Origin of the sequence: Streptomyces sp. NPDC088197 (genome assembly GCF_044741185.1) — a bacterium.
Lineage (GTDB): Bacteria > Actinomycetota > Actinomycetes > Streptomycetales > Streptomycetaceae > Actinacidiphila.
On sequence record NZ_JBIUSD010000002.1, the window covers coordinates 57,672 to 114,104 of the forward strand.

51 protein-coding genes, 1 pseudogene and 1 riboswitch (2 of these 53 running past the window's edge) are annotated in these 56,433 nt (G+C 71.9%); of the genes and pseudogenes, 13 read left to right on the forward strand and 39 right to left on the reverse strand.

Features of this window, described 5'->3' with window-relative positions:
• Positions 1-2,550: the final stretch of an SAV_2336 N-terminal domain-related protein gene (locus tag ACIOC1_RS05075; RefSeq protein ID WP_401852080.1), read on the forward strand. It extends 2,601 nt beyond the left edge of the window; only the last 2,550 of its 5,151 coding nucleotides appear in the window; its start codon lies beyond the left edge, outside the window; the stop codon is at positions 2,548-2,550.
• Positions 2,551-2,565: 15 nt separating this feature from the next.
• Here the strand turns inward: ACIOC1_RS05075 and ACIOC1_RS05080 are convergent, their stop codons facing one another.
• The gene (locus tag ACIOC1_RS05080) at positions 2,566-4,113 is read right to left on the reverse strand and encodes a PucR family transcriptional regulator ligand-binding domain-containing protein (RefSeq protein WP_355346565.1); all 1,548 of its coding nucleotides are present in this window, start codon (positions 4,111-4,113) and stop codon (positions 2,566-2,568) included.
• Positions 4,114-4,305: 192 nt separating this feature from the next.
• Entirely contained in the window at positions 4,306-6,648 is a 2,343-nt protein-coding gene (locus ACIOC1_RS05085) for an ATP/GTP-binding protein (protein ID WP_401852083.1), read from the reverse strand.
• A 278-nt stretch (positions 6,649-6,926) separates the two neighbouring features.
• Between ACIOC1_RS05085 and gabT the strand changes: the two genes are divergently transcribed.
• Together gabT and ACIOC1_RS05095 are read left to right on the forward strand one after the other, a co-directional pair.
• Entirely contained in the window at positions 6,927-8,258 is a 1,332-nt protein-coding gene (gene gabT / locus ACIOC1_RS05090; RefSeq protein ID WP_355346559.1) for a 4-aminobutyrate--2-oxoglutarate transaminase, read from the forward strand.
• 158 nt (positions 8,259-8,416) lie between these two features.
• Complete coding sequence (locus ACIOC1_RS05095; RefSeq protein WP_401852086.1) at positions 8,417-9,346, forward strand: phosphatase PAP2 family protein; 930 nt, start codon at positions 8,417-8,419, stop codon at positions 9,344-9,346.
• Here ACIOC1_RS05095 and ACIOC1_RS05100 read toward each other — a convergent pair.
• From ACIOC1_RS05100 to ACIOC1_RS05135, 8 genes are all read right to left on the reverse strand, one after another.
• Positions 9,318-10,850 carry a CoA-acylating methylmalonate-semialdehyde dehydrogenase gene (locus tag ACIOC1_RS05100; protein ID WP_391050328.1) on the reverse strand — a complete coding sequence of 511 codons (1,533 nt, stop codon included), beginning with the start codon at positions 10,848-10,850 and terminating at the stop codon, positions 9,318-9,320. The genes ACIOC1_RS05095 and ACIOC1_RS05100 overlap by 29 nt on opposite strands.
• Positions 10,851-10,918: 68 nt before the next feature.
• Positions 10,919-11,371: a hypothetical protein gene (locus ACIOC1_RS05105; RefSeq protein ID WP_401852089.1), complete on the reverse strand. Its 453-nt coding sequence runs from the start codon at positions 11,369-11,371 to the stop codon at positions 10,919-10,921.
• A gap of 202 nt (positions 11,372-11,573) precedes the next feature.
• Complete coding sequence (locus ACIOC1_RS05110; protein WP_401852091.1) at positions 11,574-12,968, reverse strand: NAD(P)/FAD-dependent oxidoreductase; 1,395 nt, start codon at positions 12,966-12,968, stop codon at positions 11,574-11,576.
• Between the two features lie 57 nt (positions 12,969-13,025).
• Entirely contained in the window at positions 13,026-13,826 is an 801-nt protein-coding gene (locus tag ACIOC1_RS05115; protein WP_355346544.1) for an ABC transporter permease, read from the reverse strand.
• Positions 13,826-14,773: an ABC transporter permease gene (locus ACIOC1_RS05120; protein ID WP_401852093.1), complete on the reverse strand. Its 948-nt coding sequence runs from the start codon at positions 14,771-14,773 to the stop codon at positions 13,826-13,828. Before ACIOC1_RS05120 ends, ACIOC1_RS05115 begins: the two co-directional genes overlap by 1 nt.
• Complete coding sequence (locus tag ACIOC1_RS05125) at positions 14,770-15,933, reverse strand: ABC transporter ATP-binding protein (protein WP_188280859.1); 1,164 nt, start codon at positions 15,931-15,933, stop codon at positions 14,770-14,772. The genes ACIOC1_RS05120 and ACIOC1_RS05125 overlap by 4 nt, the downstream gene beginning before the upstream one ends.
• 47 nt (positions 15,934-15,980) lie before the next feature.
• On the reverse strand, positions 15,981-17,213 hold the full coding sequence (locus ACIOC1_RS05130; protein WP_355346537.1) for a spermidine/putrescine ABC transporter substrate-binding protein: 1,233 nt from the start codon (positions 17,211-17,213) through the stop codon (positions 15,981-15,983).
• A 16-nt stretch (positions 17,214-17,229) separates the two neighbouring features.
• Complete coding sequence (locus ACIOC1_RS05135; protein ID WP_391050331.1) at positions 17,230-18,744, reverse strand: aminobutyraldehyde dehydrogenase; 1,515 nt, start codon at positions 18,742-18,744, stop codon at positions 17,230-17,232.
• A gap of 330 nt (positions 18,745-19,074) precedes the next feature.
• Here ACIOC1_RS05135 and ACIOC1_RS05140 point away from each other — a divergent pair, with 330 nt between their 5' ends.
• Both ACIOC1_RS05140 and ACIOC1_RS05145 read left to right on the forward strand, forming a co-directional pair.
• Positions 19,075-20,118 carry an adenosine deaminase gene (locus tag ACIOC1_RS05140; protein ID WP_355346531.1) on the forward strand — a complete coding sequence of 348 codons (1,044 nt, stop codon included), beginning with the start codon at positions 19,075-19,077 and terminating at the stop codon, positions 20,116-20,118.
• Complete coding sequence (locus tag ACIOC1_RS05145) at positions 20,109-20,801, forward strand: glycerophosphodiester phosphodiesterase (protein ID WP_355346528.1); 693 nt, start codon at positions 20,109-20,111, stop codon at positions 20,799-20,801. The genes ACIOC1_RS05140 and ACIOC1_RS05145 overlap by 10 nt, the downstream gene beginning before the upstream one ends.
• Positions 20,802-20,849: 48 nt before the next feature.
• Here the strand turns inward: ACIOC1_RS05145 and ACIOC1_RS05150 are convergent, their stop codons facing one another.
• Positions 20,850-22,286, reverse strand: a complete 1,437-nt coding sequence (locus ACIOC1_RS05150) for a gamma-aminobutyraldehyde dehydrogenase (protein WP_401306106.1) — start codon at positions 22,284-22,286, stop codon at positions 20,850-20,852.
• 192 nt (positions 22,287-22,478) lie between these two features.
• On the opposite strand from ACIOC1_RS05150, the gene ACIOC1_RS05155 reads away from it, so the two are divergent.
• From ACIOC1_RS05155 to ACIOC1_RS05175, 5 genes are all read left to right on the forward strand, one after another.
• Positions 22,479-22,955, forward strand: a complete 477-nt coding sequence (locus ACIOC1_RS05155; RefSeq protein WP_355346522.1) for an Lrp/AsnC family transcriptional regulator — start codon at positions 22,479-22,481, stop codon at positions 22,953-22,955.
• A 2-nt stretch (positions 22,956-22,957) separates the two neighbouring features.
• Positions 22,958-24,349 (forward strand): aspartate aminotransferase family protein, encoded by a 1,392-nt coding sequence (locus ACIOC1_RS05160; RefSeq protein ID WP_355346519.1) that lies wholly within the window; start codon positions 22,958-22,960, stop codon positions 24,347-24,349.
• Positions 24,350-24,565: 216 nt separating this feature from the next.
• Positions 24,566-25,309 carry an ATP-binding cassette domain-containing protein gene (locus tag ACIOC1_RS05165; RefSeq protein ID WP_391161438.1) on the forward strand — a complete coding sequence of 248 codons (744 nt, stop codon included), beginning with the start codon at positions 24,566-24,568 and terminating at the stop codon, positions 25,307-25,309.
• A 109-nt stretch (positions 25,310-25,418) separates the two neighbouring features.
• Complete coding sequence (locus tag ACIOC1_RS05170; protein ID WP_401852099.1) at positions 25,419-26,576, forward strand: hypothetical protein; 1,158 nt, start codon at positions 25,419-25,421, stop codon at positions 26,574-26,576.
• A gap of 26 nt (positions 26,577-26,602) precedes the next feature.
• Complete coding sequence (locus tag ACIOC1_RS05175; protein WP_401852102.1) at positions 26,603-27,745, forward strand: LOG family protein; 1,143 nt, start codon at positions 26,603-26,605, stop codon at positions 27,743-27,745.
• Between the two features lie 123 nt (positions 27,746-27,868).
• Here ACIOC1_RS05175 and ACIOC1_RS05180 read toward each other — a convergent pair whose 3' ends face one another.
• From ACIOC1_RS05180 to rpsB, 9 genes are all read right to left on the reverse strand, one after another.
• The gene (locus ACIOC1_RS05180) at positions 27,869-28,909 is read right to left on the reverse strand and encodes an ABC transporter ATP-binding protein (RefSeq protein WP_401852105.1); all 1,041 of its coding nucleotides are present in this window, start codon (positions 28,907-28,909) and stop codon (positions 27,869-27,871) included.
• Positions 28,909-30,546: an ABC transporter permease gene (locus ACIOC1_RS05185; protein ID WP_401852748.1), complete on the reverse strand. Its 1,638-nt coding sequence runs from the start codon at positions 30,544-30,546 to the stop codon at positions 28,909-28,911. The genes ACIOC1_RS05180 and ACIOC1_RS05185 overlap by 1 nt, the downstream gene beginning before the upstream one ends.
• A gap of 194 nt (positions 30,547-30,740) precedes the next feature.
• Positions 30,741-31,838, reverse strand: coding sequence for a thiamine ABC transporter substrate binding subunit (locus ACIOC1_RS05190; protein ID WP_401852107.1), 1,098 nt, complete (start codon positions 31,836-31,838; stop codon positions 30,741-30,743).
• Positions 31,832-31,943, reverse strand: a riboswitch (TPP riboswitch). (Overlaps the previous gene by 7 nt.)
• Before the next feature lie 154 nt (positions 31,944-32,097).
• Positions 32,098-33,204: a 23S rRNA (adenine(2503)-C(2))-methyltransferase RlmN gene (rlmN, locus tag ACIOC1_RS05195; RefSeq protein ID WP_355346501.1), complete on the reverse strand. Its 1,107-nt coding sequence runs from the start codon at positions 33,202-33,204 to the stop codon at positions 32,098-32,100.
• A gap of 87 nt (positions 33,205-33,291) precedes the next feature.
• Entirely contained in the window at positions 33,292-34,317 is a 1,026-nt protein-coding gene (locus ACIOC1_RS05200) for a phosphatidate cytidylyltransferase (RefSeq protein WP_401852110.1), read from the reverse strand.
• A gap of 219 nt (positions 34,318-34,536) precedes the next feature.
• Positions 34,537-35,094 (reverse strand): ribosome recycling factor, encoded by a 558-nt coding sequence (frr, locus tag ACIOC1_RS05205; RefSeq protein ID WP_188281238.1) that lies wholly within the window; start codon positions 35,092-35,094, stop codon positions 34,537-34,539.
• Positions 35,095-35,240: 146 nt separating this feature from the next.
• The gene (gene pyrH / locus ACIOC1_RS05210; RefSeq protein ID WP_355346495.1) at positions 35,241-35,999 is read right to left on the reverse strand and encodes a UMP kinase; all 759 of its coding nucleotides are present in this window, start codon (positions 35,997-35,999) and stop codon (positions 35,241-35,243) included.
• Between the two features lie 166 nt (positions 36,000-36,165).
• Positions 36,166-37,002, reverse strand: a complete 837-nt coding sequence (tsf, locus tag ACIOC1_RS05215; RefSeq protein ID WP_391050340.1) for a translation elongation factor Ts — start codon at positions 37,000-37,002, stop codon at positions 36,166-36,168.
• 173 nt (positions 37,003-37,175) lie between these two features.
• The gene (gene rpsB, locus ACIOC1_RS05220; protein WP_355346489.1) at positions 37,176-38,114 is read right to left on the reverse strand and encodes a 30S ribosomal protein S2; all 939 of its coding nucleotides are present in this window, start codon (positions 38,112-38,114) and stop codon (positions 37,176-37,178) included.
• 265 nt (positions 38,115-38,379) lie between these two features.
• Here rpsB and ACIOC1_RS05225 point away from each other — a divergent pair, with 265 nt between their 5' ends.
• Positions 38,380-39,051, forward strand: a complete 672-nt coding sequence (locus ACIOC1_RS05225) for a peptidoglycan DD-metalloendopeptidase family protein (protein WP_401852112.1) — start codon at positions 38,380-38,382, stop codon at positions 39,049-39,051.
• Here the strand turns inward: ACIOC1_RS05225 and ACIOC1_RS05230 are convergent.
• The 18 genes and pseudogenes from ACIOC1_RS05230 to proS all read right to left on the reverse strand — a co-directional run bounded on the left by ACIOC1_RS05230 (position 39,014) and on the right by proS (position 54,086).
• Positions 39,014-39,601 carry a helix-turn-helix domain-containing protein gene (locus ACIOC1_RS05230; protein WP_355346483.1) on the reverse strand — a complete coding sequence of 196 codons (588 nt, stop codon included), beginning with the start codon at positions 39,599-39,601 and terminating at the stop codon, positions 39,014-39,016. The genes ACIOC1_RS05225 and ACIOC1_RS05230 overlap by 38 nt on opposite strands.
• Positions 39,602-39,631: 30 nt before the next feature.
• On the reverse strand, positions 39,632-40,468 hold the full coding sequence (whiG, locus tag ACIOC1_RS05235; RefSeq protein WP_355346480.1) for an RNA polymerase sigma factor WhiG: 837 nt from the start codon (positions 40,466-40,468) through the stop codon (positions 39,632-39,634).
• A 281-nt stretch (positions 40,469-40,749) separates the two neighbouring features.
• Complete coding sequence (gene dprA, locus ACIOC1_RS05240; protein WP_355346477.1) at positions 40,750-41,916, reverse strand: DNA-processing protein DprA; 1,167 nt, start codon at positions 41,914-41,916, stop codon at positions 40,750-40,752.
• A 194-nt stretch (positions 41,917-42,110) separates the two neighbouring features.
• On the reverse strand, positions 42,111-43,742 hold the full coding sequence (locus ACIOC1_RS05245) for a YifB family Mg chelatase-like AAA ATPase (protein WP_401852116.1): 1,632 nt from the start codon (positions 43,740-43,742) through the stop codon (positions 42,111-42,113).
• Positions 43,742-44,216 (reverse strand): annotated as a pseudogene (locus tag ACIOC1_RS05250) (YraN family protein). Before ACIOC1_RS05250 ends, ACIOC1_RS05245 begins: the two are co-directional and overlap by 1 nt.
• A gap of 123 nt (positions 44,217-44,339) precedes the next feature.
• Positions 44,340-44,666 (reverse strand): DUF2469 domain-containing protein, encoded by a 327-nt coding sequence (locus tag ACIOC1_RS05255; RefSeq protein WP_188281213.1) that lies wholly within the window; start codon positions 44,664-44,666, stop codon positions 44,340-44,342.
• Between the two features lie 40 nt (positions 44,667-44,706).
• Entirely contained in the window at positions 44,707-45,186 is a 480-nt protein-coding gene (locus tag ACIOC1_RS05260) for an NUDIX hydrolase (RefSeq protein ID WP_355346595.1), read from the reverse strand.
• 5 nt (positions 45,187-45,191) lie between these two features.
• Positions 45,192-45,956, reverse strand: coding sequence for a signal peptidase I (gene lepB / locus ACIOC1_RS05265; RefSeq protein WP_355346404.1), 765 nt, complete (start codon positions 45,954-45,956; stop codon positions 45,192-45,194).
• A gap of 97 nt (positions 45,957-46,053) precedes the next feature.
• Positions 46,054-46,818: a signal peptidase I gene (gene lepB / locus ACIOC1_RS05270; RefSeq protein WP_401852752.1), complete on the reverse strand. Its 765-nt coding sequence runs from the start codon at positions 46,816-46,818 to the stop codon at positions 46,054-46,056.
• A gap of 106 nt (positions 46,819-46,924) precedes the next feature.
• Positions 46,925-48,211: a signal peptidase I gene (lepB, locus tag ACIOC1_RS05275; protein WP_401852118.1), complete on the reverse strand. Its 1,287-nt coding sequence runs from the start codon at positions 48,209-48,211 to the stop codon at positions 46,925-46,927.
• A complete protein-coding gene (gene lepB / locus ACIOC1_RS05280; protein ID WP_355346395.1) occupies positions 48,204-48,965 on the reverse strand; it encodes a signal peptidase I in 762 nt (253 codons plus the stop codon). The genes lepB (ACIOC1_RS05275) and lepB (ACIOC1_RS05280) overlap by 8 nt, the downstream gene beginning before the upstream one ends.
• Positions 48,966-48,997: 32 nt before the next feature.
• Positions 48,998-49,348 (reverse strand): 50S ribosomal protein L19, encoded by a 351-nt coding sequence (rplS, locus tag ACIOC1_RS05285; protein ID WP_093716565.1) that lies wholly within the window; start codon positions 49,346-49,348, stop codon positions 48,998-49,000.
• Between the two features lie 140 nt (positions 49,349-49,488).
• The gene (trmD, locus tag ACIOC1_RS05290; RefSeq protein ID WP_355346392.1) at positions 49,489-50,310 is read right to left on the reverse strand and encodes a tRNA (guanosine(37)-N1)-methyltransferase TrmD; all 822 of its coding nucleotides are present in this window, start codon (positions 50,308-50,310) and stop codon (positions 49,489-49,491) included.
• A gap of 1 nt (position 50,311) precedes the next feature.
• Complete coding sequence (rimM, locus tag ACIOC1_RS05295) at positions 50,312-50,926, reverse strand: ribosome maturation factor RimM (protein WP_401852122.1); 615 nt, start codon at positions 50,924-50,926, stop codon at positions 50,312-50,314.
• A 114-nt stretch (positions 50,927-51,040) separates the two neighbouring features.
• A complete protein-coding gene (locus tag ACIOC1_RS05300) occupies positions 51,041-51,280 on the reverse strand; it encodes an RNA-binding protein (RefSeq protein WP_355346386.1) in 240 nt (79 codons plus the stop codon).
• A 2-nt stretch (positions 51,281-51,282) separates the two neighbouring features.
• Positions 51,283-51,735 (reverse strand): 30S ribosomal protein S16, encoded by a 453-nt coding sequence (gene rpsP, locus ACIOC1_RS05305; RefSeq protein ID WP_401852125.1) that lies wholly within the window; start codon positions 51,733-51,735, stop codon positions 51,283-51,285.
• A gap of 149 nt (positions 51,736-51,884) precedes the next feature.
• Positions 51,885-52,475: a hypothetical protein gene (locus tag ACIOC1_RS05310; RefSeq protein ID WP_188281222.1), complete on the reverse strand. Its 591-nt coding sequence runs from the start codon at positions 52,473-52,475 to the stop codon at positions 51,885-51,887.
• A 198-nt stretch (positions 52,476-52,673) separates the two neighbouring features.
• Positions 52,674-54,086, reverse strand: coding sequence for a proline--tRNA ligase (proS, locus tag ACIOC1_RS05315; protein WP_355346380.1), 1,413 nt, complete (start codon positions 54,084-54,086; stop codon positions 52,674-52,676).
• A gap of 212 nt (positions 54,087-54,298) precedes the next feature.
• Here proS and ACIOC1_RS05320 point away from each other — a divergent pair, with 212 nt between their 5' ends.
• Together ACIOC1_RS05320 and ACIOC1_RS05325 are read left to right on the forward strand one after the other, a co-directional pair.
• A complete protein-coding gene (locus ACIOC1_RS05320) occupies positions 54,299-55,174 on the forward strand; it encodes an SAM-dependent methyltransferase (RefSeq protein WP_355346377.1) in 876 nt (291 codons plus the stop codon).
• A gap of 226 nt (positions 55,175-55,400) precedes the next feature.
• Positions 55,401-55,907, forward strand: coding sequence for a DUF402 domain-containing protein (locus ACIOC1_RS05325; RefSeq protein ID WP_391050349.1), 507 nt, complete (start codon positions 55,401-55,403; stop codon positions 55,905-55,907).
• A gap of 64 nt (positions 55,908-55,971) precedes the next feature.
• Here the strand turns inward: ACIOC1_RS05325 and ACIOC1_RS05330 are convergent, their stop codons facing one another.
• A protein-coding gene (locus ACIOC1_RS05330; protein ID WP_355346371.1) for a GNAT family protein crosses the window boundary here: on the reverse strand, positions 55,972-56,433 show its 3' portion. It continues 63 nt past the right edge of the window; only the last 462 of its 525 coding nucleotides appear in the window; its start codon lies off the right edge, out of view — the gene reads right to left on this strand; its stop codon occupies positions 55,972-55,974.

The following is a 56,433-nucleotide window of genomic DNA, read 5'->3' on the forward strand; positions in this document are numbered from 1 at the left end:
CTCTACGAGTGGGCCACCGCCAAGGGCGACCGGGGCCTTGCCGGATACGTCTGGGGCGGCAGCGTGTGGCTGGTGGCGGCCGGTTACGGCCAGGGCGCGCACCTGTGGGACGCGGCCGGGAGCGCGGGCCCGGGCGTACCGCTGGAGGGCGGCCCCGACGCCGTGCAGACGCTCACCGTCTTCCCCGACGCCAACGGCCGTCCGCAGGCCGCCGTCGCGGGGATCGGCGGCGCCGTCTCCCTCTGGGACCTCCTTGCGGGCACACGGACGCGCACGCTCGTCGCCGGCCCGTCGTTCGGGGCGCACCTCCTGACGAGCTTCACCGACGCGGACGGACGGCTCGTCCTGGTCACGGCGGGCCCTGACGTCGCCCTGCGCTGCTGGGACCCCGGGACCGGCACCGAATTCGGCTCGGCCCTCACCCCCCTGGTGGGCCGCGTCCGCGCCCTCACCTTCTTCACCGGCCCCGGCGCACGGCCGCTCTGTCTCCATGTGACCGGGGACCACCCGCCGGAGAACCGCACCGTCCACGTCAGGGACGCCGCCAGCGGCGAGGAGGTCGACAGCGACCTGCCCGCACGGCTCGGACAGGTGGAGGCGCTCACCACCGTCCACGTCCACGGCCGGCCCGACCTGGTCGCGGCGATCGACGCCGAGGGCACGGTCACGCTCTGGGACACCGCGTCCGCTCAGCCGGTCGGCACCGTCGCCACCGGGGACACCAGCCGTGTGGTGGCCGTCGCCGCCTTCAACGGCACTTACGGCAGGCCCCTGTTGGCCACGGCCTCGTCCTTCGGCCGCGCGCGGATCTGGGACGTGGCGTCGGTGACGGCGGGTTTCACGGCGCGGGAGGCGGCCGACGCCGGTCCGTTCTCCCCGGTGCTTCCCCTCAGCCCCGACCTGCTGCTCACTCTGTGGCTGCTGGACTTCCTCGACACCGGCGACGGCGTCACAGGAGCCACGGTGTCCGCGCTGTGGGCGTCGTGGCCGGAGGGACGCGGTCCGTCCTCCGAACTCCCCGTCGACACCGCACGGTTGGTGGAAGGCAATCTGGCCGAGGTCGACGGGACGGCGCTGCGGCTGACCGAGTCGGCCCGTACCGCCGTGCGGGCCCGGGTGACCCGCCAGGACGCCGCGCGCTTCCGGCGCGCGCTGGTCGGGACCCTGTCCCGCTTCTACCCGGAGCCGACCCCCGATCCCGCGACCTGGGCCGCGTACGAAAGTGGGCCGCCGTTCGGCGAGTTGGTCGGGCGGGTCATGGATACCCGCGAGGACCAGGTGCTCCCCACCACCGACCCCATCCTCACGCTGCTGGTGAACTGGAGCCGGTATCAGCTGCTGCACGGCTCCGCGGCGGAGGCCGAACGGCTGGCCCTGATCGCGCTGGGCGACGACAGGCCCCTGTCGAGGTCGCTGTTCATCCCCAACGAGCGCCAGAGTTGGCGGATCATCTCCCTGCGGGCACGGCTGGCGCGCGGCCTGGTGCGGCAGGCGCTGGAGCGCTGCACCGAGATCGAGGCGGCTCCCGGCGCCGGGCGCGGTTCGCCTTCCGCGAAGGAGGAGGCCGCGCTGGCCAGAGCCGAACTCGCGCTGTGGTGTGGCTCGTTGGATTCGGCGAAGGAGGAATACCTGAGGCTGGAGCCGACGGTGTCTCAGCGTGGTCGGCGCCTTGTCGGCCAGGGTCTCCTGAGGCACGGGTTCGTGACCGGCGACCTCAGCCGGGCGTCCCGGTCGTACGGCCGGTCGCCGGAGCCGTCGTCCTGGGGAGGTCGCAGGGACGACATGACGGCGGAACTCCTCGACAGCTGCCGGGACTCGTTCCTCGACGCCTCGATCGCGGCCGCCAGGGACGAAGTGTCATCGTCCGCCATCGGTGCCGCTGTGCCGCTGGCCGAGGAGGCACTCCTGCGGTTGCGCCTCGGCGCCGCCGACAGCGGCACCGAGGCCGACCTCGCGTCTCTGGCCACGGCCGCGACACGCGAGCACTTCGATCTGTACCTGGCCCTCACCGAATTGCTCGCGACAAGCCTCGCGCAGTACGCGTCCGGCTCGCAGTGGGCCGAACGGGAACCGTACAGCGACGACCGGTGGTATCGGGCCATCACCCGGGCCCAACGGCACATCGATGCGATGCGGCCCTTCGTGGAGCGCGCGAACGTCGAACGGCCGCATCTCTACGCGCGGTTCAGGACGGCGGAGGGCCATGTGCTGCTGGCGGCCGGGGACGTCCAGGCGGCGGCGGTCCAACTGCTGCGCGCGCGCGACGCCACCGTGGACGTCTACGGCTCCCGGTGCCCGCTGCTGCCGCGCCTGGAACTGCTGCTGGCCCGCGCCCGTGAACTGGCGGGTGACCGGTCGCGGGCCGAGGGGCACCTGTCCGCCGCCGAGTCGCTGCTGGACAGCCTCTTCGCCGACCGCCCGCACCAGGACCGGGTGACCGCGCTGCGGGCCAAGTCCCTGCTGGCGAGGCGGCGTTCGGACGCGCGGGACGCCGAGCGGCAGGCGCAGAGCATGGCCGCGCGGCTGCTGGCCGACAACCGGCAGGGCTGACCGCGGGCCAGCGCCTCACGGCCCGGTCTTCAGCGCCAGCCACAGCTCCATCCGCACGTCCGGGTCGTCCAGCGAGCGGCCCAGGATTTCCTCGACGCGCCGCATGCGGTAGCGGAGCGTGTGGCGGTGGACGCCCAGGTCGGCGGCGGCGGCGTCCCATTGGCCGTGGTGGGAGAGCCAGGCGTGCAGGGAGGCGACGAGGTCGCCGCGGGAGGTGGCGTCGTGGTCGCGCAGCGGCCGCAGCAGACCTTCGGAGAAGGCGCGGACGGCGTCGTCGGCGAGGAGGGGCAGGACGGAGCCCGCGCCGACCTCGCCGTGCTCGACGAGGTTGCGGCCGCGGCGCAGGGCGACGGCGAGGGCGCGTTCGGCCTGGCGGTGGGCCTCGGGGACCTCGGCGGGGAGTACGGGCGCGGACAGTCCGGCGGCCAGCGCGTCCTCGGCCTCGGCGAGGTCGGCGGCGGTGGACAGGGCCATGGACTCCTCGGCGGCCAGCACGATCAGCCGGGGGCCCTCGCGGACCGCGAGGAGTGCGTCGCCGGAGCGGGAGGCGACGGCCTCGGCGCGTTCGCCGAGGAGGGTGACGGCGTCGGCGCCCGCGGTGGCGTGGGCCTCGGCCGGTTCGGCGATGAGCACGCGGACCGGGTGGTCGAGGAGGGTGCCGTAGAGCTTGCCCGCGACGCTGCGGGCGTGGCCGGGCTCCCCGGCGAGCAGCATCCGCAACAGGGCCGCGGCCAGGCGCTGTTCGGCGTCCTGGAGGGTGCGGGACTGTTCGAGGGAGAGGGTGAGCAGGGCGACGGCGGCGTGGACGACGTAGCGCGCGGCGGTGTCGAGGCGTTCCTCGGTGCCGACGGCGAGGAAGCCGCGGGGGCGGCGGCCGGTGCCCAGCGACTGGAGTTCGACGCGGTCCTCGCTGCCCGCGGGTCCCGCGACGGCGGCGCTGGCCGGGGCGGGGGTGTCGCGCAGCCGGTCGATCTCGCCCGCGAGCCGGGCGGCCCTGCGGCCCGCCCAGTCGGGGGCCGCGGCCAGGACGGCTCCTGAAGCGTCGTAGAGCGCGGCCCAGCCGTCGAGGTGCTGGGCGAGGCGGCTGAGGAGCGCGGCGGTGCCGTCGGGGGCGAGGGCGGCGCGGGTCAGTTCGCGCTGGGCCTCGAAGCCCGCCGTGACGGCCTTGTACTGGTCGGCGGCGACGGCCGCGGAGACCGCTTTGCTGATGGCGATGAACGGGGTCTTGCGCGGCACCTCGAACAGCGGCAGCCGGGCGGTCTCCGCCGCGGCCACCAGGGCGGGGGGCACGGCGTCGTGGCCGACCCCGACGCCGAAGCCGAGGCCGACGACTCCGGCCGCCGCCAGCCGCGTCACGTACGCGCGTATGTGCTCCGCGTCGTCCACGGGCAGTTTCAGGCCGGTGGTGAGCAGCAGTTCGCCGCCCTCCAGGTACGGTCCCGGGTCGTCCAGCTCGCTGGTGTGGACCCAGCGCACTTCGGTGTCCCCCAGCCGGTCGCCTCCGGCGAGGACGGTGAGCTTGAGGACCGAGTGGTGGGCGAGGGACGCGAGCGTGAGGGGCATAGGTGCCTGGTACGGGAGAAGGCCGATTTTTGGCCGACCGGGAGCGGTCGCCACCCCCAATTGTGCCGCACCGTCCAGCGCTGCCCTGACGCCAGCCGCCAATACCGGACACGCACGCCCCGCCGCCGCCCGACCCGACCGGGCCCGCACGCCATCAGCCGCCCCCGGTGCCGGGCCCGCACGCCCTCGGCGCTACCCCCGCAGGTCCACCAGGACCGGCGGGGCGCTCTCCCCCGCGGTGGTCGTGAGCGAGACGACGGCCTGCCCGGCGGGCACGGTGTGGGCGAGGTCGGAGGCCGACCAGCGTTCGCGCTCGACCTCGCGGACGGTGACGGCGTCGGCGGTGACGACCCGGCCGGTGATCATCCGGCGTGCCACGCGGTTGACGCGCTGCGCCATGCCGCCCGACTGGTCGGCGCGGGTGACCTCGCGGGTCTCCACCCGCGTGGTGCCCCAGGACTCGGCGAAGAACTTGCCGTCCCACGGCGTGACCCCGGCCAGGGACATCCGGCAGCCCGCGGCGGCGACGAGCGGGCCGCGCAGGTGCTCGGGCACGTCGGCCAGAGTGCGCAGGCCGAGGACCATGCCCGCCGTGGTGGACGGCAGGGCCGCCAGCGCGCGGACGGTCTCCGCGGTGACGGCCTGGCCGATGTCGTCGACGATCAGGCAGACGAAGCGGGTCCAGGTGCGCTGGGCGCGGACGGCGGCGGTGAACTGGGCGAGCAGCAGCCGGACGAGGATCCGGGAGGCTTCGGCGTGGCCGCGTTCGGGCAGTTCGATCCGCACCCGGATGGGGTGGACGAGCGCTTCCATCGAGAACGGCCGGGCCCGGTCGGGGGCGCCGAAGGAGCCGGCGAAGGCGGGCCGGTCAAGCAGCGCGATCCGGTTGGCGAGGTCGCCGCCGATGTCCCCGGTGCGGGCGGACTGCCGCTGCCTGGCGTCGAGTTCGCGCAGCAGCGTGGGCGCGCCCGCCGCGTCCACGGCGCGGCGCAGGTCCTCGTACGCCTCGGGGGCGCCGTCCAGCAGTTCGCGGAGCACCGGCACCGGGGGGAAACGGCCGTGGGCGGCGGCGTAGGGGCCGAGGAGCTGGCCGAGGGCGGCGACGGCGCGGCGCTGTTCGGCCTCGGGGCCGTCGACGAGGGCTTCGGCGAGCAGCCAGGCGGCCATGTCGGGGTCGGTGGTGCCGCCGTACAGGTCGAGGCTGTAGCGGGAGGCCGGGTCGCCGGGCGCGATGACGACGTCGTACGCCTCGTGCGGTCCGAGGTCGGTGTCCGCGCCGGCCACGACGACGACGGCGGCGGTGCCGGTGAGCGCCTGGAGGCAGAGCGACTCGGCCGCCGGGCGCATGACGCGGCGGGTCCTGTCGGCGCCGGGCGGGCCGACGACGAGCAGTCCCGTACCGAGCAGTGCGGGGTCGAGGGCCATGCCGGAGCCGCGGTACTGGAAGCCGTTGCGGTCGTCCTCGACGCCGCGGCCGATCCTGACCTGGCCGCCGAGCAGGTCGTGCGGGGCGGTGCGGGCGGGCAGGTCGCGCTCGCCCGACGGGTGGAGGCAGGCGCCGCCGCCGAGGCGCCGGACCTCGTCGGTGAACGCCAGGACCTCGCGGGGGCGCTGCCGGGTCTCGTCCCACGCGTGCCGGACGCGGACGCAGTCCACGTCGTTCATCCGGCCCAGGCCCACGTCCCGCGCCAGCCGGTCGGCCGCGTCGGAGCGCCCGGCCGCGCGCAGTTCCGGCCAGTCCGCGGGGGTCTCCCCGAAGGGGTCGGCGCCGGTGCGGGTGTACGAGGGGGCGGCGGGGCGCGTTCCCGCGGTGTCGTCGGGCTGCCAGCCGGGGATGCCGAACCAGCCGCCGAATGTGGCGCAGGGCCAGGCGATCAGCGCGGCGACGAGGGCGTAGATGGCGTAGGTGACCGCGGCGGCCCGGTTGGGGTTGCCGCCACCGCTTATCCACGAGTACGGGAAGAGGTCGAGCACCGTGTCGAGGAGGGGCACGTAGCCCGTCCAGCTCAGTTGCCACACCAGGGCGCCCGCGGCGAGCGCGAACCAGCCGCGGCGCGCGGGGGTGTTCAGGAAGCGGCGGGCCGCCTCGCCCCAGTTGCCGAGCCTGCCGGTGATCCAGACGATCACGGCGGCCGACAGCACGCTGTAGAGGTTCTGGGTGAAGACCTCGGGGCGGGACTGGTGGCCGCTGAAGGACCAGCTGTGCGGGGTCAGGATCTTGAGCGGGAACTGCCACCAGGGCAGGAAGCCGTTGTTGCGCAGGGACCAGATGAGGATTCCGGCGAGGAGGGCGAGTGCGGCGCGGCCGAGGACGCGGCCGTCGGGGACCCGGTCGGCTTCGTTGGGCACGTGTCCGTAGGCGTACACGCCGGGCGCGTCGGAGATCCGCGGGGTGCGCAGCCAGCGCTCGGTCTCGGACATCGGCGGTGCCTGTTTGGGCACGGGGGGCGCGGCGGCCGGGCGCGCCGGTGTCCCGGCGGGCCGGGGCGGCACCTCGGGCCGGTGGCCGTACCCGTGCGCGCCCTCGTGATCCATGGCATCCATGGTGCGTGCCCCTCGCCCCTCGTCGCCGACGATGCGCTCAATGTAGTCGAGCGGCTACCGCCGTAAAAGGATCTTGCCGGTGGCGGGCGGTGGCACGCCGCGGCGCGCGCACTGGCCGTTACGGCGAATCGTCGGTGGGCAGTGTTACCTATCGGCGTATGCGGGCGGGCCGGGACGCGGCCTAGCCTGCGGGAAGAGCTGAAAAGTCCGAAGAGATCCGAAGAGACACCGCACAGACACCGCCGCCCGGCTTGAGGAGAGCACCCGCCATGACCGCACTTCCGCAGGAACGCAAGCTGGTCACCAGCATTCCCGGCCCGAAGTCGCAGGAGCTGTCGGCGCGCAAGAGCGCCGCGGTCGCGAACGGGGTGGGGGTGACGCTGCCGGTGTACGTGACGCGCGCCGGGGGCGGCGTGGTGGAGGACGTGGACGGGAACCGGCTGATCGACTTCGGCTCCGGGATCGCGGTCACGTCGGTGGGCAACAGCGCGGAGGCCGTGGTGCGCCGGGCCACGGCGCAGCTCGCCGACTTCACGCACACCTGCTTCATGGTGACGCCGTACGAGGGGTACGTGGAGGTCGCCGAGGCGCTGAACGAGCTGACGCCCGGCAGCCACGCGAAGAAGACGGCGCTGTTCAACTCGGGCGCGGAGGCGGTGGAGAACGCGGTGAAGATCGCGCGTTCGTACACCAAGCGCCCGGCGGTCGTGGTGTTCGACCACGGCTATCACGGCCGGACGAATCTGACGATGGCGCTGACCGCGAAGAACATGCCGTACAAGGAGGGCTTCGGGCCGTTCGCGCCCGAGGTGTACCGGGTGCCGCTGGCGTACGGCTTCCGGTGGCTGACCGGGCCGGAGCACGCGGCGGAGGAGGCGGCGGCGCAGGCGATCGACATGATCACCAAGCAGATCGGCGCGGAGCACGTGGCGGCGATCGTGATCGAGCCGATCGCGGGCGAGGGCGGCTTCATCGAGCCCGCCAAGGGCTTCCTGCCGCGGATCGCGCAGTTCGCGAAGGACAACGGGATCGTGTTCGTCGCGGACGAGATCCAGACCGGCTTCTGCCGTACCGGTCAGTGGTTCGCGTGCGAGGACGAGGGCGTGGTGCCGGATCTGATCACGACGGCGAAGGGCATCGCGGGCGGTCTGCCGCTGGCGGCGGTGACCGGGCGCGCGGAGATCATGGACGCGGCGCACGCGGGCGGCCTCGGCGGCACCTACGGCGGCAACCCGGTGGCGTGCGCGGCGGCCCTGGGCGCGATCGAGACGATGAAGGAACTGGACCTCGCGGCGAAGGCGCGGCGGATCGGCGAGGTGATGAAGGCGCGGCTGACCGCGCTCCAGGAGAAGTTCCCGGCGATCGGCGAGGTCCGCGGGCGCGGCGCGATGATCGCGGTGGAACTGGTCGAGCCGGGCACCACGACCCCGGACGCGGCGCTGACCGGCGCGATCGCCCGCGCGTGTCACAGTGCGGGCCTGGTTGTCCTCACTTGTGGCACCTACGGCAACGTGTTGCGTTTCCTCCCGCCGCTGGTTATCGGGGAGGATCTGCTCAACGAGGGCCTCGACATCATCGAGGGGGCCTTCGCCGGGGTGTGACCGGCGGTAAGGAATGGGGGGACGTGAAGAACGTGTGCGGGCCTGATGGCGGAGGGGTGATCCCTGGCCTTGTGGCCCTCCCGGTGACGTACGGTCTGAGCAGAACACCCCGCTCGGGGCGGTCTCCGAAGGAGATCATCACGGGCGACACCGCGCCGGTGTATCCCCAACACCGGCTCAGCAGTGCCCTCGCGCACGACACCGCCGGGACCGTAGGCCCCGGCACTCCTCGCCGATCGGTCGGCCGTTCGTCCCACACCCCCCGGGACGAGCGGCACGGCGGTCGCCCTGGCCGCCCCGGAACTCTCCCCCCTGTTCCGGGGCGGCTGACTTTTCTCCTGCTGCTGAGCGCCGTCGGCGCCGCCCTGTTCTCCCTGCTCACCTGGCAGGTCGAGACCGGCGGGCGGCTGGTCGGCCGCGACTGGACCGTACTCGGCTGGTTCCGGCGGGCGTCCGCCGCGCATCCGGGCGTGCACGGCACCGCGCAGGTCGTGAGCGACTTCGGCAACATCGAGGTGGCCGTGCCGGTCCTGCTCGTCGCGGTCGTGGCCGCCGCGGTGCTCGGGCGGCGGGCGGCCGTCGTCCGCTGGTGGCTGCCGCCGCTGGCCGCCTGCGTGGCCATGGCGTTGCTGCCGGTCGTGGTCGACACGGTCAAGTCCGCGGTGCACCGGCCCGCGCCCGGCCGCCTCCTGCCCCGGCTCGACGGCTACGGCTACTTCCCCTCCGGTCACGCCGCGACCTCCGCCGTCGCGTACGGCCTGGCCCTGCTGCTCCTGCTGCCGTACGTGCGCCGCCCCGCGGCAAGGACCGCGCTGACCGTTTTCACCCTCGCCCTCCAGGCGGCCGTGGGCGTCGCCCTGGTGTGGTGCGACTACCACTGGCCGCTGGACGTGCTGGCGAGCTGGTTCCTGACGGTCACGCTGGTGGCGTGGGTGGCGGCGGCCGGGCTGTTCAGCCACGCGCCGGAAACCGGCGAACCGGACGCCGACGGTCCGAGCGCCGACCGTCCGGGCGTCGGCGGACCGGACGCCGACGGTCCGGACGCCGACGGACCGACGGTCAGCTATTCGTCGGGAAGCCCAGATTGATGCCCCCGTGCGAAGGGTCGAGCCAGCGCTGCGTGACGGCCTTGCCGCGGGTGAAGAAGCGGACCCCGTCCTCGCCGTAGGCGTGGGTGTCGCCGAAGAGCGAGGACTTCCAGCCGCCGAAGGAGTAGTACGCGACCGGCACCGGGATCGGCACGTTGATGCCGACCATGCCGACCTCGACCTCGTGCTGGAAGCGCCGCGCGGCGCCGCCGTCGTTGGTGAACAGCGCGGTCCCGTTGCCGTACGGGTTGGCGTTGATCAGCGCCAGGCCCTCCTCGTACGAGGAGACGCGGACGACGGAGAGCACCGGGCCGAAGATCTCGTCGTCGTAGACGGACATGCCGGGCGTGACGCGGTCGAAGAGGGTGGGGCCGAGCCAGAAGCCGTCGGCGGTCTCCGCGCCCGAGATCGGGTGCTTGCGGCCGTCGACGGCCAGTTCCGCGCCGTCCGCGACGCCGGAGTCCAGATACGCGGTCACCTTGTCGCGGTGCACGCCGGTGACCAGCGGGCCCATCTCGGAACTGGCGGCGCAGCCGGGTCCTACGGTCAGACCCGCGACGCGCTGCTTGATCCGCTCGACCAGGCCGTCGCCGACCGGGTCGACGGCGACCAGCACGGAGACCGCCATGCAGCGTTCGCCCGCGGCGCCGAAGCCCGCGTTGACGGCGGCGTCGGCGGCCAGGTCCAGGTCCGCGTCGGGCAGCACCAGCATGTGGTTCTTGGCGCCGCCGAGGGCCTGGACGCGCTTGCCGTGCCGGGTGCCGGTCTCGTACACGTAGCGGGCGATGGGGGTGGAGCCGACGAAGGAGACGGCCTTGATGTCGGGGTGTTCCAGCAGGCGGTCGACGGCGGGCTTGTCGCCGTGCACGACGTTGAAGACGCCGTCGGGCAGGCCCGCCTCCTGCCAGAGCCCGGCCATGAAGTTGGCGGCGGAGGGGTCCTTCTCCGACGGCTTGACGACGACGGTGTTGCCCGCGGCGATGGCCAGCGGGAAGAACCACATCGGCACCATGGCGGGGAAGTTGAACGGCGAGATGATCGCGACCGGGCCGAGCGGCTGGCGGATCGAATAGACGTCGATGCCGGTGGACGCCTGCTCGGTGAAGCCGCCCTTGATCAGTTGCGGGATGCCGCACGCGTACTCCACGACCTCGATGCCGCGGGCGACTTCGCCGAGGGCGTCGGAGTGCACCTTGCCGTGCTCGGCGACGATGATCGAGGCCAGTTCGTCGCGGCGGGCGTTGAGCAGTTCGCGGAAGGCGAAGAGGACGCCGGTGCGCTTGGCGATCGAGGTGTGCCGCCACTGCTGGAACGCGTCGAGGGCGGCGTCGACCGCCGCGTCCACGACGTCGGCGGACGCGAGGTCCACCTGCCCGGTGATCGCGCCGGTCGCCGGGTCGTACACGTCTGCGTGCCGTTCCGCGCCGCCGGTCCAGCCCTTGCCTGCGATCCAGTGGGTGATGTGCTTGGTCGTCACGGGCTGACCCTTCCGTCGTTGTCTCATGTCAGTCTCCCCAGGCCGGGGAGGTGGTCACAAGCACCGCGCGGTGGGCTCGCTCCGCGGTGCGTCCTTCAGCCGCCGCCCGCGATCTGGGCGGCGGCCTCGTGCATGGCCAGTTCGAGCAGCACCGGGTCGGTGAGGTGTCCGCTGCCGTCCGGCGGCACCAGCCACCGCACCCCGCCGGTCGCCCGGCCCGGATACGGCACGACGATCCAGGTGCCGCGGCCCGCCGTCCGTACGCCGGTGGCCAGCCAGCGCGCCGCCGTGCCCGGCGGTACGAAGAACCCCATCCGGGAGTCGCCGAAGTCGGCGAGCACCGGGCCCGGCCGCTCCACGAGCCGGGTCAGGATGTCCAGGGTGGGGTAGCCGAGATCCCCGGTGAGGATCAGGACGTCCCACAGTTTCCCGGCGGGCAGCAGCGTGACCCCGAGGGGGTTGCGCTCCCACTCCCACCGGCAGCTCACCGGATCCACCGCCACCGACACCAGCCACTCGACCGCGCTTTTCGCACCGGTGCTGACCATGACCGGCTCCTCCGTCTCTTCCGCCCGACGACCGCTGTGGACGGTCGCTGTCATGGAAGAGAGCGGGTTGGGGGCCGATCATTACGCGGGTTTCGCTACTCATTGGTAGTGAAGTGGCTCACGCCGTATGCCGGTTGTGCGCCGGGGGGATCATCGCGGGTCCGCGCCGGGCGGCCCCAGGGCCTGTCCGGCGGATCAGGCCCTAGCTGTCGAAGCCGAGCCCGGCGCGGTCCATCGCCTTCAGCCACAGATTGCGCCGCCCTCCCGACCGGTCGGCGCGGGCCAGCGACCACTGGGTGATGCCGATCCCGACGGTGGCCAGCGGCTCCGGCGGGAACGGCAGCGGCTTTTTGCGGACCATCTCCAGGCGGGTCCGCTCGGTCTCCTCCCCCGCCAGCAGGTCCAGCATCACGTCGGCGCCGAAGCGGGTGGCGCCCACGCCCAGCCCGGTGTACCCGGCCGCGTAGGCGACCCGGCCGCCGTACGCGGTGCCGAAGAAGGCGGAGAAGCGCGAGCAGGTGTCGATCGCGCCGCCCCAGGCGTGGGTGAAGCGGACGTCCTCCAACTGCGGGAAGCAGGTGCGGAAGTGCTCCGCCAGCTTCAGGAAGGTCTCGGGCCGCTGGTCGTACTCCGCGCGCATCCGGCCGCCGCGCGGATAGACCGCGTCGTAGCCGCCCCACAGGATGCGGTTGTCCGCGCTGAGCCGGAAGTAGTGGAAGTGGTTGGCGCTGTCGCTCAGTCCCTGGCGGCCCTGCCAGCCGATCGCCGCGAGCCGCTGTTCGGTCAGCGGCTCCGTCATCAGCGCGTAGTCGTAGACCGGCACGGTGTACGGGCGGGCCCGGCGGACCAGTGACGGGAAGACGTTGGTGCCGAGCGCCACCTGGCGGGCGGTCACCCTGCCGTACGGGGTGCGCACCCCCAGCGCCGTGCCGTAGCCGGCCAGGTCGCGGGCCGGGGTGCGCTCGTAGATCCGTACGCCCGCGTCGGCGGCGGCGCGGGCCAGGCCCCAGGCGAGCTTGGCGGGGTGCAGCATGGCGACGCCGCGCCGGTTGTACAGGCCGCCGAGGAAGGTGGGCGAGTCGACTTCGGCGCGGACCTGGTCGCGGTCCAGCAGTTCCGCGTCCAGGCCGTGCTCGGCGCCTTCCTGGGCGGCCTCGCGCAGTTCGTCGTACTGGTGCGGCTCGGTGGCCACGTCGATCTCGCCGGTCCGCTCGAAGTCGCAGTCCAGGCCGTAGTGGGCGACGGCCTCCTCGATGGCGTCGAGATTGCGGTCGCCCAGCCGCTGGAGCGCGTCGAATTCGTCGGGCCAGCGGGCGAGTCCGTTGGCGGCGCCGTGGGTGAGGCTCGCGGCGCAGAAGCCGCCGTTGCGCCCGGAGGCGGCCCACCCGATCCTGTCCCCCTCGACCAGCACCACGTCCCGCTGCGGATCGCGCTCCTTGGCCAGCAGCGCGGTCCACAGCCCGCTGTAGCCGCCCCCGACCACCAGCAGGTCGCAGCTGTCGTGGCCGGTGAGCGCGGGGTGCGCCTGCGGCCTGCCGGGGTCGTCCAGCCAGTACGGTCGGGGCTCGGCCTCGGCGAGCGAGCGGGCTGCGTCCATGGTTCTCACACCTTCGTGCTGCGCGGGTCTGCGTCCGGAATACGGGGGCGGTACGGGTCAGGTGCGCGCCCTCCTGCGGCTGCTGCCGAGAAGCTGCCCGGCCAGTACGAGCAGCACCGCGATGACGAACATCGCCGTACCGATCACATTGACCTGGACGGGTGTGCCGCGCTGCGCGGAGCCCCAGACGAACATCGGGAAGGTGACGGTGTTGCCCGCGTTGAAGCTGGTGATGATGTAGTCGTCGAAGGAGAGCGCGAAGGACAGCAGGGCGCCCGCTGCGATACCGGGCGCGGCCAGCGGCAGCGTGATCCGCAGGAACGTCTGGGTCGGGGTGGCGTAGAGATCCTGCGCGGCCTGCTCCAGACGGGGGTCCATGCTCATCACGCGGGCCTTGACGGCGACGACGACGAAGCTCAGGCAGAACATGATGTGCGCGATGAGGATGGTCCAGAAGCCGAACTGGATGCGCATGTTGAGGAAGAGGGTGCCCAGCGAGGCGCCCATCACGACCTCGGGCATCGCCATCGGCAGGAAGATCAGCATGTTGGTGGTGGCGCGGCCCCTGAAGCGGTAGCGGGCCAGCGCGAAGGCGGTCATCGTGCCGAGCACGGTGGCGCCGATGGTCGAGTAGACGGCCAGCTTCAGGCTGAGCGTGAGGGATTCGCACATGCCCGCGACGTCGCAGGGGTGCTGCCAGGCGTCGGTGGAGAACCGCGTCCAGGTGTAGTTGTAGCGGCCGTTGGGCTTGTTGAAGGAGAAGAGCAGCACCACGAGGTTGGGCACGATCAGGTACGTCAGGGTGAGCACCCCGGCGATCACCACGAGGTTCTTGCGCAGCCAGCGGATCGGACGCATCAGACCAGTTCCTCCGTTCCCGCGCGGCGGACGTAGACCATGACGATCGCCAGGATGACCGCCATGAGGATGAACGACAGGGCGGCGGCCGTCGGGTAGTCCAGCACCCGCAGGAACTGCGACTGGATGACGCTGCCGATCATCTTCTGGTTGGTGGAGCCCAGCAACTCGGCGTTGATGTAGTCGCCGGAGGCCGGGATGAAGGTGAGCAGGGTGCCGGCCACCACGCCCGGCATGGACAGCGGGAAGGTCACCTTGCGGAAGGTGGTGAACGGGGTCGCGTACAGGTCGCCCGCCGCCTCGTGCAGCTTGCCGTCGACCCGCTCCAGGGACGTGTAGAGCGGCAGGATCATGAACGGCAGGAAGTTGTACGTGAGGCCGCAGACCACCGCCAGCGGGGTGGCCATCACCCGGTTGCCCTCGGTGATGCCGAGCGCGGACGTGACGTCCAGCAGGTGGATGTGGTTCAGGAACGACACCAGCGGGCTCTGGTCGGCGAGGATCGTCTCCCACGCCAGGGTGCGGATCAGGAAGCTGGTGAAGAAGGGCGCGATCACCAGGATCAGCACCAGATTGCGCCAGCGTCCGGCCCGGAAGGCGATGGTGTACGCCAGCGGGTAGCCGATGCCCAGGCACAGCACGGTGGCGATGCCGGAGTAGACCAGCGACTTCACGAACTGCGGCCAGTACTCGTGGAAGGCGTCCCAGTACGTGGCGAAGTGCCAGGTCACCTTGAAGCCGTCGTCGAGCGAGCCGGTCTGCACCGAGGTCGACGCCTGGTAGACCATCGGGGCCACGAAGAAGACCAGCAGCCAGGCGACGCCCGCGAGCAGCAGCAGGTACGGGATGCGCCGCCGTCTGCGGGCGGCCTTCTTCAGGGCGGCGGGCAGCGGGGCCGCCTCGGCCGGGGCCGGCGGCCCGGTGACGGGCGCGGTCGCTGCGCTCATGCGGCGGCCTCCCCCTCGTCGGTGTCGGTACCGGCGTCGATGTCCTGGTCGGCGTCGAGGCCGAAGGTGTGCTCGGGGTTCCAGTGCAGGACGACGGGCGCGCCGGGCACCAGGCGGCCGTCGCGTTCCACGTTGGGCACGAAGACCTCCAGCTCCGGGCAGACCGGGCTGTCGATGACGTACTGCGTGGAGACGCCGATGAAGCTGGAGTCGACGATCCGGCCGCGCACCCGGTTGCGGCTCTCGGCTATCTCGTGCTCGTCGTCGCTGTGCGCCAGGGTGATCTTCTCGGGGCGGACCCCGGCCAGCACCCGGCCGCCGGTCGTCACGTCGACGCGACATCGGGCGGCGGGCAGGGTCAGCTTCTGTCCGGCGGCGGTGAGCTGGAGTTCGCCGCCGCTGACGCCGGTCACCTCGGTCTCGATGAGGTTGGAGGTGCCGAGGAAGTTGGCGACGAAGGTGGAGGCGGGGTTCTCGTAGAGGTCGGCGGGCGCGCCCATCTGCTCGACGCGTCCGGCGTTCATCACCGCGACGGTGTCGGCCATCGTCATGGCCTCCTCCTGGTCGTGGGTGACGTGGATGAAGGTGATGCCCACCTCGGTCTGGATGCGCTTGAGTTCGAGCTGCATCTGGCGGCGCAGCTTGAGGTCGAGCGCGCCGAGCGGTTCGTCGAGCAGCAGCACCTGCGGCTGGTTGATCAGCGCGCGGGCCACGGCGACGCGCTGCTGCTGGCCGCCGGAGAGCTGGTGCGGCTTGCGGCGGGCGAGCGCGCCGAGCTGGACGAGGTCCAGCATGTCGCCGACCTGCTTCTTGACGGATTTGATGCCGCGGCGGCGCAGTCCGAAGGCGACGTTCTCGTAGACGTCGAGGTGCGGGAAGAGCGCGTAGTTCTGGAAGACGGTGTTGACCGGGCGCTTGTACGGCGGCAGGGCGGTGACGTCCTGGCCGCCGAGGCGTACGGAGCCGGAGGAGGGGTCCTCCAGGCCCGCGATCATGCGCAAGGTGGTGGTCTTGCCGCATCCGGAGGCGCCGAGCAGAGCGAAGAAGGAACCGGCGGGCACGGCGAGGTCCAGCGGGTGGACGGCGGTGAAGGAGCCGTAGGTCTTGCTGATCCCGGTGAGGCTGACGGCGTCGTCGGCCGGGGTCTTGGGGGTCGTCATGAGGTGTCCCGGAAGTCGTCGGGGAGTGCGGGCTGCTGGAGCGCCGGTCAGGCGCCGGTGAGCTTGGAGAACTTCGCCTCGTACCGGGTGTCCTCGTCCTCGCTGAGCGAGCGGAAGGCGTGCGACGTGGCGTTCATCTGGGCGTTCGGGATGATCAGCGGGTTGGTGGCGAGCGACGGGTCGATCTTGGCCAGTTCCTCGCGGACGCCCATCACCGGGGACACATAGGTGGTGTAGGCGGCCAGTTCGGCCGCGATCCGCGGCTGGTAGTACCAGTCGATCAGCCGCTCGGCGTTGGTCTTGTGCCGCGCCTTGGCGGGGATCAGCAGATTGTCCGTGGAGGTCATGTAACCGGCGGCCGGGAAGGCGTACTCGATGTTCGGGTCGTCGAGCCTGAGCTGCACCAGGTCACCGGCCCAGGCGATACAGGCGGCGATGTCGCCCTTGCTGAGGCCGTCGGTGTACTCGCCGCCGGTGAACTTGCGGATCTGCCCCTTGTCCACCGCGCCCTGGATGCGGTTGAGCGCGGCGTCGTACTCGTCGTCGGTGACGGTCTCCGGCTTCTTGCCCATGTCGAGCAGCGTCATCCCGACGGTGTCGCGCATCTCGGAGAGCATGGCGGCCTTGCCCTTGAGCGCGGGGTCGTCCAGCAGTTGCGACACCGAGGTGACTTTGCGGCCCTTGGTGACCTTCTTGTTGTAGGCGATGCAGGTGGGGATGCCGGCCCAGGGGTAGGAGTAGGCGCGGCCGGGGTCCCAGTCGGGGCTGCGGAAGCGCTGTTCCAGGTTGGCGAAGGCGTGCGGCAGGTTCGAGGGGTCGAGCTTCTGGACCCAGCCGAGCCGGATCATCCGGCCCGCGAGCCAGTCGGTGAGCACCATCAGGTCGCGGCCGGTGTCCTGGCCGGCGGACAGTTGCGGCTTGATCTTGCCGAAGAACTCGACGTTGTCGTTGATGTCCTCGGTGTAGTCGACCTTGATGCCGGTGGCCTTGGTGAACTGGTCGAGGCTCGGGCGGTGCTTGCCGTCGTCGGTGACGTCGATGTACTGGTCCCAGTTGGAGAAGTTCACGACCTTCTCCTGCGCCGAGTGGTCGGTCGACGCCGTGGTGTCGCCCTTGCGGCCCGCGGCCGGGATGCCGCACGCCGTCAGTCCCGCCGTGGCGACGGTGCCCAGCCCCGCGGCGCGCAGCAGCGTCCGGCGGCCGAGGGCGCCGCGCCCGCCGGTCATGCTGCGGAGTATCGCCGCGCGCACCGGCGGGGACAGGGTCTCGTACTGCTCCATGGGTGGTGCCCTTCCGCTATCGGTCTCCGAAGACGGTGCGGTGCCAGTCCTTGCGCGCCACCGCGGTGTTGTCGAACATCACGTGCTTGACCTGCGTGTACTCCTCGAAGGAGTACGTGGACATGTCCTTGCCGAAGCCCGAGGACTTCGCTCCGCCGTGCGGCATCTCGCTGACGATCGGGATGTGGTCGTTGATCCAGACGCAGCCCGCGGTGATCTCCCGCGCGGCCCGCCCGGCCCGGTAGACATCGCGGGTCCAGGCGGAGGCGGCCAGGCCGTACGGGGTGTCGTTGGCGTACGCCAGGCCCTGATCGTCGCTGTCGAACGGCAGCACCGCCAGTACCGGGCCGAAGATCTCCTGCTGGACGGCCTCGCTGTGCTGCGGCGCGCCGGTGAGCAGCGTGGGCCGGTAGTACGCGCCCGCCGCGAGCCCGCCGCCGGGCGCCGCGCCGCCGGTGACGACGGTGGCGTACGTACGGGCCCGCTCGACGACGGCCGCGACGCGGTCGCGGTGCGCGAAGGAGATGAGGGGGCCGAGGTCGGTGGCCGGGTCGGCGGGGTCGCCGAGCCGTACGGTGGCCATCAGGTCGGCGACGGCGGTCACGAAGGCGTCGTACAGCGGGCGCTGGACGTAGGCGCGGGTGGCGGCGGTGCAGTCCTGGCCGCTGTTGATCAGGGCGGCGGCGACCGCGCCGTGCACGGCCGCGTCGAGGTCGGCGTCGTCGAAGACCACGAAGGGGGCCTTGCCGCCGAGTTCGAGGTGCAGGCGCTTGACGGTGCCCGCGGTGAGCCGGGCGATCCGGGTGCCGACGGCGGTGGAGCCGGTGAAGGACGTCATGGCGACGTCGGGGTGGGTGACCAGGTGTTCGCCCGCGCCCTGCCCCGTACCGGTGACGATGTTGAGCACGCCGTCCGGGATTCCGGCCTCGGTGGCGGCCTCGGCGAACATCAGGGCGGTCAGCGGGGTCAGCTCCGACGGCTTGAGCACGATGGTGTTGCCCGCCGCGACCGCCGGGAGGATCTTCCACCCGGCCATCTGGAGCGGGTAGTTCCAGGGGGCGACGGAACCGATGACACCGACCGGCTCGCGGCGCACGTACGAGGTGTGGTCCGGGCTGTACTCGCCTGCCGCCTTGCCCTCCAGGTGGCGGGCGGCCCCGGCGAAGAACGCGGCGTTGTCCACGGTGCCCGGCACGTCGAATTCGGTGCTGAGCTTGATCGGCTTGCCGCACTGGAGGGTTTCGGCGCGGGCGAGTTCGTCGGCGCGCGCGTCGAGGGCGGCGGACAGCCGGTGCAGCGCGGCGGAGCGCTCGCCGGGCGCGGTGGCCGCCCAGCCGGGCAGCGCGGCCTTCGCGGCGGCGACGGCGGCGTCCACGTCGGCGGGTCCCGCGGTGGCGTACGTCCACACCGTGCGGCCCGTCGCCGGGTCCACGACGGAGTGCGTGTCGCCGCTGCCGCCGGTTCGCGGGCGGCCGTCGATGTACTGGGCTCCGCCCGCGAACCGTTTCGCCACGTCCGTCACGTGGTCCATCACGTTCTCCTCGCCTCCGCGCCCACTCCTGGCGGCGTGGCCAAACTCTGGATTGATCGCCGATCCTGGCAGAGGAGCTGTCCTTCAACAAGTGATTCCGTTGTTGCCTTTTGGTTACGCGACGAATTCTGTGTGAATCCGGCCGTCGCGGCGATCCCCGGCGGCGTGACCGGGGGACGTCTGGGGGCCATGGTGCGACGTCGGCCGTCCCCGCCCGCCGTCCCAGCGTCCCCGCCCGCCGTCACGGCGTCGCCGCCCGCCGTCCCAGCGCCGTTTCCCGGTGCCGTTTACGATGAACCGCACCGATCGGACCCCTGGGAGGACCCCCGCATGCCCGACACCGCGCCCGGCTTCGGCTCCGGCCTCGACACCTTCATCGCCGGACTTCCGAAAGCCGAGTTGCATGTCCACCACGTCGGGTCCGCGTCACCGCGGATCGTCGCGGAACTGGCCGCCCGGCACCCGGACTCCGCGGTCCCCGCCGACCCCGCGGCCCTCGCCGACTTCTTCACCTTCAAGGACTTCGCGCACTTCATCCAGGTCTACCTGTCGGTGGTCGACCTGATCAGGGACGCCGAGGACGTACGGCTGCTCACCTTCGAGGTGGCCAGGGACATGGCGCGGCAGAACATCCGCTACGCGGAGCTGACCGTCACCCCGTTCAGCTCGACCCGGCGCGGCATCCACGAGCAGGCGTTCATGGAGGCCATCGAGGACGCGCGCAAGGCCGCGGAGTCCGAGCTGGGCGTGACCCTGCGCTGGTGCTTCGACATCCCCGGCGAGGCGGGCCTTGAGTCCGCCGAGCAGACCACGCACCTGGCGCTCGACCTGCGCCCCGAGGGCCTGGTCTCCTTCGGTCTGGGCGGCCCGGAACTGGGCGTGCCGAGGCCGCAGTTCAAGCCGTACTTCGACCGGGCGCGCGCCGCCGGTCTGCACAGCGTGCCGCACGCGGGCGAGACGACGGGCCCCGAGACGATCTGGGACGCGATCAACGAACTGGGCGCGGAGCGCATCGGCCACGGCACCAGCGCGGTACGCGACCGGCGGCTGCTCGATCACCTCGCGGAGCAGCGCATCCCGCTGGAGGTCTGCCCCACCTCCAACATCGCCACCCGCGCGGTCACCGAGATCGACCAGCACCCGATCAGGGAGATGATCGACGCGGGCGTGCTGGTCACGGTCAACAGCGACGACCCGCCGATGTTCGGCACCGACCTCAACACCGAGTACGCGGTCGCCGCCCGGCTGCTGGAGCTGGACCACACCGGGGTCGCGGCGCTCGCCAAGAATGCCGTCGAGGTCTCCTTCCTCGACCCGGCGGGCAAGCGGGCGCTGGCCGCCGAGATCGACGCGTACACGGCGGCGTGGCGGTGACCGTCGCGGTCTCCCACCGGGGCGACCCGTACCACGAGCGCGAGAACACCCTGCCCTCCGTGCGGTCGGCGCTGCTCAAGGGCGCGGGCGCGGTGGAGGTCGACGTGAAGCTGACCGCCGACGGCGTGCCGGTGCTGCTGCACGACGAGACGCTGGAGCGGCTGTGGAAGGTGCCGGAGGCGGTCGGCGACCTGTCGTTGAACGACGTCGTGGACCTCACCGACGGCCGTGTGCCCACCCTGGCGGACGCCTTCGCCGAGCTGCTGCGGCACCCCGGCGGCGGCCGGATGATGCTGGACCTGACCTCGGTCGGCCAGGTGAAGGCGACCATGGCCGCGGTGGCGGAGGCGGGCGTCGGCGACCGCGTCTACTACTGCGGCGGGCTCGGCGCGATGCTGACGGTGCGCGACCTGGACGCGTCGGCGGAGATCGCCATGACGTGGACGACGGTGGCTCCGCCGCCGCGCTCGCTCCTGGACGAGCTGAAGCCGCGGTGGATCAATCTGCGCTTCGGGCTGATCGACGCCACGACCGTGCGGTGGGCCGCGGACAACGGGCTGCTGGTCGGCGCGTGGACGGCGGACTGGCAGCGCAACATGACCCGGCTGCTCGACCTGGGCGTGGACGCGATCACCACGAACCGGCTGGACGCCTTGCAGCGGCTGCTGCGGCGCCGCGCCTGACCGCCCCTCCCCCGCGGGCCCGCCCGCGGGGGAGGCCGGACGGCCGGCTCAGCCGTCCAGCGAGGTCATCACGTGCTTGATCCGCGTGTAGTCCTCGAAGCCGTAGCCCGACAGGTCCTTGCCGTAGCCGGACCGCTTGAAGCCGCCGTGCGGCATCTCGGCGACCAGCGGGATGTGGGTGTTGATCCACACGCAGCCGAAGTCCAGCCGCTTGGACATCCGCATGGCGCGCCCGTGGTCCTTGGTCCACACCGAGGAGGCCAGCGCGTAGTCCACGCCGTTGGCCCAGGCGACGGCCTGCTCCTCGTCGGTGAAGGACTGGACGGTGATGACGGGGCCGAAGACCTCGCGCTGGATGATCTCGTCGTCCTGCCGCAGCCCGGACACGACGGTCGGCGCGTAGAAGTAGCCGCGCTCGCCGACCCGGTGGCCGCCGGTCTCGACCTTGGCGTGCGCGGGCAGCCGCTCGATGAAGCCGCTGACCTGGGCGAGCTGGTTGGCGTTGTTCAGCGGCCCGTACAGCACGTCCTCGTCGTCCGGCAGGCCGGTCCTGGTCTCGGCGGCGGCCTTGGCGAGGGCGGCGGTGAACTCCGCGTGGATCGACTCCTGGACCAGGACGCGGGTGGCCGCGGTGCAGTCCTGCCCGGCGTTGAAGAATCCGGCGACGGCGATGTCCTCGACGGCCTTGGCGATGTCGGTGTCCTCGAAGACCACGACGGGGGCCTTGCCGCCCAGTTCGAGGTGGACCCGCTTGACGTCCTTGGCGGCCGATCCGGCGACCTCGATGCCCGCGCGCACCGAACCGGTGATGGAGGCCATCGCGGGCACCGGGTGCTCGACCATCGCCCGGCCGGTGTCCCGGTCGCCGCAGACGACGTTGAAGACGCCCTTGGGGAGGATGCCGCCGAGGATCTCGGCGAGCAGCACGGTGGAGGCGGGCGTGGTGTCGGACGGCTTGAGGACGACGGTGTTGCCCGCCGCGATGGCCGGGGCGAACTTCCACACGGCCATCATCATCGGGTAGTTCCAGGGCGCGACCTGCGCGCAGACGCCGACCGGCTCGCGCCGCACGATGGACGTCATGCCCTCCATGTACTCACCGGCCGAGCGGCCTTCGAGCATGCGCGCGGCGCCCGCGAAGAAGCGGATCTGGTCCACCATCGGCGGGATTTCCTCGCTGGCGGTCAGTCCGATCGGCTTGCCGGTGTTCTCGCTCTCCACCGCGATAAGCTCATCGGCGCGCGCCTCGATCGCGTCGGCGATCTTCAGCAGCGCCTTCTGCCGCTCCGACGGGGTGGCGTCGCGCCACGCGGGGAAGGCGGCCGCCGCGGCGGCCATCGCCGCGTCCACATCGGCCGCGCCGGACAGCGGCGCGGTGGCGTACGCGTCGCCGGTCACCGGGCTGACCACCTCGGTGGTCCGGCCGTCCGCGGCGTCGCGGAACTCTCCGTCGATGTAATTGCGCAGAGTACGGAGTTCGGTCACGGCGCTTGCTCCCTGGTCGTACGAGTCCGGTGTCCACGGGCTGAGACGTTCCCCAGCTTAGCCGCAGGACTGCCGTATTCGACACACCCATCCCCCCTCAACAACCGATTCGGTACCACAGAGGGCCGTCGGCGACGATTTTCATCGTGAAGGGCTTGCGCGACCGTCGACCTCTCCTGCACAGTGGGGCACGTGGCCACTCGGGACAAGAACGGCGGAGCGCCGTCGATAGACGCGGTGTCGAACGCGATCATCGAACAGCTCCAGCAGGACGGACGCCGTCCGTACGCGACGATCGGCAAGGCCGTGGGCCTGTCCGAGGCGGCGGTGCGGCAGCGCGTACAGAAGCTGCTCGACCAGGGCGTCATGCAGATCGTCGCCGTCACCGACCCGCTCACCGTGGGCTTCCGGCGGCAGGCGATGGTCGGCATCAACGTGGACGGCGACATCGACCCGGTCGCCGAGACCCTGACCGCGCTGGACGAGGTCGACTACGTCGTCATCACCGCCGGTTCCTTCGACCTGATGGTGGAGATCGTCTGCGAGGACGACGACCACCTGCTGGACCTGGTGAACAAGCGGATCCGGGCACTGCCCGGCGTCCGCTCCACCGAGACCTTCGTCTACCTCAAGCTGCGGAAGCAGACCTACACCTGGGGAACCAGATAGCCATGACCTCCACGAACCCCGCACCGTCCGCGACTGCCTCGGACTCCTCCAGGACCGCCCACGACCACCTGTGGATGCACTTCACCCGCATGTCGTCGTACGAGAACGCCCCCGTGCCGACCATCGTGCGCGGCGAGGGCACGTACATCTACGACGACCACGGCAAGCGGTACATCGACGGTCTGTCGGGGCTCTTCGTCGTCAACGCCGGGCACGGCAGGCACGAGCTGGCCGAGACCGCGTACAAGCAGGCCCAGGAGCTGGCCTTCTTCCCGATCTGGAGCTACGCGCACCCCAAGGCGATCGAACTGGCCGAGCGGCTCGCGCACTACGCGCCCGGCGACCTCAACAAGGTCTTCTTCACCACCGGCGGCGGCGAGGCCGTCGAGACGGCCTGGAAGCTCGCGAAGCAGTATCACAAGCTGACCGGCAACCACACCAAGTACAAGGTGATCTCACGGGCCGTCGCCTACCACGGCACCCCGCAGGGCGCCCTGTCGATCACCGGGCTGCCCGCCCTGAAGGCCCCCTTCGAGCCGCTGGTCCCCGGCGCGCGCAAGGTGCCCAACACCAACATCTACCGCGCCCCGATCCACGGTGACGACCCCGAGGCGTTCGGCCGCTGGGCCGCCGACCAGATCGAGCAGCAGATCCTCTTCGAGGGCCCCGACACCGTCGCCGCCGTCTTCCTGGAGCCGGTGCAGAACGCGGGCGGCTGCTTCCCGCCGCCCCCCGGCTACTTCCGGCGCGTCCGCGAGATCTGCGACCAGTACGACGTCCTGCTCGTCTCCGACGAGGTCATCTGCGCCTTCGGGCGGCTCGGCACGATGTTCGCCTGCGACAAGTTCGACTTCGTGCCCGACATGATCACCTGCGCCAAGGGCATGACCTCCGGGTACTCCCCCATCGGCGCCTGCATCATCTCCGACCGGCTCGCCGAGCCCTTCTACAAGGGCAACAACACCTTCCTCCACGGGTACACCTTCGGCGGCCACCCCGTCTCGGCCGCCGTCGGCATCGCCAACCTCGACATCTTCGAGCGCGAGGGCCTCAACCAGCACGTCCTGGACAACGAGGGCGCCTTCTTCGACACCCTCAAGAAGCTCAACGACCTGCCGATAGTGGGCGACGTCCGCGGCAACGGCTTCTTCTACGGCATCGAACTCGTCAAGGACAAGGCCACCAAGGAGACCTTCACCGACGAGGAGACCGAGCGCGTCCTGTACGGCTTCCTCTCCAAGGAGCTGTACGCCGCCGGCCTCTACTGCCGCGCCGACGACCGCGGCGACCCCGTCGTCCAGCTCGCCCCGCCGCTCACCTCCGACCAGTCCCTCTTCAACGACATCGAGGCCATCCTGCGCGGCGTCCTGACCGAGGCGTGGACCAAGCTCTGACGCTTCCAGCGCGCTCCCGCGGCGTGAGACGCCATCGCCGTGCTTCTTTTGGGGGCGCGGGGAACTGGGTCACCCGCCTGCGTCAGGCAGGCGTCGGGGGCTTGTCACCCGGACGGGCGGCTCGCGGGGGACGTCCGCCGTGCCTGCGGGCCGCGGGGGCTGACGGCACCTAACCTCCCCGGAGGGGATTGGTTCGCGAACCGCGGAGGTAACGGCATGGTGGCCCCGCCGGACAATGACGTGTTGTGGGCCCGTTCGCTGCGCCACGCGCACGACGGGTCCCCCGCGCTGCTGGGTGTGTCGCTGGGCGTACGGCAGGGCGAGATCCTGGCCGTCGTGGGTCCGCGAGGCGCGGGCAAGTCGACGCTGCTGCGCTGCCTTTCGGGGCAGTTGGTGCCGGACGAGGGCGAGGTGTGGTTCAACAGCGCCCCGGTCCACACCCTCCCCGAGACGGCCAGGGACGAGCTGCGCAGGGACCGCTTCGGCTGGGTCGGCAGCACCTCGCAACTGCTGCCCGAGCTGACGGCCTGGGAGAACGCGGCGCTGCCGCTGCTGCTGCGCGGCACCAAGTACCGCGCGGCCAGGGCCGCGGCGCAGGAGTGGCTTGACCGGCTCGACATCGGGGCCGCCGCCCGCAAGCGCCCGGCCGAACTCCTCCAGGCCGAGCGGCAGCGGATCGCGGTGGCCCGCGCCCTGGTCACCACCCCGGAGATCGTCTTCGCCGACGACCCGGGCGCGCCGCTGCACCGCCCCGACCGCGCCCTGGTGATGCGGACCCTCACCAGCGCGGCCCGCTCGCACGGCATCACCGTCGTGCTCAGCGCCTGCGACCACGACATCGCGCCCTTCGCGGACCGCGTGATCCCGCTGCTCGACGGCCGGGTCAACGCCGCGATGCCCGCGCAGGAGCGGGATTCCGAGCCGACCGCGACGACGACGACGCGGGCCGCGTCCGTATGACCTCGACTGTCCACACCGCCCGTGCCCTTACGGGTGCCCGCTTCGGCGGGGCCGGTGCCGTGGCCATGGCCCGTACGGGGCGGCGGCCCGTGTCGGAAGGGAGCCGGGCGTGCTGAGTTTTCGTGTCGTACGCGGGGCGCGGTACACCGCGCTGGTGCGGTGGGTGCTGGTCGCCGCCGCGTCGGCGGCCACCGGGCTGCTGCTGCTGGCCGCGCTGGGATACGCCCTCGGGCACCCGCACCGGCCGGCCGACGCCGCCGCGCGGCTGGCGTGGTGCGCGCTGCCGGTCGTGGTGACCGTGCAGTTCGCGGTCGCCGCGGGGCGGGCGGTGCCCGCGCGGTGGCCGCGTCCCGGACTGGCCGCGGTGGGCCTCGGCCGGGTCGGCGTGGCCCTGCTCGCCGCGTCGGCGACCGCCCTGACCTGCGCGGTCGGCAGCGCGGTGGCCCTGCTGGCGTTTCTGCACCTGCGCGGCGACCTGACGGGCGCGCTGCCCTTCCACGGCGCCGCCTCCGACCTCCTCGGCGGCGGCGAACAGGTGCCGCTCGCGGGCGCGTTGACGCTGCTCGCGCTGGTCCCGGTGAGCGCCGCCGTCATCGGCGCGGCCCAGTTGTGGCCACCGCGCACCGTCTCCACCGCGCCCGCCCCCGCGACCCGCAAGGTCTCCGCGGCCGATCCGCCCGGCGGCCTGCCCTGGGGCGTCGCCCTGATCGCCGTCGGGCTCGCCGCCGAGGTGGCCGCGCCGCACGGCCACGAGGTGCCGCTGCCCGGCGGTCTCGGCTCCATCGCGCCGCTCGCGCTCGGCGGCTGGGTCGTCGCCACCGCGGGCATGGTCCTCGCGGGCCCCGGCCTCGTGCACGCCTGCGGACGGCTGCTCGCCGCCTTCCGCCCCGGCGCGCTCCGGCTGCTGGCCGGACGGGCCCTCCAGGAGGAGGCCGGTGCGGTCGGCCGCCCGCTCGGCGCCCTGTGCGCCACCGCCGCCGCGGCCCTGGCCGCGTACGACCTGCACCGCGGCGGCGCCCGCCCCTTCGGCCCCCTCACCGCCCTGGCCGGTGTCCTGATCGCGGTGTGCGTGCTGGCCACCGCGGGCACCGCGCTGCTGGAGGCCCGGCGCGGCCGGGAGCCCGCGATGGCCGCCCTGCGCCAGATCGGCGCCTCCCCCGCGCTCCTGCGCGGCGCGGTCGCGCTGCGGGCGGGCGTCCTGCTGGCCGCCGCCGTCCCCCTCACGGCCCTGGTCGCCGTACTCACCACCGTCCCGCCGGGCCGGTGAGCCGCACCGAGGACTATCGTTCAGACGTGCCCGCCGACATCCCGCCCGCAGCGCCCGACACTCCCCCAACTCCCGGACGGGACAGGGAAGTTGAGTCGCTGGCCGAATTCGACCAGGTCGCCCTGAGCGGTTCCTTCGCCGGATACCGCGTACAGGCCGTCGACCTGACCGACCGTACGTTCGCGCTCCTCGTCACCGACACCTCGCAGGCCGTCTTCCTCGGCTGCCCGATGGAGCCGCAGGCCCTCGCCCATGTGCGCGCGGGCGGCGCGCTGGTCTTCCCGCCCGTCCCCGACCTGCCCTTCGACCCGTACCGGGGCGCGCTCTACAGCCCCGACGAGCTGTACGCGGGCCTCGACGAGGACGGTTACGAGCGGACGCCGGACGCCCGTACGCACGCCTGGGCGCGCTCCGCCGCGGCGGAGGGCGACATACTCGCCTCGATGCTGCGCTCGATCCACGACGACGCCGTGTCCGACGCCCTCGACGAGCGCCTGCGCGGCCTCAGCGTGGTCGGCGTCATGGGCGGCCACGCCATGGAGCGCGGCTCCGACGCCTACGCGGGCGCCGCACGGCTCGGCCGCGACCTCGCCAGAGCCGGGCACACCGTCGCCACCGGCGGCGGCCCCGGCGCGATGGAGGCCGCCAACTTCGGCGCCTACGCCGCGCCCTACGACGACCTGATGCTCCGCAAGGCCCTCGCCGTCCTGGCCGGCGTCCCGTCCTTCGCGCCCTCCGTCGGCGACTGGGCCCGTACCGCCTTCGAGGTACGCGACCGCTGGCCGGACGGCGGACCCTCCTACGGGCTGCCCACCTGGTTCTACGGCCACGAGCCGCCGAACGCCTTCGCCTCCGGCATCGCCAAGTTCTTCGCCAACGCGACCCGCGAGGACGGGTTGCTCTCGCGCTGCACCGGCGGGGTCGTCTTCCTCCCCGGCGCCGCCGGGACCGTCCAGGAGATCTTCGACGCCGCCACCCCCGACTACTACTCCTCCCGAGGGGTTCCCGTTCCCCTCGTCCTCGTCGACCGCGTCCACTGGACCACCACTCTCCCCGCCTGGCCCCTCCTGACCGCCCTCGCCTCCGGCCGCCCCATGTCCCCCCTCCTCGCCCTCGTCGACTCCGTCGCGGAAGTCCCCGCCGCCCTGTCCAAGCTGGCCACCCCCTAGAACGGCTCACTGACCGAGACGGTCAGCCGATCCTTTCCCCCAACGGGGCGGATCGGTTGTCGTCGGACCACCGGCCGGTGGCGGATTGCTCGCGCGGTTCCCCGCGCCCCTGAAGGACCGGCCCTAGGGGCGGTGGGGGGCGTCCGCGAGGAGGACGACCTCTTCGGGGGCGAAGGTCACGGCGACCTCGGCACCGACCTCGGGTGCCGCCCGCCAAGGGCACCCGGCTTCGAGGCGCGGCCCCGCCTCCGGCGCCAGGACGAGCGTGATGTGGTCGCCACGAAAGGTGCGGGCGACGACAGTGCAGCGAAGCCCGGACCCGGGGCCGGTGAGGCGCACCCCGGCGGGCCGGATGAGCAGGTGGCAGGGCCCCTGCGGGGTGCCGGAGGGCACCGGCACCTTCCCCCACGGCGTATCGGCGACGCCACCCCCGACGCTGGCCTCCACGATGTTGTCGAAGCCGAGGAAGCGGGCCACGAAGGGCGACACCGGCCGCTGCCAGACCTCCAGCGGCGTACCGGACTGCGCGATGCGCCCGTCGCGCATCACCACGACCCGGTCCGCGAGGGCGAACGCCTCGCTCTGGTCGTGCGTGACGGCCAGGACCGTCGTCCCCAGGCGACGGAAGAGTTCGCGCAGCTCCACCACGAGCCGTTCGCGCAGCGCCCGGTCGAGCTGTCCCAGCGGCTCGTCGAGCATGAGCAGCCGCGGCTCGGGGGCGAGGGCGCGGGCCAGGGCGACCCGCTGCTGCTCCCCGCCGGAGAGCGTGGCGACGCCGCGCCCGCCCGCGCCGGGCAGCCCGACGAGGTCGAGCAGTTCGCGCACCCGCTCCTCGCGCCGCTCGCGCGGCACCTTGTGCATGCGCGGCCCGAAGGCGACGTTGCCGCCGACGTCGCGCTGCGGAAAGAGCTGGTGGTCCTGGAACATCAGGCCGACGCCGCGCCGGTGCGCGGGAACGCCCGCCTGGTCGGCGCCGTCGAGCAGCACCCGTCCGCCGTCCAGCGGCTGGAGTCCGGCGACGGCCCGCAGCAGCGTGGACTTGCCGCTGCCGCTGGGCCCGAGCACGCACACCGTCTCGTGCGCGGCCACCTCCAGCGTGACGGCGTCCAGCGCGGGCCGCGCGCCGAACCGTACGGTCGCGTCCTCGACTCGCAGCAGCGTCATCAGAACTCTCCGGGTGAGGGGTCGGCGCCCCCGCCGCGCGGGCGCAGATTCTCCAGCACCAGCAGCGACGCGGCGCAGACCAGCATGAGGATGGTGCTCAGTGCCATGGCCTGGCCGTACGTGGACGGGCCCGCGCGGCCGAGCAGGCGGGCGACGGCGACCGGGAGGGTGGGGCTGTCGGGGCGGGCGATGAAGACGGTGGCGCCGAACTCGCCGAGCGACACGGCGAAGGCGAAGCCCGCGGCGACGGCCAGCGCCCGTCCGACGAGCGGGAGTTCGACCTCGCGCCAGACCCGTAGCGGTGACGCGCCGAGCACCGCGGCGGCCTCCCGCAGCCGGTCGTCCACGGCGCGCAGCACCGGCAGCATGACGCGTACGACGAACGGCACACCGACCAGCGCCTGGGCGAGCGGCACCAGGATCCAGGAGGACCGCAGGTCGAGCGGCGGCTTGTCGAGGGTGATCAGGAAGCCGAAGCCTACGGTGACGGCGGAGGTGCCGAGCGGCAGCATCAGCAGCGCGTCGAAGCCGCGGACCAGCCGTCCCGCCCTGCGGACCAGGGCCGCGGCGGCGAGCCCGCCGACCGTCAAGGCGATGACGGTGGCGACGGCGGCGTACCGCAGCGAATTCCAGACCGTCTCCAGCGGGGCGACGGTGAAGGTGCCGCCGCTCCGACCCGAGCCGACGGAGCCGAGCGAGCGGTAGAAGGCGAAGCCGTAGCCGTCCGGGCCGTCCAGCGAGCGGGCGACGAGCACGCCCAGCGGCAGCAGGATCAGCAGCGCGATGACGGCGAGCACTCCGGCGAGCAGCGTCCGCTCCCCCCTGCCGCGCGGCCGGTGCGCGGTGGTGGCCGCGTCGACCAGCCGCAGCGTGGACTCCCGGCGGCGTACGGTCCAGGCGTGCACGGCGAGGATCGCGGCGACGGCGGCGAATTGCAGCAGGGTCAGCACGGCGGCGGTCGGCAGGTCGAGGAGTTCCGCGGTCTGCCGGTAGATCTCCACTTCGAGGGTGGAGTACAGCGGGCCGCCGAGGATCTGGATCACGCCGAAGGAGGTGAAGGTGAACAGGAACACCATCAGCCCGGCGGCGGCCACCGAGGGGCCGAGCGCGGGCAGCGTGACCCGCCGCCAGGCGGCGAGCCGGCTCGCGCCGAGCATCCGCGCGGCCTCTTCCTGGCGCGGGTCGAGCTGCGCCCACAGGCCGCCGACGGTGCGGACGACCACCGCGTAGTTGAAGAAGACGTGCGCGATGAGGATCGCCCACACGGTGGTGTCCAGGCGGACGCCCCACAGCGAGTCGGTGAAGCCGCCGCGGCCGAGCAGCGCGAGGAAGGCCGAACCGGCGACCACGGTCGGCAGCACGAAGGGCACGGTGACGACGGCCCGCAGCAGCCGCTTGCCGGGGAAGTCGAGCCGCGCGAAGACGTACGCGCCGGGCAGGGCGACGGCCAGGGTCAGCGCGGTGGACGCGGCGGCCTGCCAGCAGGTGAACCACAGCACGTGCCGGATGGAGCCGTCGCCGAGGACGTCGCCGATCCGGCCGAGCTGCCACCGGCCGCCCTGGTGCAGGCCACGGCCGACGATGGAGACCACGGGGTAGGCGAAGAACACCCCGAAGAAGGCGGCGGGCACGGCCATCAGGGCGAGCCGGATCGCGGTGCCGCGACCGGGTACGAGCGACCAGACCCTGCCGCGTACCGCCGATGCCGTGCCGGTCGTGTCCGTCGTATCGGTCGCGTCCGCCGTGCCGGTCGTGTCCGTCGTATCGGTCGCGTCCGCCGTATCGGCGTGGCCCGACGTATCGGCCGCGTCCGTCTTTCCGGCGCCGGGCGTCACTTGAGGACGATCGACGACCATGCCTTGACCCACTCGTCGCGCTTGGCGGCGATCTTGTCGGGCGCCAGCGTCTTCGGGTCGGTGATCTTCGCGCCGTATTTGGTGAACACCTCGGGCTCGGCGGCGTCCTTGCGCACCGGGTCGACGTACATCTGGAGGGGCATGTCCTCCTGGAACGTCCTGCTCAGCAGGAAGTCGATCAGCGCCTGGCCGCCCGCGGTGTTCTTCGCGCCGTGCAGCAGCCCGGCGAATTCGATCTGGCGGAAGCAGGTGCCGGTGGAGACCCCGGTCGGGGACTGGGCGGGCGCGGGGGTGACGCCCACGACCTCGGCGGGCGGGCTGGACGCGTACGACACGACCAGCGGCTTGTCGCCCTTGGCCTTCTTGCCTGCCGAGGAGCCGGAGAAGCGGTCGTTGTAAGCCTGCTCCCAACCGTCCACGACCTCGACGCCGTTGGCCTTGAGCTTCTTCCAGTACGACTGCCAGTCGGAGTCCCCGTAGGCGGCGGCGCTGCCGAGCAGGAAGGCCAGACCGGGCGAGGACGTCGCGGCGTTCTCGGTGACCAGCAGGTTCTTGTACTCCGGCTTGACCAGGTCCGCGAAGGTGGCGGGCGGGGCCAGCTTGTGCGCGGTGAAGTACGCCCGGTCGTAGTTGACGCAGACGTCACCGGAGTCGATGGGCGTCACCCGGTGCTTGACCGCGTCGAGTTGGAGGTCGGTGGGCACCTGGTCGAGGCCCTTGGCCGCGTACGGGGTGAACAGGCCGTTGTCGAGCGCGCGGGACAGCAGCGTGTTGTCGACGCCGAAGAAGACGTCGCCCTGCGGGTGGTCCTTGGTGAGGATCGCCTGGTTGACGGCCGCGCCCGCGTCTCCGCCGCGCAGCACCTTGACCGTGTAGCCGGTCTCCTTGGTGAAGTCCTTGAGCACGGCGTCGGACGCCGCGAAGGAGTCGTGGCTGACCAGCGTCACGGTCTTGGACGTGCTGCCGCCGCTGGTCTTGGTGCCGCCCGAGTCGCTGCCGCACGCGGCGAGCGCGGTGGCGCCGACCGTGGCCAGGACGAGCGCGCCGATGGCACGCCGACGGATGGTGTTCATCTGTGCAGACTCCCTACGCCGGTATGACCCGGATCAGGTCCGAGGGTCTGCGGTCTCGTGGGCCGCACTCTCAGCGCCGTCTCAGGCGCTCCCCTGTCGGAATGTTCACTTGTACGTACTTGTGTGATTGCACGAGCACGATAGCAGCAGGTGCGAAAGGGCTGGTCAGCGCCGGGCCCTTAACGCGCTCGTCCTTCGAGCGCCTCACCCTTCGAGGGCCCGGCCCTCAAAGCGCCTGGCCGTCACAGCGCCCGGCGCCTCAGCGCTCCGAGGCCGCGAGCTGGCCGCACGCGCCGTCGATCTCCTGGCCGCGGGTGTCCCGCACGGTCACGGGCACGCCGTGGGACTCGAGCGCGGCGACGAACGCCCGCTCGTCCTCCGGCCGGGAGGCCGTCCACTTGGAGCCGGGCGTGGGGTTGAGCGGGATCAGATTGACGTGCACCCGGTGGTTCTTCAGCATCCGGCCGAGCCGGTCCGCGCGCCACGCCTGGTCGTTGATGTCCCGGATCAGCGCGTACTCGATGGAGATCCGGCGGCCGGAGACCTCGGCGTAGTGCCAGGCCGCGTCCAGCACCTCACGGACCTTCCAGCGGGTGTTGACCGGCACCAGGGTGTCGCGCAGCTCGTCGTCGGGCGCGTGCAGCGAGACCGCGAGGCGGCACTTCAGCCCCTCGTCGGCGAACCGGTAGATCGCCGGGACCAGGCCGACCGTGGAGACGGTGATGCCGCGCTGCGACAGGCCGAGGCCGTCCGGCTCGGGGTCGGTGAGGCGGCGGATCGCGCCGATCACGCGCTTGTAGTTGGCCAGCGGCTCGCCCATCCCCATGAAGACGATGTTCGACAGCCGCGCGGGCCCCCCGGGCACCTCGCCGTCGCGCAGGCTCTTCATGCCCGCGACGATCTGGTGCACGATCTCGGCGGTGGACAGATTCCGGTCGAGACCGGCCTGCCCGGTCGCGCAGAACGGGCAGTTCATGCCGCAGCCCGCCTGCGAGGAGATGCACATCGTGACCCGGTCGGGGTACCGCATCAGCACCGACTCGACGAGCGTCCCGTCGAACAGCTTCCACAGCGTCTTACGGGTGTCCCCGTCGTCGCACGACGCGTGCCGCACCACCGTCATCAGCTCCGGCAGCAGGTCCTCCGCCAGCTTCCCCCGCGCCGCGGCGGGAATGTCCGTCCACGCCGCCGGATCGTCGGCGTACCGCGCGAAGTAGTGCTGCGACAGTTGCTTCGCCCGGAACGGCTTCTCCCCGAGCGCGGCCACCGCCTCCCGCCGCTCGACGGGAGTGAGGTCGGCAAGGTGCCGCGGCGGCTTCTTGGCCCCACGCGGCGCGGCAAAAGTGAGTTCTCCGGGTACAGGCATGATCTGACAAGTGTCGCAGATCGAAATGGGTCGGCCGGTCGCCCGCTGGTCCGGGGGCTGTCGCTCGGGCGGCGGGCCGTCGGGGGGTCAGCCGGTGCCGACGAAGACGGCCAGGAGGAGCCAGACGACGGGGGCGGTGGGGAGCAGGGAGTCGAGGCGGTCCATGATGCCGCCGTGGCCCGGCAGGAGGGTGCCCATGTCCTTGATGCCGAGGTCGCGCTTGATCATGGATTCGCCGAGGTCGCCGAGGGTGGCGCTGACGGCGGCGGCGAGGCCGAGGAGGAGGCCCTGCCACCAGCGGCCGTCGTCGATGACGTACTGCATGAGCAGGGCGCCTGCGACCATGGCGAAGGAGATCGCGCCGAGCAGGCCCTCGCGGGTCTTGCCGGGGCTGATGCGGGGCGCGAGCCTGTGCTTGCCGAAGCGCCAGCCGACGGCGTAGGCGCCGGTGTCGCTGATCACGGTGAGCAGCAGGAAGACCAGGACGCGGCGCGGGCCGTCGTCGGCGGCGAGCATCATGACCACGAAGGTGGCCAGGAAGGGCACGTAGAAGGCGGCGAAGACGCCGGCGGTGACATCGCGCAGGTAGTTCTCGGGCGGCTCCGTCATGCGCCACACGAGGATGGCGAGCGCGGTGAGGGCCATCGCCACCCAGGCGCCGTCCGCGCCGCGCAGATACCCGGCGATGATCATCGCCGTACCGCCGGCCGCGATCGGGATCAGCGGGGCGCGGATGCCCTTGCGCTCCGCCAGCCGCGAGGTCAGCTCCCAGACGCCGACGGCGGCGGCGACGATCACGACGCCGACGAACACCGCCTTCACGATGAAGAGCGAGGCGACGATGACCGCGCCGAGGCCGAGGCCGACCCCTATCGCCGCGCGCAGATTCCGCCCTGCGGACTTCTTCGCGGGGGGCTGCGGCGGCGGTGTCGGCTCCGGGGCGGTTGGCATAGGAGGAGTCTTCCTGCCGCGCCCGGAATCGGGTGCGGAACCCGCCGGATAGATGATCGTGTCATCCGCAATCGAGCCGTCGGCCGCGCCGTTGGTGACCGTGTCCTCGGGCGCTCCCCAGTGACCGGCGCGTGGCGAAGCGCCCCAGGAAGAGTCGTTCACTGAGCTTCGCCTCGCGTCGTCGTGTGTCGGCCGGGAAGGGCTGAGGGCGGGATCGTGCATACGGTCGTACTGCCGGTGTCCGGACGGGCGTCAGGAACGGTGCCAGGACGGGCGTGTCCGGACGGGCGTGTCCGGACGGGCGTGTCCGGACGGGCGTGTCCGGACGGACTGAGATGTCCGGGGAGGTGTTTCCGGGGCGGGCCCGGGGGCCCGGCCCGGTCAGACCTCCAGCAGCTCGGCTTCCTTGTGCTTGAGCAGCTCGTCGACCTGGGCGACGTACTTCGACGTCGTGTCGTCCAGCTCCTTCTCCGCGCGGCGCACCTCGTCCTCGCCCGACTCGCCGTCCTTGACGAGCTTGTCGAGGGTCTCCTTGGCCTTGCGGCGGACGCTGCGGATCGAGATCTTGGCGTCCTCGCCCTTGGTCTTGGCGACCTTGATGTACTCCCGGCGCCGCTCCTCGGTGAGCTGCGGGAACGCCACCCGGATGATCCGGCCGTCGTTGCTCGGGTTGACGCCGAGGTCGGAGTTGCGGATCGCCTCCTCGATGTTGCGCAGACTGCTGCTGTCGAAGGGGGTGATCACCGCCATCCGCGGCTCGGGCACCGCGAACGAGGCGAGCTGGTTGATCGGGGTGGGCGCGCCGTAGTACTCGGCCACGATCTTGTTGAACATCGCGGGGTGCGCCCGGCCGGTACGGATCGCCGCGAAGTCCTCCTTGGCGACGACGACGGCCTTCTCCATCTTCTCCTCGGCCTCGAGGAGGGTCTCTTCAATCACCATGTGCTCCTGGTATTCAGAAGGCGGAGCCTGACGGTCGGGCCCCTGCGCGCGTCTTTCCTGCACGGTGTCCGACCGGCAGCCTGTTGTCCATCCCCGGACCGGGCGAACCGGGACGTGTCACCACCCGGCGCTCGGGCGGGTCATTAAGCCCTGGAGCCCCGGTCGTTGACCAGCGTGCCGATCTTCTCACCCTTCACGGCCCGCGCGATGTTCCCTTCGGCGAGCAGCTCGAAGACGAGGATCGGCAGCTTGTTGTCCTGGCAGAGGGTGATCGCGGTGAGGTCGGCGACCCGCAGGTCGCGGGTGATGACCTCGCCGTACTCCAGGGCGTCGAACTTCACCGCGTCCGGGTTCAGCTTGGGGTCGGAGTCGTAGACCCCGTCGACCCCGTTCTTGCCCATCAGCATGGCCGCCGCGTCGATCTCCAGGGCCCGCTGGGCGGCGGTGGTGTCGGTGGAGAAGTACGGCATGCCCATACCGGCGCCGAAGATGACGACGCGGCCCTTCTCCAGGTGCCGTACGGCCCGCAGCGGGATGTACGGCTCGGCGACCTGGCCCATGGTGATCGCGGTCTGCACGCGGGTCTCGACGCCCTCCTTCTCCAGGAAGTCCTGGAGGGCCAGGCAGTTCATGACCGTGCCGAGCATGCCCATGTAGTCCGAGCGGGCCCGGTCCATGCCGCGCTGCTGGAGTTCGGCGCCGCGGAAGAAGTTGCCGCCGCCGACGACGAGGGCGATCTCGTAGCCGTCCGCGACGACCGCGGCGATCTCGCGGGCGATGGCGTGCACGACGTCGGGATCGACTCCGAGACCGCCTCCCCCGGCGAACGCCTCGCCGGACAGCTTCAGCAGATAGCGGCGGTGGGCGGTGGTGTGGTGGGCCGTATCGGCGCCTTTGTCCATGGAGATCTCCTCGTGCACGTACGAAGGAGGCCATTGCCGCGGGTCCTCGTGGGTTCCCTGTACGGCAATGGCCTCCTCGTCACATCTGCGGCCGGTCGGCGGGCGGCCGACCGCGTACGACCCTAGCCGGGCCGTCGGTCATTCGCTGCTTTCGTGTCCAGCGCGATCAGACGCCGACGCGGAAACGCGCGAAACGCTTCAGCGTGACGCCGGCCTCGTCCAGCACCTTCTGGACGGTCTTCTTGGAGTCCTTCGCGAAGGCCTGCTCCAGGACGACGTTCTCCTTGAAGAAGCCGTTCACCCGGCCCTCGACGATGCGCGCCAGGGCGGCCTCGGGCTTGCCCTCCTCGCGGGCGGTGGCCTCGGCGACGCGACGCTCGTTCTCGACCGTCTCGGCCGGGATCTCGTCGCGGGACAGGGCGGTCGGCGCGAAGGCGGCGATGTGCTGGGCGACGTCCTTGGCGACCTGCGCGTCGGCCTTGTCCAGCTCGACCAGGACACCGACCTGCGGGGGCAGGTCGGGGCTGGTGCGGTGCAGGTAGGAGGTCACGTAGGTGCCGGAGAACTGGGCGAAGCGGTCGAGCACGATCTTCTCGCCGAGGGTGGCGTTCGCCTCGTCCACGTACGCCTGGACGGTCTGGCCGTCCTTGATCTCGGAGCCGAGCAACGCCGTGATGTCGGCCGGCTTGCTGGCGGCGACGTGGGCGGCGATGGCGTCGGCCACGGCGACGAACTTGTCGCCCTTGGCGACGAAGTCCGTCTCGCACTTCAGCTCGACGAGGACGCCCTCGGAGTTGTCGGCGGCGATCAGGGAGACGACCGCACCGTTGGAGGCCGAGCGGCCCTCGCGCTTGGTGACGCCCTTCTGGCCCTTGACCCGAAGGATCTCGACGGCCTTGTCCAGGTCGCCTTCGGCCTCCACAAGGGCGTTCTTGCAGTCCATCATGCCCGCGGCGGTCAGCTCGCGGAGCTTCTTGACGTCAGCGGCGGTGAAGTTCGCCATGGGTTTAAGTCTCTTCCCGAATGGTCGGTGGATCTACGGGTGGACGGCGGGGGCATGGGCCCCCGCCGTCGTCACGCGTGGTTCACGTCGTACGCGTCGTACGCGATACGCGTCCTGCTGCTGTGCGGTTGACCGGTGGTGCCGGTGTGCCGTCGGTACGGGTCGGAACAGGCTCAGGCCTGCTCGGACTCGCCCTCCGTGGCGGCCGGGGCGGCGTCGGCCGGAGCCTCGGCGGTCTCGGCGGCGGCCGGAGCGGCGTCGGCCGGAGCCTCGGCCTCGGCGGCGGGCGCCTCGGCAGCGGCGGCGGTCGCGTCGGCGGCGGGCGCCTCGTCGGCCTTCTTCTCGCCCTCGAGCAGGTCACGCTCCCACTCGGCGAGCGGCTCGGCGACGCCTTCGGCCTTCTTGTCACCGGTGGCGGCACCGGAGCGGGCGATGAGGCCCTCGGCGACGGCGTCGGCGATCACACGGGTGAGCAGCGTGACGGAACGGATCGCGTCGTCGTTGCCCGGGATCTTGTAGTCGACCTCGTCGGGGTCGCAGTTGGTGTCGAGGATCGCGACGACCGGGATGCGGAGCTTGCGCGCCTCACCGACGGCGATGTGCTCCTTCTTGGTGTCGACGATCCAGACGGCGCTCGGCACCTTCTGCATCTCGCGGATGCCGCCGAGGGTCTTCTCCAGCTTGTCCTTCTCGCGGGAGAGGACCAGCAGCTCCTTCTTCGTGAGGCCGGACGCGGCCACGTCGTCGAAGTCGATCTCCTCGAGCTCCTTCAGGCGCTGGAGGCGCTTGTAGACGGTCGAGAAGTTGGTGAGCATGCCGCCCAGCCAGCGCTGGTTGACGTAGGGCATGCCGACGCGGGAAGCCTGCTCCGCGATGGCTTCCTGCGCCTGCTTCTTGGTGCCGACGAACATGATGGAGCCGCCGTGCGCGACGGTCTCCTTGACGAACTCGTAGGCGCGGTCGATGTACGACAGCGACTGGAGCAGGTCGATGATGTAGATGCCATTGCGCTCGGTGAAGATGAAGCGCTTCATCTTCGGGTTCCAGCGACGGGTCTGGTGCCCGAAGTGGACGCCGCTCTCCAGCAGCTCCCGCATCGTGACGACGGCCATGGCCGTACTCCTTGAGGTACTCGGTTATCGCGACCGCCGGACGGCGGTCGCGCCTGACGTCCCGACGCGCCGTGCCACGAGGGACCGAGGGGCGCGGCCACCGTCCCGATGAGGGGAGTGGGTGGCGGGGCGTGCGAAGTCGACCCGGTGACCCGGATCGCCAGAGAAAGTGTACGGGACCGGTGGAGTGCCGGGCGACACCCGAGTTATCCACAGGCCAGGACCATGATCATCTTTCGCCGCCCGGATCCGGGATGCTCGTGCCATGGCACTTCACATGTGGTTGACGGTGGTGATGACGGCCCTGCTGACGGCCCTCCCCGGCGGCACGGGGACGGCTGGCGGCACGGGAACGGCGAGCGGCGCCGGTACGGCGGGCGGCGCGGGGTGCGCGGGCGCCGGCTCGGACGCGCGCTGCTGGCCCGTGGCAGGGCCGGGAGTACGGGGGCGGCCGGCGGTGCTGCGCGCCTTCGAGCCGCCCGCGACGCCCTATGCCGCGGGACACCGCGGGGTCGACTTACGCGCGGGGCCGGGGAGCGTGGTGCGGGCGGCGGCTCCCGGCGAGGTGACCTTCGCGGGGAAGGTGGCGGGCACCGATGTCGTCGTGCTGCGGCTCGACCGGCCGGACGCGAGCCTGCGCGTCACCTATGAGCCGGTACGGGGGACGGTCGCGGTCGGCACCCGGCTCGCCGCGGGCGGCCCGCTGGGAGTGGTGACCGACTCCGCCGTCCACCGCTCACCCGGTTGCCTCCACTGGGGCCTCCTGCGGGGTGACGTCTACCTCGACCCGTTGACCCTGCCGCCGCCGTGGCTGCTGCGCGCGGGGCCCTCCCGGCTGCTGCCGGTGTTCGGCGCGGCGGAGGGCGGGACGGTACGGAAGGCGGAGGCGGCAGTCCGGGTCAGGGGCGGCCGGTCACCCCGTGCAGCGCCATCGTGACGGCCGACTCGGTGATGTGGACGGGGTCTTCTGCGGCGCCCAGTTCGATCCGGCGGACCGCGGCGTCGACCACGCCTTGCAGGAGCATGGCGGTCAGGCGGGGCTCGGCGTGGCCGAGGGCCGCGAGGGCGGCGCCGACCATCGTGACCAGGCCGCCGTGGGCGGCACGGATCTTCTCGCGGGCGCCCGCGTCCAGTTCACCGGCGGAGATCGCGACGACGGCGCGGTGGCGGCGGTCGCCGACCAGCGCGAGCTGGCTGCGTACGTAGGCCTCGATCTGGCCCTCGGCGGTGTCGGCGGCCTGCATGGCGGCCTCGACCTCGGCGGCCCAGACGGGGAAGTCCACGGCGCACAGCTCTTCGACCACCGCGGCGCGGGAGCGGAAGTACTCGTAGACCGAGGAGCGCGCCAGTCCGGTGCGCTCGGCCAGGGCGGGGAAGGTCAGCGCCTCCGTGCCGCCCTCGGACAGCAGCGAACGCGCGGCGTCCAGCAGGGCCTGGCGCTGCATCGTCCGGTGTTCGGCCACCGAGGCCGCTCGAATCCTGGGCATCCCACCACTGTAGACACTGTGCCGCGCCTGTCACCGCCCGACGTCGGCCAGCTTTGCCCGTAGTTGGAGGACGGACTTGGTGTGGATCTGGCTGACCCTGCTTTCGGTGACGCCGAGTACCTGGCCGATCTCGGCGAGTGTCAGGCCCTCGTAGTAGTAGAGGGTGACAACGGTCTTCTCGCGTTCGGGAAGGGTGTTGACCGCGCGGGCGAGCAGTCGGCGCAGCTCACGGTCCTCGGCGACCTCGACGGGGTTGTCGGCGCCGGTGTCCTCCAGGGTGTCGACGAGGCTGAGCCGGTCGCCGCCCTCGCCGCCCGCGTGCAGGAGGTCCTCCAGCGCGACGACGTTGGCCAGGGACAGCGCGCTGAACACCGCGTGCAGGTCTTCGATCCCGACGCCCATCTCCGCCGCCACCTCGGGCTCGCTCGGAGTGCGGCGCAACTTGGCCTCAAGGGTGGCGTAGGCGCGTTCGACGGCGCGCGCCTTCTGCCGGACGGAGCGCGGGATCCAGTCGAGCGCGCGCAGTTCGTCGATCATGGCGCCGCGGATACGGGTGATCGCGTAGGTCTCGAATTTGATCGCGCGTTCCGGGTCGAACTTCTCGATCGCGTCGATGAGTCCGAACACCCCGGAGGAGACGAAGTCGGCCTGCTCGACGTTGGCCGGGAGTCCGACGCTGACCCGGCCCGCCACGTACTTCACCAGCGGCGAGTAGTGCAGGATCAACTGCTCCCGCAGCCGGGCGTCCCCCGTGGACTTATAGGTCCGCCACAGTTCGTCGAGCGACGTGGGGGCGGCTGGCCGAGGGGAGGTGCGGGGGGCGGTCGCCGCCGTCGCCCGCTCGGACCCGGGGGTGTACTGGGGCATGTGCCGTTTTGAGCCGTTCTGCCGAGACGTGGGCGGGAAATCGAGCCTCCGCGAGCGTAGCGTGACCATAGTGTCGCTTATTGCTACATCATCCGTATGGGACATGCGCAGATACGTTCCTCTACCGGTGCGCGCTCACCGGACCGGCTATACCGCCCGGTACGGGGCCCGCGCGGGAGCCCCTCGGGTCATCATGGTGGGCCGCCGGGCCGCCCACGGCCGGTCCTACGATCGTCCCAGGTCACGGCGGTTTCCTGTCACCTGATGGTGTGTCGATGGCGTCAACCCTCCCGACGCGGCGCGCCGTCGTGCGCGGTACGGACCAACTTCCACCGCCCGTCGTCGCGTTCGACGAAGCCGAGGGCCTGCAATTCGTAGAGCCGTCTCAGCGTGTCGTCGCTGGTGGACCCCACGGCGAGGGCGATCTCCTCTTCGCAGGCGTCCCCTTGGCCGGGGAGCGCTTCCAGCACGCGGGCCGCCGCCGGGTCGAGCAGATCGCGCGGCAGTACGGGTCCGCGGCGGGCGGGTGCGAGGTCGGCGCCGATCTCCCCCACCATCTCGATGACTTCGGCCGCGTCGGTCACCACCACGGCGTCCCCGCGCAGCAGTTCGTGCACCCCTTCCGACAGACCGCTCGTGCAGGGCCCCGGCACCCCCATCGTCACCCGCCCCAACTGGGCGGCCCGCCGCGCGGTGACCAGGGAACCGCTGCGGTAGCGCGCCTCGACCACCACCGTGCCGCGGGTCAGGGCGGCGATCACCCGGTTCCGCAGCACGAATCTGCTGCGGGTGGGGTGGTCGCCCGGCGGCAGTTCACCGACGAGCAGGCCGCGTTCGGCGATCTCGCCGATCAACTGGGCGTTGCCCGGCGGGTACGGCACATCGACGCCGCTGGCCACCACGCCGATGGTGGCGCCGCCCGCCCGCAGCGCGCCCCGGTGCACCACACCATCCACCCCGTAGGCGGCTCCCGAGACCACCACCCAGCCCGCCCGCGCCAGTCCCCCGCCGAGCCGCGCCGCCATGTGGGCGCCGTAGTCGGTGCAGGCCCGTGCGCCGACCACGGCCACCGAGCGCAGTGCCCACAGCCGTAGCGACGGCTGCCCGCGTACCCACAGGCCGTACGGGCGCTGCGGCCCGAGGTCGTCCAACTGCCCCGGCCAGTCGGCGTCCTCGGGGCAGACGAACCGTCCTCCGGCCCGGCGTGCGGCCTCCAGATCCCCCTCGGGGTCGGCCCGAACCGACCGCGTCCGGTATCCGTCGGTCCGCCGCGGACCGGCTCCGGGCAGCGCCTCCCCTTCCCGTAGCGCGCGCAGCACCTCTTCGGCTCCCCTCTCCCGCAGCGCCCGCCCCACCACCTCGTCCCCGGGATCCGCGATCCGCGTGATCGCCACCCGCGCCAACCGCTCCGCCTCCGGCACGGCAGCCGCCAAGGCAGGTACCGCCAAAGCGGGCACCGTCGGCGGGGGCACCGCCAGCGTCGGTGGACCGGCCCCACCAGGCGCGGCGCCGACCTGAGAGCCATCGGCGGCCTGCGAACCCCGGACCCTCCCTGCGCCAACCTCGGCGGCCGATCCGGTGGCCGTCTCCTCCCCCGGCGGCCCGGCCCCATCGGGGCCCGGCGACCCCCTCCGCCGCCGCATCACACACCTCCCGCTACGGGCACCCCGCGGCTGACACCGGTCCTGAGGTGGAGCGCCTGGAAGACGTCGTCGACATCGGGGCGGTCGTGGCCCGCGAGGTCGGCGAGGGACCAGGCGACGCGCAGGACGCGGTCGAGGCCGCGGGCGGTGAGCAGGCCGCGTTCCATGTCGCGCTCGGCGGGGTGCAGGGCGCCGGGGGCGACGTGCCAGCGGGTGCGCATCTCGTGGCCGGGGATCTCGCTGTTCAGCTTCCAGGGGGTGTCCCGGTAGCGGGCCGCGGCCCGCTCGCGCGCGGCGACGACCCGGGCGGCGACGGTGGCCGTGGATTCGCCGGGGCCCTGGCCGAGGAGGTCGGATCTGCTGACGGATTCCACTTCGACGCGCAGGTCGACGCGGTCCAGCAGCGGCCCCGAAAGCCTGCCCTGGTAGCGGCGGACGGCGGTGGGCGAGCAGTCGCAGCCCTCGCCCAGCATCGAGTAGCGCCCGCAGGGGCAGGGGTTGGCGGCGAGCACCAGCATGAAGCGGGCCGGGAGCCGCATCACGCCCGCCGCGCGGGCGACCACGACATGGCCCGATTCGAGCGGTTGCCGCAGCGCCTCCAGCGCCCGCACGCTGAATTCCGGAGCCTCGTCCAAAAAGAGAACCCCGCGATGGGCGAGCGAGACCGCGCCCGGTCGGGGCAGTCCGCTGCCACCGCCGACCAGCGAGGGCATGGTGGCCGAGTGGTGCGGCGCGCAGTACGGCGGGGCGTCGACCATGGGCCGTCCTGGCGGGAGGATGCCCGCCACCGAGTGGACGGCGGTGACCTCCAGGGACTCCTGGCGGGTGAGCGGCGGCAGGATGCCGGGCAGCCGCTCGGCGAGCATCGTCTTGCCCGCGCCCGGCGGGCCCTTCAGATACAAATGGTGTCCGCCGGCGGCGGCGACCTCCAGCGCGGTGCGGGCGGTCCGCTGTCCGGCGACGTCGGCCAGGTCGGGGCCGTGCCCGGTGAGCGAGGCGTCGCCGAGGCTGCCGGCCAGTCCGGTCCCGACGCCGCCGCCCGGCACGGTCAGCCCGGCCAGTATCGGGTCGGGGCGGCCGTCCGCCCGCGCCGGGTCCTGGTCCTCCTCGGGGGCCAGCTCGTCGTTGAGGAGGGCGACGAGCTGCCGCAGGGTGCGGATGCCGAGGACGGAGACGCCCGGGACCAGGGATGCCTCGGCCGTGGTGCGCTCCGGCACCACGACGTGCCGGTATCCGGCGTCGGCCGCCGCCAGGACGGCGGGCAGCACCCCGCGGACCGGGCGGACCCGTCCGTCGAGTCCCAGCTCACCGATCATCATGAGATCGGCGATGGATCCGGGGGCGATGCGGTCGTTGGCGGCGAGGATCGCACACGCCACGGCGAGATCGAACCCCGAACCGCCCTTGGGCACCGAGGCCGGGCTGAGGCCGACGGTGAGCTTCTTCTGCGGCCAGACCTCGCCGCTGTTCACGATCGCAGCGCGCACCCGGTCGCGGCTCTCGGTGAGGCTCTTGTCGGGCAGGCCGACCAGGGCGAAGGCCGCCACGCCGGGTTCGAGGTCGGCCTGGACCTCGACCACGACGCCTTCGACGCCGATCAGCGCGACCGAGCACGTACGGGCGAAGCCCATCACGCCACCCCCCGCACATGCTCGACGCGGGCCGCGCCGCGGGCGGGCAGCAGGACGCCGACCAGGTCGATTCTCACGCCGCCCGGTGGCGCGCCGCCGTGTTCCGCCGCCCAGCGGTCGGCGAGCGACCGCAGCCGGTGGATCTGCCGCGGTCCGAGCGCCGCCATGGGGTGCTGGAAGCCGCCGTCACGGCGGGTCTTCACCTCGCACACCACCAGGGCGTCCCCCTCGGACGCCAGAATGTCGATCTCCCCGTCGCGCCCGCACCGCCAATTCCGGTCGAGCACGGTCAGTCCCGCGTCCTCCAGCCTGCGGGCCGCCAGCCCCTCGCCGTACCGCCCCAGCGCACCTCGTGCGTTCATGCGTACCACCTCCGTCACTCACTGTGACAGAGTTCGACCGCCGAAGATGATCTTGGTCCCAGCCTGTGGATAACTCCCCGCGACCCCGCACCGTGGCCCGCGCCGCGCCCATGCACCGGGGCCCGCGCCGCGACCCCGCACCGCGCCCCGCGCCTGGGCCCGCGCCAGCACCCGGCCCGCGCCCCACCAAGAGCGCACCGGCACCCCCGAAGGCCCTCTCAAAAGGGCCTCAGCTTCAACTATTGAAGCCCGACTCGTCCGACGGCAGATCCAGATCCGCCTTGTTCAGCTCCTCAATGTTCACGTCCTTGAACGTGAGGACACGGACCTGCTTGACGAAGCGGGCGGGCCTGTACATGTCCCAGACCCAGGCGTCGGCCATCGAGACCTCGAAGAAGACCTCACCCTGGACCGAGTGCACCTGCATCTCGTAGTCGTTGGTGAGGTAGAAGCGCCGCTCGGTCTCGATCACGTACTTGAACAGGCCAACGACATCGCGGTACTCCCGGTAGAGCTTCAGCTCCATCTCGGTCTCGTACTTTTCGAGGTCCTCGGCGCTCATGGCATGTTCCCCTTCAGCCGTACGTGCCCCCCATTGTGCGTCAGTCGCGCTCCGTCCCCAGGGGGATCGGGGATTGCGGGGGGCCTTCGCCGAGCAGCGTACGCAGCAGCTCAGCGAGTCTGATGGGGTACACCGTCTCACGAGTGCGCAAAAGTTCCTCGCAGGTCCACCAGCGCAACGACGAGACACTTCTGCGTTCCAGGTCCGTCTGGCCGCTGGTGTCGACGTCGACGGTGTCGGTACGGCCCAGGTGGTACCACTCGTCCTGCTCCCAGCGCCGCCCGTCGAAGCTGAAGGAGCTGGTCCGCTCCCACAGCACCGGGCCGAGCCGTACATCGGTGATGCCGGTCTCCTCGGCGAGCTCGCGCAGCGCCGTCTCCTCCAGGCTCTCACCGCCCTCGACCCCGCCGCCCGGCGTGAACCACGAGCCCACCGCCGGATCGGCCGGATCGACGCCGTTCAGCAGCAGGATCCGGTCCGCCGGGTCGAGCAGCACCACACGGGCGACGCGCCGACGCACCACGGTCACCTGCGCCGCCTCAGCAGCCCGGCCACCGGTCCGTACGCCGCGCCGCCGAGAATCAGCACGGCGCCCACGACCACCATGACGACGATCCAGCGCAGCGGCCCCTCGGCGGACGTACCGCCGCCCGGCACGGCCTTGAAGGCGGTCGTGGGCGACAGCGTCCCCATCCGCCCCATGGGCCACACCGTGCCGTCCACGCGGCCCTTCACGGCGCTCACGGGGACCGCGCCGTGCTGGGCGTCGCTGAGGCGGATACGGGAGTCCTGGGAGACCGCGCGGTTGTCACCGAGCAGGAAGAGCGAGCCGCGCGGCACCGTGGTGCTGAACTTCGTCACGGAGGCGGGAACGCCGGGAAGGCCGGAGCCACCGGGTGCGGCGGAGGCGTCGGAGCCGTCGAGATAGCCCTCTTCGTCGACCGCCGTGCCGTTCACCGTGAGGCGGCTCTGGGTGTCGCAGCACTTGACGACGTCGCCGCCGACGCCGACGACCCGCTTGACCTCGGGCAGGTCGCCCCAGAGCTTGTCCTGGAAGACCACCACGTCGCCGCGGCGCACATCGGAGCCGGAGACCTTCTGGGCCAGCACCCGGTCGCCCGGCTGCACGGTCGGCTGCATGGAATTGGTGGGCACTGTGTACGGCCGGTACTCGACCGCTCCCCAGGCGAAGCCGCCGAGGAACAGGGCACAGCCAAGAGCGATGGCCAGCCCGGACACCGTACGTCCGAACCGGCCCTCACCCTTGCGTATCGCACTGCTGCTGCTCATGGACCGGAACCCTACCCGGCGGTACGCCCCGGACCGTAGGCCCGGACGCCCGTCGGTGCTCGATCGGGCGCCCGCCGCCGCGGGCCGGGTACGTCCGTCAGTCCTCTTCCGTCTCCGCAGTGACCGGCGGCTGTGCGCGCAGCAGCTTGCGGCGGCGCATCAGCACCAGCGGCGCGGCACCGAGGAGGCCCACCGCGGCCGGGCCCGCGGTGCCCGCCGCGTTGATGCCCGGCTGGCTGAAGGTGCTGGGGATGGAGAGCCAGTCCCAGCGGTTGACCGGCCAGGCCACCGTCACGGCGCGGCCGACGACCTCGTTGTCGGACACGGTGCCGCCGCCGGGCAGCGTCATGTGGTAGCGGGAGTCGAGGGAGTCCTGGCGGTGGTCGCCCATGACCCAGATCCGGCCCTTGGGCACGGTGACCTTGAACGGCCGGTCGGGGGTGCAGGGGGTGTTGCCCGCGAAGACGTACGGCTCGTCCAGCGCCTTGCCGTTGACCTTCACCGGTCCCGTGCCGTTGCACTCGACCGTGTCACCGCCGACGCCGATGACCCGCTTGATCAGGTCCTTCTCCTCGGCGGACGGCATCAGGCCGATGAAGCTCAGGCCCTTTTGCACGCCCCTGGTCACCGCGTTGCCGCTGGCGGGCGGATTCTCGCCGAGCCAGCCGCCCGGGTCGTGGAAGACGACGACCTCGCCGCGGCTCGGCTTGGAGCCGAACCAGGGGGTGAGCTTGTCGACCAGGACGCGGTCGCCGCGCTCCAGAGTGTGCTGCATGGAGTCGGACGGGATGGAGAACGCCTGCACCAGGAAGGTCTTGATCAGCAGCGCCAGGACCAGCGCGATGCCGATCAGGAGCGGCAGTTCCTTCCAGAACGACCGGTTCTTGCTCGCGGAGCCGCCCGAGGAGTGGGACGGCGGCTCGTCACCCGAGCCGGGGTCCCCGGGGCCGCCGGGGCCCTGGGGGCGGTCAGCGGGACCGCCCGCCGCGGGGTCCCGCGGGTCCGTGCCGTCCGCCGGCCCCGCGGGGGCCTCCGGAGCCTGGCCGGGAACCTGACCCGCATCGGCGTGGCTGCCGGGGTACGACCCGCCGCCCGGGTACTGCCCGCCGCCGTACTCCGTACTGTCCGCGGGCTCGGGGACTCGGCCATCGGCCTCCGACTTGTCGACAGACGGCACCGTGACATCCCCTTTTTCGGGCTCGCCGGATCCAGACCGTGCGCCGACCACCAGGTCCCCCACATCCACTCCTCACTCCAGTCCGCCGCCTGCCCCGTTTCCGGCGCAGGCCCGCCACTCCCATAACGAGCGGGAGTTCCGCAGGAGTCGGTGTCTGGCTCGATCCTTGGCCGTTGTTGGCCTGGGCCACCCTAGCCGTCCCGGCTGTGGCCGCGGTCGCCGCCACCTGCGCGTCGGGGACGGACGCGAACGTGCCGGGTTCCTTCAGTCGCTCCCAGTGACCGAACGGCCAGGCGATGACAAAGGCCCTTCCCACCACCAGATTCAGCGGAATCGTGCCGCCTCCGGGCTTGTCCGTGTGGTACCGCGAGTCGGCCGAATCCGACCGGTGGTCGCCCATCACCCAGAGCCTGCCCTGCGGTACGTGCACGGTGAATTTCATCATTGAGGGTGGATTACCGGCGTAAAGATACGGCTCACTGAGGGGCACGCCGTTGACGGTGATGCGCCCGTCGGCATCGCAGCACTTCACGGTGTCGCCGCCGACGCCGATGACCCGCTTGATCAGGTCCTGCTCGTCGGCGGACGGCAGCAGGCCGATGTAGGTGAAGAACTGCTTCACCTGCTTGATCACCACGGGGTCGGGCTTCTTCTGCTCCTCGGGCGGCAGCCAGCCGCCGGGGTCCTTGAAGACCACGACGTCACCGCGGTGCGGCTCGGCGCCGAACCACGGGGTGAGCTTGTCGACCAGCACCCGGTCGCCGATCTTGATGGTCTGCTCCATCGACCCGGACGGGATGACGAACGCCTGGAGCAGGAACGTCTTGAGCACCAGCGCGATCAGCAGGGCCACCATGACCAGCAGCGGCACCTCCCTGGCGAGCGAGCGGCGGCGCTTGCGCTTGACCTTGCGGGCCAGTTTGCGGCGCTCGATACGGGTGCTGCCGCCGCCGGGCGGTCCGCCGTACGCGCCGTCGCCCGTGCCGCTTCCCGGGGCGCCGCCCGCGCCGGAGCCCGCCGCGCCCGTCACCGGGGCGGCGCGGTGGTGGCCGTAGCGGGGCCGCCCGCGGTTACCCATGGTGACCCGCGGCGGGTGCGGGGACGGCGGCGAAGGTCGCGGGGCGGTTGAGCCGGGTCCAGTGGCCGAACGGCCAGCCGATCCACTCGGCGCGGCCGATGACCTTGCCGAGCGGTACGGTGCCGCCGCCCGGTTCCCCGAGGTGGTCCCGTGAGTCGCGGGAGTCGTCGCGGTGGTCGCCCATCACCCACAGCCTTCCGTCCGGCACCACGATGTCGAAAGGTACCCGCGAGGGCGCGTCGCCGGGGAAGAGGTAGCCCTCGTCCAGCGGGCGGCCGTTGACCAGCAGCCTGCCCTGCTTGTCGCAGCAGGTGACGCGGTCGCCGCCGATGCCGATGACGCGCTTCACGTAGTCCGTCCCACCCTGCTGAGTGAACGATCCGTCGCCGTCGAAGACGATCACGTCCCCGCGCCGCGGATGGCCGCCGAAACGGTACGCCAGCTTGTTGACCAGCACCCGGTCGCCGACCCGCAGCGTGTTCTCCATGGAGCCGCTGGGCACTTGGAAGGGCTGCACGACATACGTGCTCACCAGCAGCAGCGCGACGACGCAGCCGACCGCGAGCAGCACCGTACGCCGCCACTCCGCCCACCAGCGCGGCACGGCCTCGCGCACGAGGACCCGCATCGGGGACCGGGATCCGGGACCCGCCGCATCGCGTCCTGACACGACGAAACGCGACCGCTCCTCCGTATCCGCCTCGTCGGCGGGAGAGGAACGGTCGCGTTCCGGAAGTGTCGCTTCGCTGTCCATCGAGGCCAGAGCTTATCCGGCCTTCCCATGGATCAGTTGTCGCGCTTCTCCTTGATCTTCGCGGCCTTGCCGCGCAGCTCACGGAGGTAGTACAGCTTCGCGCGACGGACGTCACCGCGGGTGACGACCTCGATCTTCTCGACGATCGGGGTGTGCACGGGGAACGTGCGCTCGACGCCGACGGAGAAGCTGACCTTGCGGACCGTGAAGGTCTCGCTGATGCCCGCGCCCTGGCGGCGGATGACAACACCCTTGAACTGCTGCACACGGGAGCGGTTGCCCTCGATGACGCGCACGTGGACGTTGACGGTGTCGCCGGGGCGGAAGGCCGGGACGTCGGTGCGCAGCGAGGCGCTGTTGACGCTGTCGATCAGGTTGGGCATGAGATTCTGCTTCCTCGCCGATGCCACAGGTCATCGACGGAATGTCGCGATGCGGATTTGCCAAAAAATGGGGTGCCGCCGCGTCGGACGGACGTCGTTCCCCCTGTGGCAGGGGCGCGCGCCGGACGGACAGCAGCGGCTCATTCTTCCACGGCCTCCGGGCTGGGCCCAAATCGGCCGTCGGGGCCGGGGCCCCAGCCGAGGATGGAGAGCATCTCGCGGTCCTTCTTGTCGAAGGCCGCGGGGTCGCAACGCTCCACCAGGTCGGGCCGGTTGGCGACGGTACGGCGCAGCGCCTCGTCCCGCCGCCAGCGCGCGACCTTGCCGTGGTGGCCGCTGAGCAGCACGTCGGGGATGCCGCGCCCGCGCCACTGCGGCGGCTTGGTGTAGACCGGGCCCTCCAGCAGATTGGCCATCGGTCCCGGCGCGAAGGAGTCGTCGCGGTGCGACTCGGCGTTGCCGAGGACGCCGGGCAGCAGCCGGGCCACCGCCTCGGTGATCACCAGGACCGCCGCCTCGCCGCCGGCCAGCACGTAGTCGCCGATGGAGACCTCGTGGACCGGCAGCCGGGTCGCGTACTCGTCGGTGACGCGGGTGTCGATGCCCTCGTAGCGGGCGGGTGTGAAGATCAGCCAGGGGCTGGCGGAGAGTTCGACGGCGAGCGCCTGGCTGAAGGGCCGGCCGCTGGGGGTGGGGACGACGAGCGCGGGGCGGCGGGCGCCCGCCTCGTAGCCGTCGGCGAGGGTCTGGTCGAGCGCCTCGCCCCAGGGGCCGGTCTTCATGACCATGCCGGGTCCGCCGCCGTACGGGGTGTCGTCCACCGTGTTGTGCCGGTCGTACGCCCACCCGCGCAGGTCGTGCACCCGCACGTCGAGCCGCCCGCTCGCCCGTGCCTTGCCGACCAGCGAGACGTTCAGCGGCTCCAGGTACTCGGGGAAGATCGTGACGACGTCGATCCGCATGTCACACGCCGTCCGCGTCGTCGCCGGACGTGGCGCCGTCATCCGTGGCGTCGGCATCAGTGGCACCGTCATCCGTGGCGTCGCCGGACGTCGCCACTTCCGCGTCGGCCTCGTCCAGCAGCCCCGGCGGCGGGTCGATCACCGCGCGCTGCTCCTCCAGGTCGATCTCCGGCACGATCTCGCCGACGAACGGGATGAGCACCTCGGTGCCGTCAGGCCGCCGGACGATCAGCAGGTCCTGGTACGGGAGATGGCTGATCTCGGCGATCCGGCCGACCTCGCGCCCGTCGACCGTCACGACGTCGAGGTCGATGAGCTGATGGTCGTAGAACTCCTCGGGGTCCTCCGGCGTCTGCTCCGGGTCGACCTCGGCGATCAGCAGCGTATTGCGCAGCGCTTCGGCGGCGGTGCGGTCGGCGACGCCCTCGAAGCGCAGCATCAACCGGCCGCTGTGCACGCGTCCGGTGGCGATGGTCAGCGGGCCCGTGGCGGCCGGGTCGGTAGCGAGGACGGCCCCGGGCGCGAGCCGCAACTCCGGCTCGTCGGTCCGCACCTCGACGCTGACCTCGCCCTTGATGCCGTGGGCGCGGCCGATCCTGCCGACTACCAACTGCATGTACGGCTCACTCTCCGACTCCGGAACAGGGATGAAAAGGGTACGAACGCGGCGCGGGCCGGGAGCGGCGACTGCCACCCCCGGCCCGCGCCGGTGTTCTCTGTGTCGGCCCGCTCAGCGAACCTGGTCCACGTCGACGAGGTCGACACGGACACCACGGCCGCCGAGGGCGCCCACGACGGTACGCAGCGCGCGGGCGGTACGGCCGTTGCGGCCGATCACCTTGCCGAGGTCGTCGGGGTGCACCCGGACCTCGAGCACGCTGCCGCGACGCAGGGTGCGCATACCCACGTGCACATCGTCAGGATTGTCGACGATGCCCTTCACGAGGTGCTCAAGGGCCTCCTCGAGCATGCTCAGGCCTCGGTCGACTCGGCCGCGGCCGGAGCCTCGGCGATGTCATCGGCCTTCTTCTCGGACTTCTCGGACTTCTTCGCCTTCGGGGTGATCGCCTCACCCTTGGGCTCGTCCGCGCTGTCCTTGGCGGCGGCCTCGAAGAGGGCGCGCTTGTCGGCCTTCGGCTCGGCGACGAGCAGCGGTGCCGGGGCGTCGAGGCCCTTGTACTTCTGCCAGTCGCCGGTGAGCTTCAGGATGGCGAGCACGGGCTCGGTCGGCTGGGCGCCGACGGAGAGCCAGTACTGCGCGCGGTCCGAGTCGACCTCGATGCGCGAGGGGTTCTGCACCGGGTGGTACAGGCCGATCTCCTCGATGGCCCGGCCGTCACGGCGGGTACGGGAGTCGGCGACGACGATGCGGTAGTGAGGCGAACGGATCTTGCCCAGACGCTTCAGCTTGATCTTGACTGCCACGGGAGTGGGTTCTCCTGGAATTGACGTGTTTGGGCACGGGGAACTTCCACGTGGGGTTGTGGGAGTCGTCGCGCCCGGTGGACGCGTCAGCCGAAGGAGAGAGGGTTCCTGCACGGCTGTCGAGTTCTCGACTGGACATTCTGCCACACTCAGCCGACCCCGACGACCTCCGGGATCCGGAACGGCTGCCCGCAGGCCCCGCACATGATGGGCGCCTGGGCCAGCACCGACGGGACGACCCGGACATTGCGCCCGCAGTCGCACACGGCCTTGACCCGTACCCCGCCGCCCGACGAGCCGTGCCTGGCGGCCGGCCCGCGGAAGGAGCGTGCGGTGTCGGCGGTGGTGGCCACGGTGTGCGCCTTGAGGGCGCGCTGCAGCCGGTCGATGGTGACCCGGTAACGCTTCCGGGTGTCCGGGCGCATCACCACGAGGGAGAAGCCGCTGCTCGGGTGCGGCTCCTCCGCGTGATCGAGGCCCATTTCGTCGGCGATGGCCAGGAATCGGCGGTTGTGGTAGCGGCCGGCACGCGAGGTGTCACGGATTCCGCGGGCAGCGGCGATCCCGTGCACGGCCTCGTGCAGCAGCCTTTCGAAGGAGAGCTCGTTGCCGCAGGCGGACGACGACTCTCCGATCAGGGACTCGGGCGCGGCCAGGTCGGGCAGCTCGGGATGGTGCCGTTGAATATCGGCCCAGGCGACTGCCAGCTCGGCGGCGAGAACAGGTGGTGTCGTGCTCACGCCGTGACAACGAGCCGGGCGCTCCCGGTGTTCCGATACCGGGCTACCGTAAATAATTTGCACTGATCGGTCAGTTCCGGATGATGCGCATGACGAAGGGCGGGTGTGCAGGTCTGTGGAGAACCCGCGCACCCGCCCCATCGACGGACGATTCACATATAACGCACGCCGCTTTTCGGTCAGCGGACGCGAGCGGCCTCAGTAGGCGCGCGCGACGATCGCCAGCGTGCCCGGAGTGTCGTCGGCGTCCGGCACCGAACCGTCGGGCGCTACCAGGCAGCGTACGGAAACGCCCTGCTCAGCCAGCTTGGCCTCGCCCTCGGGACCGAGGTCGGCCCAGGGGATGCGGGCCCAGCCGGTGGCGGCGGCCTCGGCGGCCTCCTCGATCGTCGTGACGTCCACGGTGCGGGACGTCCGGCGCTCGCGGGACTCGCGCAGCAGCGTCGCCTGGTCCTCTTCGAGCACCTTGGGCAGCAGGTCGGCCAGGGTGTCGATCGCGACCGGCTCCTTGCCGCCGGGAATCCGGCGGGCCAGCATCGCGGTGCCCGCCTCCAGGTCGCGCGGCCCGATCTCGACGCGGACGGGCACGCCCTTCAGCTCCCAGTCGACCGCGCGGCGGCCGAAGGGGGTGTCGGTGCGGTCGTCCACGTGCACGCGCAGCCCGGCCGCGCGCAGCGTCTCGCCGATCTCGCGCACCTTGGCGACGACCGCCTCGTCGCCCTTGATCGCCAGCACCACGACCTGGGTCTGCGCGAGCCTCGGCGGCACGCGCAGCCCGTTGTCGTCGCCGTGCGTCATCACCAGGGCGCCGATCATCCGCGTCGTGCTGCCCCAGGACGTCTGCCAGACGTGCTCCTGCGTGCCGTCCTTCGACAGGTACTGCGTGTGGAACGCCTTGGCGAAGTTCTGTCCCAGTTCGTGGCTGGTGCCGAGCTGGAGCGCCTTGCCGTCACCCATCATCCCTTCCAGGGTGAGGGTGTTGATCGCGCCCGCGAACCGCTCCTTGGCGGTCTTGCGGCCGAGGACGACGTCCATCGCCAGCACGTTCTCCATGAAGTCCGCGTAGACGTCCTTCTGGATCCGGGCGGCGTAGGCGCGCGCGTCCTCGTACGTGGCGTGGGCGGTGTGGCCCTCCTGCCAGAGGAATTCGGTGGTGCGCAGGAACAGCCGCGGGCGCAGCTCCCAACGGACCACGTTCGCCCACTGGTTGATCAGCAGCGGCAGGTCGCGGTAGCTCTGCACCCACTTGGAGAAGTACTCGTTGATGATCGTCTCGGACGTGGGCCGGACGACGATCGGCTCTTCCAGCTCCTTGCCGCCGGCGTGCGTGACGACCGCGAGCTCGGGCGCGAAGCCCTCGACGTGCTCGGCCTCGCGCGTCAGGTACGACTGCGGGATGAAGAGCGGGAAGTACGCGTTCTGCGCGCCCGCTTCCTTGATCCGCGCGTCCATGTCCTGCTGCATCCGCTCCCACAGGCCGTAGCCGTAAGGCCGGATGACCATGGTGCCGCGCACCGGGCCGTTGTCGGCCAACTCGGCCTTGCTGATCAGGTCCTGGTACCAGCGCGGGAAATCGTCCGCCTGGGGGGTGAGAACGGGAGCCTTTGCCATGACGCAGATGTTACGGCCCCGCCCGCCCCGAGCGTGAATCGGTCCGGTCGGCCCCGGGACCGGTGCGGCGCCTGGGCGGGTAGTTCCAAAAATGGGCACTCCGGACCCTGGACGGCGTCGGGATTCAGCAGTTGTCTGGCTTTCGGGGACGCAAGCGGCAGGTACGGCACCACGGGGGCAAAACGACGGCGCACATCTGATTGGGGCGGTCGATGGCTTCTACGCTCTATCGCGGAACCAGGTCCGACGCGGAGAGCAGGGCGCGGGACTGGGCGGAGATCCAGGAAAGGATGCTCGTCCCGCTGTACGAGAGCGTGTACGACCGGCTGGAGGTCGGCGCGGACACCCGGTTACTGGGCCTCGGCTGCGGCGCGGGGCTCGCGCTGCTGCTGGCGGCGGACCGGGGCGCGGCCGTCACCGGCTTCGAGACGGACGAGCAGCGGCTGGCGCTGGCCCGCGAGCGGCTGCTTCCCGCGCATCCCTGGGGCGGACCGGCGCGCGCCCGGGGCAGGACGCGGCTGACGGCGGGTGTTCCGCACCGGCTCACCGGCGGCTTCGACCTGGTCACGGCCTTCGACCCGGCGGCTCCGGCGGCCGAGTTGCTGCCGTCGCTGTGCGCCGCCGCGGCCACGGCGGACCCCGACACCGCGATCGTCCTGGCGGGCTGGGGTCCGCCCGAGCGGTGCGCGACCTCGCGGGTCCTGCGGGTGGCGACGCGGCTGGCGGAGCCGCGCGGGCCCGCCGCCCGGGAGGTACGGCTCAGCGGCCGGGACGACCTGGAGAATCTGGCGCTCGCCGCGGGGCTGCGCCCTGACGGCTCGGGGCGGGTGTCCTGCCCCTTCGGCTACCCGGATCTGCCGAGCGCGGTGCGCGGTCTGCTCTCCACCGGGCTCTTCGACGCGGCGGTCGAGGCCACCGACCGGCAGCAGGTCGACAAGGAGATCGCCGAGGCGCTGCACCCGTACCGGCGGCCGGACGGCTCGGTGCGGATGGAGAACGTCTTCCGGTATCTGATCGTCCGCACGCCGGACGCGGGTGATCCCGGCGGAGACCGGCCCGGCGGGCAGGCCGCGCGTAGGCGGGCGTAGGCGGGCGTAGGTAAAATCTTGCCCCGCTCCGATAACGGGTCCGCGTCCGAACCCGCGCCGGCGTCGTATACGAAGCGGCGCACGCGGTCCGGCCGGCCCACCCGCCGAAACCTCGCGGGGCCGTAGGAATCCGGTGGTCCGCGGGCATCCGGTGGCTCGCGCAGAACCAGGCGGTCCGCGGAAATTCGGTGGCCCGCCCCGCCGCGCGTCGGACAGGGTCGGCGGCATGCCCGACACTCCCCCGCCGCTCCCGGCCGCCGCCCCGACCACGGTCCGTCTGACGAAGGCCGGCCGCGAGAAGCGCCGCTATCCCGCGACCGTGCTGCACGACGACGGCGTACGCGTGACCGTACGCGCCGACTGGGCGGCGCCCGCGGCCAGGGACTTCGGCTTCGTCCGCTTCGAGCCCGGCGACGTGTTCACCGAGACCTACTGGCGCGACCGCTGGTACGCCGTGAAGGAGGTGCGCGACGGGCGCGGCTGCCTCAAGGGCTGGTACTGCGACATCGCCAGGCCCGCGCTCGTGGCCGCCGACGGCCTCACCGTCGAGGATCTGGACCTCGACCTGTGGGTGTCCGCCGACGGCACGGCCGTACTGCGCCTGGACGAGGACGAGTTCGCGGCGAGCGGCCTGCCGGGCACCGACCCCGAGGCCGCGGGGCGGGCCGTCCGCGCGCTGGACGAACTGGAGGCGCTGGCACGGGCCGGAGGGCTGCGCGGGCTGCTGGCCTGAGCGCCGGGCCCAGCGACCGCACCCCCGCGGATACGGATACGGGTACGCGTACGGCGGCCGGTCGTCAGTCGGACGGCAGGCCCGGCCACTCCTCGGCGGTGAGCGCGAACCGCTCGTGGTCGCGCCACGCGTCGTTGATGAAGAGCATGCGCGGCGAGAAGCCCTCGTGGCGGAAACCGAGCCGCTTGGCCATCGCGACCGAACGGCTGTTGTCCGGCTGGACGTTGATCTCCAGGCGGTGCAGCCCGAGCCCGTTCGGATAGCTGGTGAAGCAGCGGTCCACCACCAGCCGCAGCCCCTCGCTCATCCGGCCGGTGCCGTTGTACGGCAGGTAACTGTCGTAGCCCAGCGCGGCGTTGCGGAAGCGGGCCCGCACGATGTTGGCGACATTGCACTTGCCGACCAGGCCGCCGTCCTCGTCGTTGAAGATGAGGAAGGTCCGCAGCTCGCCGCCCTGCTGCCGCAGCAGCTCGTGGAAGCCGTCCGGGTCCACCGGATTCCACGGTCTGAGGTGTTCCGCCGAGCG

Coding starts and splice junctions, on each gene's coding strand:
- ACIOC1_RS05120 (WP_401852093.1), bottom strand. CDS start 14,773: ATGAGCGCAGCGACCGCGCCCGTCACCGGGCCGCCGGCCCCGGCCGAG.
- tsf (WP_391050340.1), bottom strand. CDS start 37,002: ATGGCGAACTTCACCGCCGCTGACGTCAAGAAGCTCCGCGAGCTGACC.
- whiG (WP_355346480.1), bottom strand. CDS start 40,468: ATGCCCCAGTACACCCCCGGGTCCGAGCGGGCGACGGCGGCGACCGCC.
- rlmN (WP_355346501.1), bottom strand. CDS start 33,204: ATGCCTGTACCCGGAGAACTCACTTTTGCCGCGCCGCGTGGGGCCAAG.
- ACIOC1_RS05180 (WP_401852105.1), bottom strand. CDS start 28,909: ATGACGCTGCTGCGAGTCGAGGACGCGACCGTACGGTTCGGCGCGCGG.
- rplS (WP_093716565.1), bottom strand. CDS start 49,348: ATGCCCAACCTGATCGACAGCGTCAACAGCGCCTCGCTGCGCACCGAC.
- ACIOC1_RS05130 (WP_355346537.1), bottom strand. CDS start 17,213: ATGGAGCAGTACGAGACCCTGTCCCCGCCGGTGCGCGCGGCGATACTC.
- lepB (WP_401852118.1), bottom strand. CDS start 48,211: ATGGGTAACCGCGGGCGGCCCCGCTACGGCCACCACCGCGCCGCCCCG.
- ACIOC1_RS05255 (WP_188281213.1), bottom strand. CDS start 44,666: ATGAGCGCCGAGGACCTCGAAAAGTACGAGACCGAGATGGAGCTGAAG.
- ACIOC1_RS05160 (WP_355346519.1), top strand. CDS start 22,958: ATGACCTCCACGAACCCCGCACCGTCCGCGACTGCCTCGGACTCCTCC.
- rpsB (WP_355346489.1), bottom strand. CDS start 38,114: ATGGCCGTCGTCACGATGCGGGAGCTGCTGGAGAGCGGCGTCCACTTC.
- ACIOC1_RS05165 (WP_391161438.1), top strand. CDS start 24,566: ATGGTGGCCCCGCCGGACAATGACGTGTTGTGGGCCCGTTCGCTGCGC.
- ACIOC1_RS05080 (WP_355346565.1), bottom strand. CDS start 4,113: ATGCCCCTCACGCTCGCGTCCCTCGCCCACCACTCGGTCCTCAAGCTC.
- ACIOC1_RS05125 (WP_188280859.1), bottom strand. CDS start 15,933: ATGACGACCCCCAAGACCCCGGCCGACGACGCCGTCAGCCTCACCGGG.
- proS (WP_355346380.1), bottom strand. CDS start 54,086: ATGGCAAAGGCTCCCGTTCTCACCCCCCAGGCGGACGATTTCCCGCGC.
- ACIOC1_RS05245 (WP_401852116.1), bottom strand. CDS start 43,742: ATGGGCTTCGCCCGTACGTGCTCGGTCGCGCTGATCGGCGTCGAAGGC.
- ACIOC1_RS05100 (WP_391050328.1), bottom strand. CDS start 10,850: ATGAGACAACGACGGAAGGGTCAGCCCGTGACGACCAAGCACATCACC.
- ACIOC1_RS05105 (WP_401852089.1), bottom strand. CDS start 11,371: ATGGTCAGCACCGGTGCGAAAAGCGCGGTCGAGTGGCTGGTGTCGGTG.
- ACIOC1_RS05225 (WP_401852112.1), top strand. CDS start 38,380: ATGGCACTTCACATGTGGTTGACGGTGGTGATGACGGCCCTGCTGACG.
- ACIOC1_RS05110 (WP_401852091.1), bottom strand. CDS start 12,968: ATGGACGCAGCCCGCTCGCTCGCCGAGGCCGAGCCCCGACCGTACTGG.
- ACIOC1_RS05190 (WP_401852107.1), bottom strand. CDS start 31,838: ATGAACACCATCCGTCGGCGTGCCATCGGCGCGCTCGTCCTGGCCACG.
- ACIOC1_RS05300 (WP_355346386.1), bottom strand. CDS start 51,280: ATGCTCGAGGAGGCCCTTGAGCACCTCGTGAAGGGCATCGTCGACAAT.
- rimM (WP_401852122.1), bottom strand. CDS start 50,926: ATGCAGTTGGTAGTCGGCAGGATCGGCCGCGCCCACGGCATCAAGGGC.
- trmD (WP_355346392.1), bottom strand. CDS start 50,310: ATGCGGATCGACGTCGTCACGATCTTCCCCGAGTACCTGGAGCCGCTG.
- ACIOC1_RS05140 (WP_355346531.1), top strand. CDS start 19,075: ATGCCCGACACCGCGCCCGGCTTCGGCTCCGGCCTCGACACCTTCATC.
- ACIOC1_RS05320 (WP_355346377.1), top strand. CDS start 54,299: ATGGCTTCTACGCTCTATCGCGGAACCAGGTCCGACGCGGAGAGCAGG.
- lepB (WP_355346404.1), bottom strand. CDS start 45,956: ATGAGCAGCAGCAGTGCGATACGCAAGGGTGAGGGCCGGTTCGGACGT.
- ACIOC1_RS05325 (WP_391050349.1), top strand. CDS start 55,401: ATGCCCGACACTCCCCCGCCGCTCCCGGCCGCCGCCCCGACCACGGTC.
- ACIOC1_RS05085 (WP_401852083.1), bottom strand. CDS start 6,648: ATGGATCACGAGGGCGCGCACGGGTACGGCCACCGGCCCGAGGTGCCG.
- ACIOC1_RS05185 (WP_401852748.1), bottom strand. CDS start 30,546: ATGGCCGTGCCCGCCGCCTTCTTCGGGGTGTTCTTCGCCTACCCCGTG.
- ACIOC1_RS05230 (WP_355346483.1), bottom strand. CDS start 39,601: ATGCCCAGGATTCGAGCGGCCTCGGTGGCCGAACACCGGACGATGCAG.
- ACIOC1_RS05115 (WP_355346544.1), bottom strand. CDS start 13,826: ATGCGTCCGATCCGCTGGCTGCGCAAGAACCTCGTGGTGATCGCCGGG.
- pyrH (WP_355346495.1), bottom strand. CDS start 35,999: ATGGACAAAGGCGCCGATACGGCCCACCACACCACCGCCCACCGCCGC.
- ACIOC1_RS05135 (WP_391050331.1), bottom strand. CDS start 18,744: ATGGACCACGTGACGGACGTGGCGAAACGGTTCGCGGGCGGAGCCCAG.
- gabT (WP_355346559.1), top strand. CDS start 6,927: ATGACCGCACTTCCGCAGGAACGCAAGCTGGTCACCAGCATTCCCGGC.
- lepB (WP_355346395.1), bottom strand. CDS start 48,965: ATGGACAGCGAAGCGACACTTCCGGAACGCGACCGTTCCTCTCCCGCC.